Genomic DNA, 55,308 nt, shown 5'->3' on the forward strand with positions numbered 1-55,308 from the left:
GGTAGATTATAAATATATAATCAATTTCACTTTTAACAAGCCCCGCATGATGATGAGCGCTCAACCAGGAGCGTAATCATGGCAGACATCACCCTTTCAAAAAATCCTTTCGTTCAGCAGTGGCTACCCGGCCTGTTGTTATGCGGCCTGATCGCCAGCGTGACTGCCGCTGTGGCCCAGGTGCCAGGCATCGCTCGTCTGGGTCTGGGCTCATTAACTCTGGCGATTATGCTGGGCATCATCGTCGGTAACAGCGTTTACTCGCCTCTTGCCGGCCAGTGTGACGCGGGCGTGCAGCTGGCAAAACAAAAACTGCTCAGGCTCGGTGTGATTCTGTTTGGCTTTCGCATCACCTTGCAGCAAATCACCGACGTGGGATTAAGCGGCCTGCTGATTGATGTGCTGACCCTGAGCAGTACGTTCTTTGTGACCTGCCTGCTGGGCCGACGTCTGCTGAAGCTTGACCGCGAAACTGTATGGTTAATTGGTGCAGGCAGCAGCATCTGTGGCGCCGCGGCGGTGCTGGCCACGGAACCGGTGGTCAAAGCGGCGCCGTCAAAAGTGGCCGTTGCCGTCGCTACGGTGGTGCTGTTTGGTACCCTGGCGATTTTTATTTATCCCGTTTTGTGGCCACTGGTGCATGACTTTTTTCCCCGTGTCACGCTGACGCAGTTTGGCATTTTTACCGGTTCAACCATTCATGAGGTGGCGCAGGTCGTTGCTGCCGGACACAGCATTGCGCCCGAAACCGAAAGCAGCGCCGTTATCGCGAAAATGCTGCGCGTCATGCTGCTGGCGCCGTTTTTACTGTTGCTGAGCGGCGCCCTGCGACGTGAGCAGGCAGAACAGCAGAGCGCAAAGCCGGTGACGTTTCCATGGTTTGCCCTGATGTTTGTCGTTGTCGCCTTGTTCAACTCGCTGCACTGGCTGCCGGCCGGATGGGTGAATATGTTCAACACGCTGGGAGGAATATTGCTGACCATGGCAATGGCGGCACTGGGTCTGACCACCCGTTTCACTGCTCTTCGTGCAGCGGGCTATAAACCTGTGCTGTTGGGGGCACTGGTCTTTGGCTGGCTGGTGCTGGGCGGCGGCACGATTAACCTGCTGGTTCAGCGTTTTATCGCGTAAGGCACGTTCATGCCTTCATCAAACCGGCCGCATGCAGGCCGGTTAGCCCGTTTGCTCGCGTACTGAAGGTGTTCATCTCACCCAACGTTGCGAGAAGCGCCGTAAATTAAACCATTGTTATTAGGTAAGATCCTCCCGTAGCTCTATTGTAGACCGGTGATTTTTACGAGCCGGAACTGATGAAGAGAACGTCCCCAACACCGACACCTCACGACGCGCTGTTCCGACAGTTTCTGACCGAACCGGACGTGGCGCGGGATTTTATGGCGATCCACCTGCCACAAGCGTTGCGCGCCCTGTGCGATCTGACCACGCTTAAGCTGGAATCGGGTTCTTTTGTCGAGGACGACCTGCGGCAGTACTATAGCGATGTGCTGTACAGCGTGAAAACCGCGTCCGGCAAAGGCTATATCCACGTCCTTATTGAACACCAGTCTGGTCCGGATAAACACATGGCCTTCAGGTTAATGCGCTATGCGGTGGCCGCCATGCATCGCCATCTGCAAGCCGGACATCAAACGCTGCCGTTAGTCATTCCCGTCTTGTTCTACACCGGTAAACGTAGCCCCTATCCCTATTCTCTCTGCTGGCTGGATGGCTTTGCGTTACCGGATCAGGCAGGCAAACTTTACACGGCGGCTTTCCCTTTGGTTGACGTAACGCGTATCCCTGACGACGAGATCCTGCACCACCGCCGTATGGCCGCCTTAACGTTACTTCAGAAGCACATCCATCAGCGTAATCTGACCGTGATGCTTGACAGGCTGGTGGCTATTCTCACAAATGAATATCTCTCTTCATCACAGGTTATCTCGCTGGTAAACTACATGGTGCAGGCGGGCGAGGTGTCGGATGCGCACGCCTTAATCCATAAGCTGGCACAGCGGGTGCCGCAACACGGAGACGCACTGATGACCATTGCAGAACAGCTGGAACAAAAAGGGATTGAGAAAGGTATCCGTTTGGGCGAACAGCGTGGTCTTGAGAAAGGCAGAAAGGAAGAAGCGCTGAAGATTGCCCGGGTCATGTTAACTAACGGCTTTGACCGCCCTACCGTCATCAAAATGACCGGCCTGAGCGAAAAAGATATCGCGCAACTCCGCCACTGACAGGTTTGCCCAACCTTTTTAGTCCCCGCATCATTCTGTTGCAGACGCTTGCCAGCTCGCCATGCTGGCAGCCTGTCCTTTCTGACGCCGCTCTGTTCTGCGGGGCAGCAGATATTATCCTGTCGCGCTGCTGTTTGCCTGCCTAATCCGGGTGTAAAAATTTCCGCCGCGCTGCGTTTTGCCCCAGTGTCATCGTGTATCATGCCGTTCAGACTGAGTTGAACCCTTCAGGAGAACGGCATGAAGTATATTGGCGCGCACGTCAGCGCATCGGGTGGTGTGGATCAGGCAGTGATCCGCGCGCATGAACTGGAAGCCACGGCGTTTGCGCTGTTCACCAAAAATCAGCGCCAGTGGAAAGCCGCCCCGCTCTCGGATGAGACTATTGCTGCCTTTCGCGCTGCCTGCGAGAAATACCACTTTTCATCAGATCAGATTCTGCCTCATGACAGCTATCTGATTAATCTGGGGCATCCGGTTATGGAAGCCCTGCAGAAATCCCGCGATGCCTTCGTGGATGAAATGCAGCGTGCAGAGCAACTGGGCCTGACACTGTTAAATTTTCATCCGGGTAGCCATTTACAGCAGATTGACGAGCTGACCTGTTTAAAACGTATCGCTGAGTCCATCAATATCGCACTGGATCAGACCCGCAACGTCACCGCCGTGATTGAAAACACTGCCGGACAGGGCAGTAATCTGGGCTTTCGCTTTGAGCATCTCGCGACCATTATCGAACACGTTGAAGATAAATCTCGCGTAGGTGTTTGTATTGATACCTGCCATGCTTTCGCCGGCGGATATGACCTGTGCAGCGAAGCAGCCTGTACTGAAACCTTTGCCGAGTTTGATCGCATAGTCGGATTTAATTATCTGCGTGGCATGCACCTGAATGATGCCAAAAGTACGCTGGGCAGCCGGGTTGACCGTCACCACAGCCTGGGAGAAGGCAATATCGGTAAAACCGTGTTTAGCTGGATAATGAAGGATTCGCGCTTCGATGGTATTCCGCTGATTCTGGAGACCATCAATCCGGATATCTGGAAAGATGAAATAGCCTGGCTCAAATCAGAGCAACGTTAAAAAAAGGAGCCTGGCGGCTCCTTTTTCCTTTTAAGATCAGGCTTTCGCCAGTTCTTCTTCCGGGCGTTTCAGCACCGCATACCCTAATCCGGCAATGGCTGTGCCGATAACAATCGACAGCAGGTAACCCAGTACCGGGGTAATTGCACCTGGAATCAACAGCACGAAGAGGCCGCCGTGCGGTGCCATCAGTTTGGCACCAATCGCCATAGAAGTGGCACCGGTCACCGCACCGCCGACGATACAGCATGGCAGGACGCGCATGGGGTCACGAGCAGCAAACGGAATCGCACCTTCTGAGATAAAGCACAGGCCCAGAACCAGCGCGGCTTTACCTCCTTCCTGCTGACCTTTATTGAATTTACGACGGGCAACCAGCGTCGCCAGCCCCATTGCCAGGGGTGGCACCATACCCGCAGCCATAATGGCGGCCATCGGTGCATAGGTTTGTGAACTCAGCAGACCGACACCGAAAGCGTAGGCAACTTTGTTAACAGGACCACCCATGTCGGTACACATCATACCGCCGAGAATAGCACCCAGCAGGATAGCGTTAGCCGTTCCCATGTGAGCCAGCCAGCTGGTCAAACCGCTCATGATGCCCGCGACGGGTTTACCGACCACATAGATCATCAGCAAGCCGGTGATCAGGCTGGCAAACAGCGGAATAATCAGGATAGGTTTTAACGCTTCCATACTTTGTGGCAGCTTCACTTTGCCGCTAATGAGTTTGGCTGCATACCCCGCAATAAAGCCCGCGATGATGCCGCCAAGGAAGCCCGCGTTGATGCTGGTGGCGATCATCCCGCCAATCAGGCCCGGCGTCAGGCCCGGACGGTCCGCGATAGAGAACGCGATAAAACCCGCCAGTACCGGCACCATCAGGGCAAACGCGCTACCGCCACCGATTTGCATCAGCGCAGCCGCCAGCGTACCCGGCTCTTTAAACGCCGTAATACCAAACGCAAACGACAGCGCGATACTCAGACCACCAGCCACCACCATCGGCAGCATGTAAGACACGCCTGTTAACAGATGACGGTAAGCGCCTGCACCGCCCTCTTTTTTCTCTTCCTGATTGCTGTTTTGCGCGCCGGACGGTTTAAACGGCTTCGCTTCAGCAACGGCTTTATCCAGTTCCTGAGCGGTCTTCTTCAGCGCCAGGCCGGTTGAGGTACGGTACATCGGCTTACCCGCAAACTTCGCCAGGTCCACTTCGATATCCGCCGCCACGATCACCAGATCGGCCGCCGCCACTTCTTCTGGCGTAATCGCGTTACCTGCACCAACAGAGCCACGGGTTTCAACTTTTACCCACCAGCCGCGTTTGGTCGCTTCAGCCTGAATAGCTTCAGCCGCCATAAACGTATGTGCTACGCCCGTTGGACAGGCCGTTACGGCAACCACGCGTTTTGGTCCGTTAGCTGACGCTGTTGCAGGGGTTGCAGCCGGAGCGGCTGCGCGGGCCTGCCAGGGTTTCGCTTCGGCTTTCGCACGGTTCAGGAACTGTTCTGGCTCACTGACCGCCTGTTGAACATCGCCCAGCCAGACGGATTTTCCGTTCAGCGCAGCATCGTCAGGCACATGTTGACCGGTGACAATCACCAGTTCGGCTTCCGCCGGGTTTTCTGTCAGCGTCAAACCCGCCTGCGCAGCCGCAGCAGCCAGACGTTGTTTTGCCATGTAGGCAGAGGCCAGTCCTGTTGAAGGATCTTTTATCAGCAGCGTTTTCACTATCGCTCTCCTGCTGTTAGTTAACGGGTTGTAAGTCGACGCGCGCCATCATTGCGGCCAACTGGGTACGATCGGTAACGCCAACGTTGCTCTGGCTCACGGCCATCGCGGCTACCGCAGTAGCCAGACGTAACGTATGTTCACTGGATTCACGCATTAACAGGCCATAAATCAGGCCACCTACCATGGAGTCACCTGCCCCAACGGTGCTGACAACCTCGCACACCGGCGGTTTAGCAATCCATTCACCTGAGGCATTGACCCAAAGTGCGCCTTCTGCACCCAGAGAAATCACCACATGTGCAATGCCCTGCTCACGCAACTCGTGCGCTGCGTTAATCACATCCTGCAACGTAGGGAGTTTACGTCCCGCCCAGATTTCCAGCTCGCGACGGTTGGGTTTGACCAGCCATGGTGCGGCCTTCAGGCCTGCGACCAGCGCTTCACGGCTGCTGTCGAAGATAATGCAAGGGCAATGGGTGCGCAGTTCAGTCATCCAGCGGGTAAAGGCGTCAGGATCGACACCTTCCGGCAGGCTGCCGCTGACGCAAACCATGTCGAACTGACCCAGCCAGGTTAATGAATCGCTGGTAAAACGATCCCAGTCCTGCGCGGTCACCCTGAAGCCGGAAAAGTTGAGATCGGTGACGTCCCCGTTTTGCTCGGTGAGCTTGACGTTGATGCGGGTACGGCCATTGACCACCTGAAAGCGGTTAGCAATCCCCAGTTCACTGAACAGCTGTTGGAAACCATCCTGGTTATCTTTCCCCAGAAAGCCCCCTACGGTGACATCAATCCCCAGATCTTTCAGCACTTTGGCAACATTGATGCCTTTACCGGCAGCATGCAATCCGGTGGTCTTCACCAGGTTCACTTCACCGCGCTCAATTTCAGGCGTATAGCCGACCAGGTCGTACGCAGGATTCAACGTGATAGTTGCCACACGTCTGGTCATGCTGCCCCCTCACCTAATCCGCTATTGATTGCTTCTTCGATGGCATCTAATGCCTGCTGTGCATCATCACCACTGGCGGTGAAACGCAGGCGATGGCCTTTTTTCACGCCCAGCGCGACCACTTTCATCAGGCTGCGTCCGTTTGCCGGTTTGCCGCTGCCGTCGAGGTTCGTAATCGTGATCTCACTGTTAAACTGCTTGATAACGCTCACCAGTGCCGTACCCGGACGCGCATGTAAGCCATGCTCGTTGCGGATCGTGAATTCTGCAGTCAGTTGGTCCGCCTGCTCGTCGACTTCGCTGGTCAGCAGAGCATAAACACCTGCCGCATCCGCTTTTAATAAACGATCGGCCTTATTACTCTGCAGCAACGCGCTGAGGTAGCCCAGCACGTCCAGAGGACGCTCATCAACGGCTGCCACGCTTATCAGCATGTTGACCGGTTCGCCCTGGTGCTCAAACGCGCTCGCTACGCGGCTGACGGCTACGCCGCTTTGCAGATTGCCTTTACCGCTGTCACTGAGCCAGATGCCCTGTCCCAGACTCAGAGGATGGCGGGACACCACATCCGCGACATAGCTGGCATCAACCACGCCCGCCGCCTGTAAACGCCCGGCATTTAAGGCCTGCAACGTCATCAAATCACGTGCATTGACGTCGAGGGTAATCAGGGAGGTGTCAAAGCTGAACGCTGCGGGCTGCTTCTCACCCATCAGCAGCGCACGCAGATCTTCCGCTGAGGCCGTTTTAAGCTGTTCGGCAACAGAGTCATCACTCAGCACATGCGTAAGCTGACGTAACAAGGCCAGGTGTTCATCGGATTTGGCCGCAATACCAATCGCGACATAGGCGGTCTGATCGTCGCCCCAGGCAATGCCCTGCGGAAACTGAAAGACCTGCACGCCGGTTTTCAGCACCAGATCGCGCGTGTCGGTGGTGCCGTGAGGAATGGCAATACCATTACCCAAAAAGGTAGAGGTCTGCTGCTCACGTGCCAGCATACCGTTGACATAACCTTCCGCCACGTTACCTGCAGCAGTAAGTGCCGCCGCAACCTGACGAATCGCATCTTCTTTATTTTGGGCGCTGGCTCCGGTATGGATGGCCTGCAATTCGAGCTGGAACATAATTCTCCTCGCTTGCTGATTGAATCGTTTCAGCTTACTGGTGTCGAATCTTGCTGTTCGTGCCACTAAAGGCCGCTACAGCAACGCTGAAACGTTTCAAGAATTGTGCTGAACATGCGTGTCACTGGCAAGAAAATGCGTCAACGACGTAGCAGATCTTTGACGTTACGCACAATTCAGTGAGATCAGAGGATAATCTTAAAAAGCGTGCTGAAGTCTGGGTGACATGAGGTCGATTAACAGGAGGGGAATTTCAGCAACGTCAGCTCCTTGCCATTAATCGCATGCCTCTGCTCTGCTTCAGCGTCAGCAAACACTTTCACAAAGATACGAACAAATTCAGGACGCCATGCAGGCAGGGAGCGATTAACATGCACCAGAGGATAAATTATGCCGTCGACAATACAGCCAGAAATGCGGCGTTTTTAAACAGTGATGATGTCTCAAAAGACAACGAACGCAGCGAAGACGGGAACCTGCACCGGGGAAATCAGGGGGCGGTACTTTGCTCAAGGTGAATCAGATAATCCATCGCATAATGACGGTTACTACCGCACATCTCAACCGATGGCTGTAGTCCGGCGCACACTTTCGGACGCAGAGGCGATCCAAAAATTTTACAGAGGTTATTATCCGCAAGTTGAACGCACCGGGTATTAGCGGGTTTGCCCTGTGGCATTCCCGGAATGGGCGAGGAAATGCTCGGGGCAATACAACATGCGCCACAGTCTGTACGACATTCCATCTTTTACCTCCTCGAACCGCTAAAGCGCGCACGATAACAGAACGTGCCTTACCCTGACATCACCTTTACAGAGAAACAGGCCAGGCGCCGATCGCCGGTCATGCTGTGATGTCGCCTTTGCAACGCCAATGACGTCATGATCCATGATGTATACTGAGGTGGCTTTATCCTGTTAGTCGCCATCGGGCACAAAATTTTTCGCGCTGTCTTGCCTGTTCACGTCCGCGCGAGTAACGTTGCGCGCACGATCACTCTGTCAGCGAGAACCGCAATGCCAAAAGCGAACGAAATCAAAAAAGGAATGGCCGTCACCCATAACGGCAAACTGCTGCTGGTGAAAGACATTGATGTCCAGAGCCCAAGCGCCCGGGGCGCGGCAACGCTGTATAAAATGCGCTTTACCGATGTGCGCACCGGCATGAAAGTAGAAGAACGCTTCAAAGGCGATGAAATTATTGATGCCATTTCGCTGAGCCGCCGCAGCGTCACCTTCTCTTATATTGATGGTGATGAATACGTCTTCATGGACGATGAAGATTACACGCCTTACGCCTTCAAAAAAGAGCAAATAGAAGAAGAACTGCTGTTTATCCCTGAAGGGGGCATTCCCGGTATCCAGGTGCTCACCATGGACGGACAGGTGCTGGCGCTTGAACTGCCTCAGACGGTTGACATGGAAATTGTGGACACCTCGCCCGGAATTAAAGGCGCGTCGGCCAGCGCACGCACTAAGCCTGCCGGGATGAGTACAGGCCTGGTCGTGCAGGTGCCCGAATATCTCAGTAACGGTGAGCGCATTCGCATCCATGTGGCAGAGCGCCGCTATATGGGACGCGCCGACTGATCCAGACTGGCGCGTGCGGCAGGCGAATATTGTTATACTATAACAATATTCGCCTAATGCTTTGCAGGAGCCTCAGGCATGACACGTGTTAACCTCCTTACCGGATTTTTAGGCAGCGGAAAGACCACTACGTTGCTTCACCTGTTAGCGCATAAGCCCGCCGGGGAAAACTGGGCTGTACTGGTCAATGAATTCGGTGAGATAGGTATTGATGGCGCATTACTTGCCAACCGCGGCGCCACGCTAAAAGAGATTCCCGGCGGCTGTATGTGTTGCGTTAACGGACTGCCCATGCAAATTGGGTTGAACAGGCTGTTAAAGCAGAATAAACCCGACCGTTTATTAATCGAACCCACTGGACTCGGCCATCCCCGCCAGCTCCTGACCATGCTGACCTCGCCTGCCTATGAGCCCTGGCTCACGCTTCAGGCGACGCTGACGCTGCTGGATGCGCGCCAGCTTGCCGACCCACGTATCCTCAATAATGAAAACTTTCGCGATCAACTCCTCGCCGCCGACATCATCGTTGGCAATAAACGCGATCGCTGGAGTGACCATGATAAGCAGCGCCTGGCACAATGGCGGGAAGCGCATCAGGCCGATCGCCCGTTTGTGGCTACGGAATTTGGCCGTATCCCTCCAGCCTTACTGGACAAACCGCGAGGTGCGCCGCGTGACATTCCGCATCCTGCACATCACTCTCATTCAACGCCCCCGGGCAGTGGTATTGCGGCAATTCGTCTTGACGGGCAGAGCGCGTGGCGTCGGGCGCTCAATCAGGGCCAGGGTTATGTCGCCTGCGGCTGGCTTTTTGACAATGAAACGGTGTTTGATGCTCAGCCCCTGCTTGAATGGGCGCGGCTTGCCCCTGTAGATCGGGTCAAAGGCTTCCTGCGAATAAAGGAAGGCTCAGTCAGTATCAATCGTCAGGGGGAGGATTTTCATTATGCATTGCTGGACACAACGCCGCCAGACAGCCGTGTTGAGATGATTCATTCCGCACCTGCCGACTGGAATAGTTTACAATCCGCCTTGTTGAAGATTCGTTTAAGCTGACATGGTTATGGTCGGCGGTTATTTTTTTACTGGGGCAGATTTATGCACGCAACACGTCTTGTCACCATCCTCCTGCTTAATGCACTGGGGATGATGCTGTTTTTTTCTTGGTACTTACCGCCTCATCACGGGTTTTGGTTTGAAATTGATAAAGGGATTTTTTTCGCCTTCAATAATGAGATGGTTGCTCACCCGGCGTTTGCCCTGCTGGTTGCCATCACTAATTTTCGCGGCTTTGATGCCGTGTCCTTGCTGGCAATGGGCTTGCTCTATCTGTGGCTGTGGTACCGCGAAACGCCCACCGGTCGACGTCGTATGCTGGCCATTGGCATTACCATGCTTGTGACTGCGGTCGTTCTGAATCAGGCCGGCCATCTGTTGCCGGTCAAACACGCCAGCCCGACGCTGTTTTTTGACGGCGTGCATCGTGTCAGTGAGCTGACCGGCATTCCCGCTAAAGATGCGTCAAAGGACAGTTTTCCCGGCGATCATGGCATGATGCTGATGATCTTTGCGGCATTTATGTGGCGTTATTTTGGCTTTCGCCCGTTTTTAGTCGGCGTAGTTATTGTTGTTTTATTCGCTTTGCCGCGCGTGATGGCTGGCGCGCACTGGTTTACGGATATTACGGTGGGTTCGCTTTCTGTTGTTCTGGTGGGATTGAGCTGGTGGTTATTAACACCGGCAAGTGATTATCTGGTTAATTGGTTTTATCACAAATTACCGGGCAAAAATAAACCCCAAGGGTAATTAATTAGCGAGGGCGGGTTAATGATTAAATTTTAAACCGCCCTTACTTATAAAAAACTCAAAGTAACAATTAGCACGCTAACAAAAAATCACGCTAAAGCCGATGATATTATGGGATTTATCCTGTCTGATGAAAGCCAGCCGCGCCGCCGCCCTCCCCGTAACCCGCACTATGCCTGGAATTAGCGTCTGTTTTCCCCTTTCATCCTGTTATTACACTTGCATTCCTGTTGATAAAGTGATCAAGTCATTTAAGTTTGATAAGTATCAAAAAAACCTATCAGAATTTGATTAAAAGCACTCGCCACGGCCTCGGGAATCGGTTAATCTCGGTCGCAGTGAGAAAGAAGTCGCGGTATTAAGCATTCTTTAACAGATAAATTGTGGTGATTTACACATTTTTATAATTAAAGCGTTGTCTTGTTCTGGCTGGCTTATTAATCTCATTCCGTTTTGTCATCTGGCTGGCGACAATCTTGTCGTAAGGACTTCGAAGGAAAACCCGAATAATGGTCAAGTCTCAACCAATACTGAGATATATCTGGCGGATAGCGCCCGCTCTGGCGCTGGCAACACTCCTCTCAGCTTGTAGCAGTACCCATAACGCAAAAATCGAGAATCATGAAGTTAACAACCAGAATGGTTTTTTACTTCAAGCGTCTCAGGATGAGTTCGAAGAGATGGTGCGTAATGTCGATGTTAAGACACGCATCATGGATCAATACGCGAGCTGGAAAGGTGTACGTTACCGTCTTGGCGGTGATACTAAACGCGGCATTGATTGTTCCGCTTTCGTACAGCGTACTTTTCGTGAACAATTTGGATTAGATCTTCCTCGTTCGACCTCCGAACAGCAGGGAACAGGGAAAGAAATCGCACGCAGCAGACTGCGCCCGGGTGACTTAGTCCTCTTCCGTGCAGGTTCCACCGGCCGTCATGTTGGTATCTATCTTGGCAACGACAACTTTGTTCATGCCTCGACCAGCAACGGCGTGATGATCTCCAGCCTTAATGAAGATTACTGGAAAAAACGTTATCGCGAAGCACGTCGGGTATTAAGTCGCAATCCGAGCTAGTGTAGAACGAACGTCCTCTCAGCCAGAGAAAAAAGAACGCTGCCTATGCAGCGTTTTTTTTTTCTGAATCCAGCGAATCAACGTAAAAAAATACTTGTTTATCAAAATAATAACGAGACATTACTAACTGACTCGTTATATTCTCAAACGCGAAAATGTGTGCGATTGTGCATCATTTAGTTTTGTATTTTGATCAGGGGAAGCACTTCATGCCATTGTCGCGGGCGCTGATACGCCAGGCAACTTATCCTCGTCGCATCGCGTGGAAGAGCGCGATTGTTGGTAGTTTGTTTTTCTTGTTGTTAACGTCTGTTTTGCTTATTCAGACCCAGCACCATCGCAAGCAACAACACAAGCAGTTGCTCATCGACAGCAGCACCGATTTTCAGCACAGCGTGAACGCCCTTATTTCAGATACCCTCATTCCGCTGCTTCCCTTAGTTAAGTCTGAATGCTACATCGTTAATCACGAATTAACCGCGCGTGCAGCCTTTGCGGGTGACATACGCGCCATTATCCTGGTTAAAGACGGTAATGCCTTTTGCTCCTCGGCGACGGGCAGTTTCTTTCAGCCGCTCAGCGCGCTCTCACCGCGCACCGATCCTACACGTGAACGGGATATTCGTTTACTGCCCGGAACGCCAATGCAGCCAACAAAACCGGCGCTGGCGATCTGGATCAAACAACCTGGCACCCAGCAGTCAGGCCTGTTTGTCACGCTGAATGTCAGCCTGTCACCTTATCAACTCAAAGCGTCATCTCACCCCGAAATTACCGGTATCGCGTTACTTGCGCATAATACTGCCCTGACAAGCTGGCAGCCCACGCTGGTGCGAAATCACCTGATCCCCTCACCCCTTATGCAGACGCCAATGGACGGATTGCCGTTTCAGTTTGCACTTTATGGTTCAACCTTATCGGCGAGCGACTACCAAACGATCATGCTGATTAGCCTGTTGTTTGCGTTAATTGTCAGCGGGATGAGCTGGGTGCTACTGTCCCGGGTGCGCCGTCCCGGTAAAGAAATCACGATGGGCATTCGACGTGGCGAGTTTCATGTTGAATATCAGCCCATCATCACAGCAGCAGACAGGCAATCTTACGGCATTGAGGCGCTGCTTCGCTGGACGCACCCTTCAGGCGAAGCAATCTCACCCGACATTTTTATCAGTTATGCCGAAGCGCAAAACCAAATCATTCCCCTGACCCGGCACCTTTTTGAGCTGGTTGCACGTGATGCACATCTACTGCGCCACACGCTGCCGAAAGGAACCTGCATCAGTCTTAATATTTCGCCGCTGCATCTGGGTGCCTGCAGCTTTCGCGATGATGTGCTGTACTGGCAAGACAGCATGCCGCACGATCACTTTCAGTACGTTTTTGAGATTACTGAACGTGCTGTGGTGGAAAACAGTAACGCGGCCGCACTGTTTAACTGGCTTCATCAGCGCGGAATTAAAATTGCGGTAGATGATTTCGGTACCGGGCACAGTGCATTAATCTATCTTGAAAAGTATGCGTTTGATTATCTGAAGATTGACCGTGGGTTTGTTCAAAGTATTGGCACCGAAACGATTACCTCGCCCGTACTGGATACAGTCTTACAGCTGTCAAAGAAACTGAATCTGATGAGCGTGGCGGAAGGCGTTGAGACGGATGAGCAGGCAAGCTGGCTGATCAACCGTGGCGTGACACATTTGCAGGGCTATCTGTTTAGCCGCCCGCTACCGCCCGAACAGGTCAAGGCGTTCTTTCTGCGCCAGACCAGCCAGTCCATCAGCCTGTAACACCGCTGCGGTGTCAAAACGTTCAGGAGACCGCCCTCTTTATGCCGTTCCGCTATGTTGTTTTGCTGCTGTGCTGCTGGTTGACCAGCCCGCTGCACGCCAGCCCGGTGCAGGTCAGTTACACGTTTGCTCAGTTGGGCACGCCGAAGTATGCCGTGGACTTTCATCATTACGACTATGTGAACCCTGACGCGCCGAAGGGCGGCAAAATTGTTCAGGCTGTGCCCGGCACCTACGACAATTTCAACCGCTACGCATCGCGCGGCAATCCGGCGGCGGGCACCGGCACACTGTATGACAGCTTATTTACCACGTCGGATGATGAACCCGGCAGTTACTATCCGCTGATTGCCGAATCCGCCCGTCATCCCGCTGATTTTCGCTGGATGGAGATCACCCTTAACCCGCGTGCGCGATTTCACGATGGCTCTGCCATTACCGCTGAGGATGTCGCGTTTACGTTTCACACATTCATGACCGAAGGCGTGCCCCAGTTTCGTCTCTATTATCGCGGCGTGACGATGGAGGCGGTTAATCGTCTGACGGTGCGTATTACGTTACCGGCACCCGACAAAGATTTGATGCTGAGCTTACTATCGCTGCCGGTGATATCGCATACCTTCTGGCAGAATAAAAAGTTTAACGAACCGCTCAGTCAGCCTCCTCTGTCGAGCGGACCTTACCGCATCAGCCGCTGGAAGCTGGGCCAGTTTATTGAGTACAGTCGCGTGAAGGACTACTGGGCAGCCGATTTGCCGGTCAACCGCGGGCGCTTTAATTTTGACGTCATGCGTTACGACTATTACCTGGATGACAACGTGGCGTTTGAGGCGTTTAAGGCCGGCGCTTTCGACCTGCGAGAAGAGACGTCCGCGAAAAAATGGGCAACGCAGTACCGTGGCCGTCACTTTGACGATCAGCAGATTGTGAAAGAATCTATGCCCAATACCGCGTCAATTGATACGCGCTGGCTGGCGCTCAATAATCAAAAACCCCTGTTTCAGGATCGACGGGTACGCCAGGCGATGGCGCTGGCCTTTGATTTTGAATGGATGAATAAAACGCTGTTCTATCATGCTTTTAAACGTACCAGCAGCTATTTCCAGAATACAAAATATGCTGCACAGGGCCAACCTGATGCCGCACAGCAACGGCTACTCACCCCTTTCCGTGCGCAGTTACCGCCGGACATCTTTACCGACGCCTGGGCACCCCCGACAACCCATGGCAGCGGTTACGATCGCACGAACCTGCTTAAAGCCATGTCCCTGCTGAACCAGGCTGGCTGGCATGTTAAAAACCAACGCCTGGTGAACGATAAGAACGGAAAACCCTTTACGGCAGAGCTGCTGTTGCCCGGTGGCACCAATAGCGAATGGGCCCTTCCCTACCAGCATAACCTTTCCCGCCTGGGGATCACCTTAACGCTGCGTCAGATTGACAGCTCTCAGTATCTGCGTCGCCTGCGCAGCGGCGACTATGATATGGTCAGCACGGTGTATCTCGCGATGCCAACGCCCTCACGTAACCTGCAGGCTAGCTGGCAGTCGGACTATATTCAGTCCTCGTGGAACCACGCCAGGGTTCAGGATCCCGTCGTTGATCACTTCGTTAAAGCGATTGTCGACCATCAGGGTGACGCCGACGCCTTGCTGCCACTGGGGCAGGCGCTGGACCGCATTTTGCTGTGGAATGCGTACATGATCCCGATGTGGTACAGCGCCGACCAGCGCCTTGCCTTTTGGAATAAATTTTCCCATCCTGCGAGGAAACCTGATTACAGTACGGGACTGGATAACTGGTGGTATGACGTCAGTAAAGCCGGCCGCCTGCCCGCTAACCGACGCTGAGGACATCCTGTGGCAATGTACTTTTTTCGCAGACTGTTACTGATCATTCCGACCTTGTGGGCCATTATCACACTCAACTTTTTCATTGTGCAGATCGCGCCCGGCGGCCCGGTTGATCAGGCGCTGGCGAACATTCAGTTTGGCCAGACCAGCGGCATGCCCGGCGCAGGCGGCGCTGACAGCAGCGGAACGCGGGCCGGCCTGAACCGCTCAACGCCTGGCGATAATCAGTATCGCGGCGCACGTGGTCTGGACCCGGAAGTTATCGCCGAAATTGAAAAGCGTTACGGTTTCGACAAACCCATCGGGCAGCGCTATCTTTCGATGCTGTGGAACTACCTGCGCTTTGACTTTGGTGACAGCCTGTTTCGCAGTGCGTCTGTGTTGCAACTGATTAAAGAGAGTTTACCGGTATCCATCAGCCTCGGCCTGTGGAGCACACTGATTATCTATCTGGTGTCGATTCCGTTAGGGATAAAAAAGGCCGTGCGGAATGGTAGCCCGTTTGATATCTGGAGCAGCACGTTCATCATCATTGGCTACTCGGTGCCTGCTTTTCTGTTCGGTATTATGCTGATAGTCCTGTTTGCCGGCGGCAGCTATTTCGACTGGTTTCCCCTGCGCGGGCTGACCTCGCCGCAGTTTGCCACCCTGCCCTGGTACGGCAAGGTGGGGGATTATCTCTGGCATATTGCGCTTCCGGTGCTGGCTACGGTCATTGGCGGTTTTGCTACTTTAACCATGCTGACCAAAAATGCGTTTCTTGATGAGATTCGCAAACATTACGTCGTCACCGCCCGGGCTAAGGGGGTTTCCGAGCGCCGTATCCTGTACCACCACGTGTTCCGCAATGCGATGCTGCTGGTGATAGCCAGCTTCCCCGCCACCTTTATCAGTATGTTTTTTACCAGCTCGGTCCTGATTGAGGTGATGTTCTCGCTGAATGGTTTAGGTCTGCTGGGATTTGATGCCACCGTCCAGCGGGATTATCCGGTGATGTTTGGTACCCTGTATATTTTCACCCTGATTGGGTTGCTGATGAATATCCTGAGTGATTTGACCTACACGCTGGTTGATCCTCGTATCGATTTTGAGAGGCGATAATGCAGATTTCGCGTTTAAACCAGCAACGCTGGCAGCGCTTCCGGCATCATCGACGCGGCTACTGGTCGCTGTGGATTTTTCTGTTTATCTTCGTTCTTTCCCTGTGTGCCGAGCTGGTTGCCAACGACAAGCCGCTGCTGGTGCACTATCAGCACCGCTGGTACGCGCCTCTGTTTTTTAACTACAGCGAAACTGACTTCGGCGGCGACTTTGCGACGGCAGCCGATTATCAGGATCCCTGGCTGCAACAGCGGCTGGAAAAAGCGGGTTGGGCGCTCTGGGCACCCATTCGCTTTGGAGCAAATACCCTCAATTTTGCGTCACAGGTGCCTTTCCCTTCACCTCCCTCGCGACAAAACTGGCTGGGTACTGACGCCAACGGTGGCGACGTGCTGGCGCGGTTGCTGTACGGTCTGCGTATTTCGCTTCTGTTCGGTCTGCTGCTTACGCTGTTTTCCAGCGTCATCGGTATCGTCATTGGCGCAATACAGGGCTACTTTGGCGGCAAAACAGATCTGATAGGACAACGACTTACAGAAGTCTGGTCCGGTATGCCTTCGCTGTTTTTACTGATTCTGCTGTCCAGCGTGGTTCAGCCCAGCTTCTGGTGGCTGCTACTGGTGACCGTGCTGTTTGGCTGGATGAGCCTGGTCAGCGTGGTCCGTGCCGAATTTTTGCGTACCCGCAACTTTGACTATATTCGCGCGGCGCAGGCGCTGGGCGTCAACGACGCACGCATCATGCTGCGGCATATGCTGCCGAATGCGATGGTCGCTACGCTGACCTTTCTGCCTTTTATTCTGTGCGGTTCGATTACCACGCTGACGTCCCTCGATTTTCTAGGTTTTGGCTTGCCCATCGGTTCGCCTTCGCTGGGTGAACTGCTGCTGCAGGGAAAAAATAATTTGCAGGCACCGTGGCTGGGTTTATCTGGCTTTTTTACGCTGGCGATACTGCTGTCGCTGCTGATTTTCATTGGTGAAGCCGTACGCGACGCCTTCGATCCCAGTAAAGGAGTCTGAATGGACGCGCCACTGCTTGCCGTTAATCACCTTTCCATCGCCTTTCGTCAGGGCAAACAGCTGCATCAGGTCGTGAAGGATGTTTCACTGTGCGTTGAGGCGGGAGAAACGCTGGCGCTGGTAGGCGAATCCGGCTCAGGGAAAAGCGTCACGGCCCTGTCAGTCATGCGGCTCCTGCATGAGGCCGCCGTCGTCTATCCGCAGGGAGAGATTCTGTTCGCCGGTGAGAACCTGTTAACGGCATCAGAGCAGCGCCTTCGCGGACTGCGTGGCAATCAAATGGCGATGATTTTTCAGGAACCCATGGTTTCTCTCAATCCGCTGCACAGCATCGAAAAACAGCTGTACGAAGTTCTGTCTTTGCATCGCGGGCTGCGGCGGGAAGCGGCACGGGCAGAGATTATTCGCTGTCTGGATCGCGTCGGTATTCGCCAGCCCGCCTCGCGACTCAATGATTTTCCGCACCAGCTCTCCGGCGGTGAACGCCAGCGCGTCATGATCGCCATGGCGCTGCTCACCCAACCGAAGCTGTTGATTGCCGATGAACCGACGACCGCTCTGGATGTCACGGTACAGGCGCAAATCCTTACCCTGCTGCGTGAACTGCAACAGGAACTGAATATGGGGATGCTGTTTATTACGCATAACCTGAACATCGTTCGTCAGCTGGCGGATAACGTGAGCGTCATGCGCGCCGGTCAGGTGGTGGAGCACAACCGCAGCGCGGTTCTGCTTCGTCAGCCGGAGCACGCTTACACTCAGCAACTCCTTGCGGCCAACCCGGAAGGCCGCGCCGTGCCGCTCGCGGCCGAATCTCCTGTGATGCTGAACGTGGCGCATTTGCGCGTCACTTTCCCCCTGCATCAGGGGCTGTTTAAGCGTAAAACGGGCGAAAAGATTGCCGTCAACTCGATCAGTTTTCGCCTGAAACGCGGGGAAAGCCTGGGGCTGGTGGGCGAATCCGGTTCGGGGAAAAGCACCACCGGGCTGGCCCTGCTGCGACTGATAGCCGCTCAGGGCGAAGTCTGGTTTGATCATCAACCGCTGCATCAACTGTCACGTAAACAGCTGTTGCCGCTTCGCCGCCGTATTCAGGTAGTGTTTCAGGATCCTGACTCTGCGCTTAATCCGCGCATGACCGTCCTGCAAATTATCGCCGAAGGGCTGGCGGTGCATTTTCCGCAGTTGAGTGCGGCACAGCAGGAAGAGCGGGTTATCGCGGTGATGGCAGAAGTCGGGCTGGACACGGAGAGCCGCCATCGTTATCCGGCAGAGTTTTCGGGCGGACAGCGGCAGCGAATCGCTATTGCACGCGCACTGATTCTGGAGCCTGAACTGCTGTTGCTGGATGAACCCACATCATCGCTGGATCGCTCGGTCCAAAAACAGATTCTGGATCTGCTGCGTGGGCTGCAACAGCAACGTCAGCTCAGCTATGTGTTTATCAGCCACGATCTGGAAGTGGTTCGCTCGCTCTGCCATCAGCTGATCGTCCTGCGACAGGGAGAGGTGGTGGAACAAGGTGACTGTGAAACGTTATTCGCCGCCCCACAGCAAGCCTATACTCGCGAGCTGCTCAGGTCAGTGGCGCTCAGCGACCAATAAAGGTCTCCGCAATCGCAACGCCCTGGTTTTTCAGACAGCAGTTAGTGGCGCTTTCATCACAACGGCGGATAAAAAGACAGGGTTGCCCTTCGCACTCGGCAATTTTGCCATCGACCTGAATGGCGGCCAGCATGTCTTTCAGTTCTTGCAAAATCTCCCAGGCAGGCACGCCATCGTGGCTTATCAGACGAAGCGCGATAACATCGTGCTCTTCTGAATCCGTATCGTCAGTCTCAATCACGCTATGACGATCGCTCAACCAGCGAAACCGCTGGGGTAAACGATGCACCACCGAAAGTTGCAACATAGTGATCAGTATCTCCAGAGAATGCAGCCAATTCACCACCAACGGTATCAGCATCGCGCGCCGAACCTGTCATGCGCGTTATCAGCCAAATTGCGAGTTGAATCTCATTTTGGGCTATATGTACCGCGTTTGATGATAACTAACAATCATTTTAGACCCAATGTGATTACTTTATTTGCTATTTTTTTTCACAAATAAGAAACATTATTGTCTTTGCAGGTCAGGACAGGCGACAGCGAAGGCTGCCGCCTGCTTAGCGGGCGGCAGAATGCGGACGTGACGCGTAGAGAAAGAGCGCAACGGAGAGCGTTGCACAGAGCGCAATGGTGCCCACCATAGGCCAGGCACTGTTAAAGCTGAACAGGGAGAGCAGCGCACCGGCCAGTGCGCCCACGCCGAAACGTAGCGTGCCCGCCAGTGAAGACGCCGTACCGGCCATGTGCGGAAATTCATCCAGAATTACCGCCATGGCATTTGATGACACCATGGACACACAGCCGATAAACATGGCGATACCGAAGACCAGCGGCAAGAACCCCAGATCAAACGCGCTGACCACCAGCAACCAGATGCCCATCGCAAACTGCACCAGTAACCCAAAACGGAACAGGGTGACAGGGCCAAAACGGCGCACCGCGCGGCTGTTAATCAGGGTCATGATGAACAAAAACACGATATTCAGGCCAAAATAATAGCCAAAGCTTTGCGGCGAAATATGATTGAGCTCGATGTAAACAAACGGGCCCGCATTGAGAAAGGTAAACAGTCCCGCAAAGGAGAACCCGCTCGACAGCATATAGCTGAACGCCCGTTTATGGCGAAATAAAGCCACAAAATTCCCTAGCGTCGTGCGCAGATGAAAACGCTGGCGCTGCGCAGGCTTCAGCGTTTCCCGAATCTGAGTCGCGACCAGAACGGTGGTAATCAGCGCGGCTATCGAGAGTGTCCAGAAAATGGCGTGCCAGCTCCAGAGCAACAGCAGCCAGCCACCGATAATGGGGGCCAGCAGTGGCGCAATGGTGGTGATTAACATCACGAAGGACATCATGCGCGAAAACTCCTCTTTCGAGTAGCTGTCGCGCATCAGGGCATTAATCACGACACTGGCAGCCGCAGCGGACAGGCCGTGCAAAAAACGCATCGCGATAAGCTGTTCTATTGACTGAGAAAGCGCGCAGGCTGCCGCCGCACAGGCAAATATCAGGGTGCCCAACGTTATCACCGGTTTGCGACCATAGCTGTCGGCCAGCGGACCGTAGATCAACTGCCCAATGGCGAACCCCAGAATATAAAGATTGAGCGTCATCTGTACGCTGCCTGCGGATACCGCAAACTGACGCGCAATTTGTGGCATGGCAGGCAGATACATATCTATCGACAATGGCATCAACATCGCTAACAGGCCGAGAATGATCACCAACCCCATTGGCGAATTTTTTTCCTTGCGCACCGGCTTTCTCGCTATTTCTGTTTCAGTTCGTCAGGCAAGCCAATGCTGGCTATCTCTTCTTCTGTTAACGGGCGGTATTCTCCCGGTTCCAGGTCCTCGTCCAGGACGATGGCGCCAATGCGCTCACGGTGTAACTCCACCACCCGATTCCCCACGGCGGCGAACATGCGTTTGACCTGATGATAGCGCCCTTCGCTGATCGTCAGCAGGACTTCCGTCGGTGTGATGATCTCAAGCTGTGCGGGTTTGGTCAGGCTCTTTTCGTTATGCAGTTGTACGCCTGCACTGAACTGCGCAGCGGTATCGTCGCTTACCGGCGCTTCAAGCGTCACACGGTAGGTTTTCTCACAATGGTGACGCGGTGAAGTGATACGGTGCGACCACTGTCCGTCGTCCGTCAGCAGCACTAATCCGGTCGTATCAATATCCAACCGGCCTGCGGCGTGCAGTTTGAATGCCATCGGTTCTTCGATGAAATAGACGATGGTAGGATGATCGGGATCGTCCGTGGAGCAGACATAGCCCTGCGGTTTATTCAGCATGAAATAGCGCGGCCCGGTCTGCATCTGAAGCACGTTGCCGTCATACTCGACCTCGTGATCGGGCTGGAGTTTGAACGCGGTATCGCGCACCACCTCACCATTAACGGTGACACGTTGACCACGGATTTCGCGTCCGGCGATAGCACGGCTGATTTCCAGTTGCTGAGAAATGAATTTGTCGAGTCGCATGAATGTGTTTTGCCTGTTACTGCGGAGGGAAACTAAAACGGCGTTATTAACCGTTGAAAAAGTCTGGGAAGTATAGCCTGAACGGCGTCTCTCTGACAGCGCGTTTATAGCCGATTCGTGGCATAATTGCAGCAGGTTTTCCAAAAGTGAGCAGCATGTCTTTTACTTTACGTCCCTATCAACAGGAAGCGGTGGATGCCACCGTCGCCCACTTCCGTCGTCATCATGAACCTGCCGTGATAGTGCTGCCCACCGGGGCAGGAAAAAGCCTGGTGATCGCGGAACTGGCACGCCTGGCCCGCGGCCGGGTGCTGGTGCTGGCGCATGTCAAAGAGCTGGTGGCGCAAAATCACAGCAAATATCAGGCTTACGGCCTGGAGGCTGATATCTTTGCGGCAGGCTTACAGCGCAAAGAGAGCCAGCGAAAAGTCGTGTTTGGCAGCGTGCAGTCCGTTGCGCGAAACCTCAGCCTGTTTGACAGCGCCTTTTCGCTGGTGATCGTGGATGAGTGTCACCGCATTGGTGACGACAAAGAGAGCCAGTATCAACAGATTTTTACGCATCTGCGTCAGCACAATCCCAACCTGCGTTTACTGGGCTTAACGGCCACACCATTCCGTCTGGGCAAGGGCTGGATCTACCGTTTTCATTATCACGGAATGGTGCGTGGCGACGAAAAAGCCCTGTTCCGCGACTGCATCTATGAACTGCCCCTGCGCTATATGATTAAGCACCAGTTTCTGGTGCCCCCTGAACGGCTGGATATGCCGGTCGTGCAGTATGATTTCAGCCGCCTGACCGCGCAGGCGAATGGCCTGTTTAGCGAAGCCGATCTGAACCGGGAACTCAAACAGCAGCAGCGTATTACCCCACAGATCATTCGTCAGGTTGTGGAATTTGCCGACGATCGCCAGGGCGTGATGATTTTTGCTTCCACGGTCGAACACGCACGGGAAATTCTGAGCCTGCTGCCGGAAAACAGCGCGCTGGTCTCGGCGGAAACCCATGCCAAAGACCGCGATGCCCTGATCGCCGCCTTTAAAGCCCAGCAGCTTAAATTTCTGGTGAACGTCGCCGTGTTAACGACCGGCTTCGATGCGCCGCATGTGGACCTGATTGCCATCCTGCGACCCACGGAATCGGTCAGCCTGTATCAACAGATTGTCGGGCGTGGTCTGCGTTTGTCTCCCGGCAAGAAGGACTGCCTGATTCTGGACTATGCCGGTAATCCCCATGATTTGTTTACGCCCGAAGTGGGGACGCCAAAAGGGAAAAGCGACAATCAGCCCGTGCAGGTGTTTTGCCCTGCCTGCGGTTTCGCCAACACCTTCTGGGGCAAAGCCACAAGCGATGGCATGGTGATTGAGCACTTCGGCCGGCGATGCCAGGGCGTTTTAGAGGACGACGAGGGCGAGCGTGAACAGTGCGACTACCGTTTCCGCTTTAAAAACTGCCCGGAGTGCAACGCAGAGAACGACATTGCCGCGCGTCGCTGCCGCGAATGCGACAAGATTCTGGTCGATCCTGACGATATGCTCAAAGCCGCCCTGAAACTGAAAGATGCCCGGGTTCTGCGCTGCGGTGGCATGACCCTGGAACAGGGCCGCGATGAAAAAGGCGAATGGCTCAACGCTACCTACTTCGATGAAGACGGCACCAGCGTCAGCGAGCGCTTTCGCCTGCAAACCCCTGCACAGCGCAAGGCCTTCGAACAGCTCTTTATGCGCCCGCACCAGCGCGCACCCGGCGTGCCGCTGGGCTGGCAAACCGCCGCCGATGTGCTGGCCTTACAGCCGCTGCTGCGTCATCCCGATTTTGTTGTGGCGCGCGCCAAAGGCCGCTTCTGGCAGATTCGCGAGAAGCTGTTTGACTATCAGGGCCGTTTCCGCCGGGCCAATGAACTCCGCTAGGTCGTATTAGCGTTTGCCCCGGTGGGGGATTACGGCTATAATGCCGCCCGCTTTTGCATGTGCATCAGCGGTGTTGAATAACCCTTCTGTTACTGGGTCGCCTGTAGCAGAAATTATAAAGAGACGTATTAATGTTCACTATCAATGCAGTAGAACGTAAAGAGCAGGGTAAGGGTGCGAGCCGCCGCCTGCGCGCAGCAAACCGTTTCCCGGCCATCATCTATGGTGGTTCAGAAGCGGCTGTTTCTATCGACCTTGACCACGACCAGGTAATGAACCTGCAAGCGAAGCCAGGCTTCTACGAAGAAGTTCTGACGCTGGTTGTTGATGGTAAAGAAACCAAAGTTAAAGTGCAGGCTGTTCAGCGTCACCCGTTCAAGCCAAAACTGCACCACATCGACTTCGTTCGCGCTTAATCGCCGGGTGAGTTGAAAGTAGAAGGGCCGGTTGCGAAACCGGCCCTTTTATTTTGTCTGCGGTCAGCCGGAACGCCGTGTCCGGCTCGCCATTATTTACTGCTGGTACGGCGCTGTAGCTGTTCGCGCAGGTTGGGCGGCGTGCCCTTGATGGTCAGGGTATCCGTCACCGGGTCCCAGAAAATGCGCTCGCCAAGCAGCATGGCATCAAAATTTAGCGTCAGCCCCCTGCCGCTCCCGGCAAATTTGGTTAACTGACGTAAGGTGCTGCGGTCGGCCGGGAAATGTTCTTCCAGTTCATAGCCCTGCTCCTGGGTAAAGGCTTCAAACGTTTTATCCCCCAGCGGTGGCAGTTCGCCAGACAGCGCCTTCAGCGCAATCTCTTCGCCTGCCTGAAGTTGCTCATTACAGTAGCTGTAAACCTGCTGGCGATAATTTTGCCGCTCATTTTTATCCAGATTCGACTCGTCACAGTAATCATCTACCGCCTGTAACAGGCCACGGTTTTGTGCTTTGGTATCCAGGCCGACTTCCGCGCCCAGGAAATCCATAAAGAAATCGGCCACTTTGCGCCCGACCCGGCCGCGCAAAAAAGTCAGGTAACGGGTGGATTCCGGATTGGTTTCCCATTCGGTGAGATCGATACGTGCCACGATATCCGCATGATTGATATCCAGATAGTGTGTGCTACTGATATCCATTTGTTCGTTGACGCGCATACTGGACTGGCTGTTCAATACCGCCACCAGTAAATACTCTACCGCCAGGTAACGATACTGAATAAACAGCACCACGCCGCCTTCTGCAAAGGGATATTTTGCCAGTTCATCACGCAGGCGTCCGGTCGCCGCCCGGCTGAAGGCGAGGAAATCATCATGTCCTTTGCGGCAGTTACGCAGCGCCTCGGCCAGTTCGCTTTCCGCATTAAACAGCCCGTAAGCTTTACTCTTCGCACTGTAAACACGGTGCAACTCTTCCGACATTGCTTCGACCGTGCTGGTGGCCGGCAGTAACGAATCACGCAACACCAGCTCTAGCTGATTTTCATCACGTTTAATTAACTGATGCAAGGCAATCTGGTCGATATCCAGACTCATGGTAAACTCCTCCTGGTAGCACAGGCGCGTATTCAAACACCGCCAGCAGCAGCTTTCAACTCTCTGCATAACGCAGACCGGATGCTTTCGATAAATTTGCGGAAAAAAGTGCGTTGTTCCGGTACTATATCGCCTTTTGAGACGAGATAAGTTTTCGCTATGCCACAATCATCCCGTTACAGCGACCAACGCGTTGAACAACTCCTCGCGGAAATGGCGCAGGTTTTGCAAAAAGACCAGGCTCCCACCGATCTCTCCCTGATGGTTCTGGGGAACATGGTAACCAACCTGATTAACAGCGATGTTGCGCCTGCGCAACGCCGCGCTCTGGCTCGTTCTTTTGCTGATGCGCTACAGGCGTCGGTAGACGACAGTACTCATTAATTTGCCGGTCTGACGTAAAACTATGGTAACCAACCGACAGCGCTACCGCGAAAAAGTCTCCCAGATGATTAGCTGGGGACACTGGTTTGCTCTGTTTAATATCTTTTTCGCGCTCATTTTGGGTAGCCGCTATTTGTTGGTTGCCGACTGGCCTGCCTCCCTGGCGGGACGTATCTATGCGTACAGCAGTTGGATTGGCCACTTCAGCTTTATTGTCTTTGCCGCCTATTTACTGATTATTTTTCCGCTGACGTTCGTCGTTATGTCGCAACGTCTGATGCGGGTCCTGTCGTCGGTGGTGGCCACGGCAGGGCTGACACTGCTGATGGTCGACAGCGCGGTATTTAACCGTTTCCATCTTCACCTTAATCCGGTGGTATGGGAACTGGTGATCAATCCTGATCAAAGTGAGATGGCGCGCGACTGGCAGTTGATGTTTATCGGCGTGCCGCTGATTTTTCTGGTGGAAATTTTGTTTGCCACCTGGAGCTGGCAGAAGCTACGTAGCCTGAACCGCCGCTCTTTTGGCAAACCGCTGGCGGCCCTGTTTATCTGCGCCTTCTTTGCCAGCCACCTGATGTATATCTGGGCGGACGCCAACTTCTACCGCCCTATTACTATGCAACGCGCCAATCTGCCGCTCTCCTACCCGATGACCGCGCGACGTTTCCTGGAGCGCCACGGCTTACTGGATGCGCAGGAATATCAACGCCGCCTGGTACAGCAAGGCGATCCCGAAGCGGCGGCCGTGCAGTATCCGCTGAGCGATATCACCTTTGCGGATAAAGGTACGCGCGATAACCTGTTAGTGATCACGGTGGATGGCCTGAACAGCGCCAACACCGACACGGCGCTGCCCGCGCTAGGCGCGTTTGCCCGTCAGAACGTGCGTTTCACGCAGCACTTCAGCGCAGGGGATAACGCTGAAAGGGGGCTGTTTGGCCTGTTCTACGGTATTTCACCCAGTTATATGAACGGCGTGCTGGCGCAACGTACGCCTTCTGCCCTGCTGACGGCGCTGAGTACGCAGGGCTATCAGTTTGGTTTGTTCTCTTCTGACGGCTTCAACCAGCCGTTGTACCGTCAGGCGCTGTTGTCAGATTACTCGCTGCCTGCCAGCGGCGATCAGCCCAATGCCAGCACCGTATCGCAATGGCAAAACTGGCTGAGCACGCAAAAAGTTGACGGCACGCCATGGTTCTCCTGGCTGGCCCTGAACGGACCGGATATCAGCGGCAACAATGACAAAACCCGCCAGCGCAGCTATCTGCGCCAGGCACCGGCACTAAATGAACAGATTCAGGCGATCCTCACTACGCTACAGCAGCGTGATTTGCTGAAAAACACCGTGGTCGTGATTACTGCACAGCACGGTATCGCGCTGGAGGGCGATCCGGATAACGAGGGAAATCGCCAAAACCTGCAGGTGCCGCTGGTGATTCACTGGCCGGACACGCCCGCACAGACGGTGGCGCGCCTTTCCGATCATCAGGACGTGATGGTGACGCTGATGCAGCGCTTGCTGCATGTGCGAACGAATCCGGTGAATTATGCGCAGGGTGAAGATCTGTTTGCGGCACAGCGCCGTCATGACTGGGTGACCAGTAGCGAAGACAATAAGCTGGTCATCACCACGCCGAAAGTCACGCTGGTGCTCAACAATAACGGTAGCTATCGCGCCTACGACGCAGACGGCAATACGTTGAAGGATCATAAACCCGAGCTGGCGCTGTTGTTGCAGGTGCTCACAGAAGAGAAGCGTTTTATCGCTAACTGATTAATAATAAGGCAGTTAGGCGTTGGAACGCTTGCATTCGTGCTGATAATCAGTAGACTAGCTCTCCAAAGTTCGGCACGTAGCGCAGCCTGGTAGCGCACTGTCATGGGGTGTCAGGGGTCGGAGGTTCAAATCCTCTCGTGCCGACCAAATTATCCCGAAAAAACCAACCTTTACGGTTGGTTTTTTTATGTCTGTCTCCGGGCCCGCCAACCTGGCCGGCCCGACCTGTATTCAACCCCGCAGATCAATCAGCACCCGGTTCCAGCTCAGCGGCGGCAACGTCACCTGCATCTGACGACGTTCAGCCTCAGTGAGCGTGCGTGACGTTGGCACCACGTTGTCGGGCTGAGCAAAAGTGTTTTTTGCGTCCAGCGCATAACCTGCCAGTATGCTGTGTTCGGCTATCGTCCCTTCACCAAAGCCATCGAGCATAAAGGCCACATCCGCTGCATCATGCGCGTGCATATTGAGCGCGAAGAAGGCAATTTGCTGTTTCTCTTCGTTGTACACCGCCGCGCTCTGTATCTGCCGGGTTTCGCCATGCACCGTCTTCAGGGTAGGAACATTGGCAAAATAGCGTAACGCATGCCCTCGCCCGGAATGGCTCACCATCTGGAAAGGCCAGTAGATCGTCTGGCGAATGGCCTCCCCTCCCGGACGGGTAAAGATGGGGGCAATCACATTAACTAACTGGGCCAGAGAAGCCATTTTTACGCGGTCACAGTGATTGAGTAACGAGCACATCAGCCCGCCAAACGTCAGCGCGTCAAGGAAGGTGTAAGACTGTTCAAGTAACGGCGGTGCTTCCTGATAGCGATTAGCGGGATCGGTGAAGTAATCCTGCCAGGGCTCGCCTTCAATGGACCAGATATTCCATTCATCAAACGACAGCATCATTTTTTTATCGCTACGCAGTTTGGCTTTCACATAGTCGGCTGTGGCCGTGATGGTATGAATAAAATCATCCATTCGCTGGAAAGACGCCAGGAAGTCCTGCGGATTGCCGGTGCTGTTTTCAAAATAGTGGTGGCAGGAAAGGTAATCGATCTGATGATAAAGCCCTTCCAGAACGATGCGATCCCATTCCGGATAACTGGCCTGTAACGAGTTTGAACTGCCACAGGCGACCAGCCTGATATCCTGATCGACCCAGCGCATGATTTTTGCCGTTTCACGGGCTTTTTTCACGTAATCTTCTGCACTCAGTTGCCCGGTTTGCCAGTCACCGTCCATCTCGTTACCCAGGCACCAGAGTTTGAAATTGTACGGCGCTGCCCGACCATGCTGGATACGCAAGTCGCTCAGCGCGGTACCCGATGCCACATTACAGTACTCAATAAAGTAACCGGCCTCCTGCGGCGTGCCGGTGCCAAGATTTACGGCAATCATGGGCGTCAGCCCATAGCTTTCACACCAGGTCGCGAACTCATCAATGCCAAACTGATTGCTCTCTTTGGTAAGCCATGCGTAATCCAGCCGCACCGGACGCTCAGCTTGCGGCCCAATACCGTCTCGCCAGTTGTAACCAGAGACAAAGTTGCCGCCAGGATAGCGTACGGTGTTAATCCCCAGATCCTGCACCAGGGCCCCCACATCCTGACGAAAACCGTGCCGATCCGCCGTGACATGACCGGGTTCATAGATACCGCTGTAGACCGCACGTCCAAGATGTTCCACAAAAGAACCGTACAGCGCGTCATTGACCTGGCCGATGTAGTTTTGTTTTTGAAAAAAGTACTTAATCATTTTCTCCCCTTCTGTCTTCTCTGTGGCCAACGCGCAGAGGCTCACTCAGGATGCGTCGATAACAGGTCGTCTTCGATGGTTTTCATTTTGGCCGTGGTCAGTATGTAGCGCGTGCGGACCAGCCACACAGAAAGCAGATAACCCACGACCGGAATCCAGACCATCAGCGTATAAATGCCCGCAGTCGCGCTAGCTTTTTGAATGGCGACATTGGCCTGATAACCGGTAACCGACAGCACTGCCCCCACCATCGCGCCACTGACAGCCAGCGCAATTTTGAGTGAAAACAGGTTACCGGAGGCACAGATGCCGGACAGACGTTTACCCGTTTTCCAGTCGCCATAGTCATCCACATCGCCAATAAACGACCACAGAATGGGCGCGCCAATCTGATGAATCACTGACAGAACAAAGAACCAGACAAAGACCACCAGCACACTCTGCGCGGGCAGAAAAAAGAACCCGACAGACATCATCAGCGCGATAGCTTTGCATGCCTGGTAAACGGTGACTTTGCACCAGCGGTTGGTGAAATACGGTGTGATATAGGAACCCAGAATCCCGGCGACAATCCCGGTGCTCAGAAATAGCGTGGCATAATAATCGTTTAGCCCCATCACGTATTTGGCAAAATAAATACACGCGGCCCCGCGCACAAACGACGGAATACAATCCAGGAACATGGCAAAGACACAGACGACCCACTGATCGTTTTTCATGATTTGCCGGATAATGTTAAAGATGGAATCCCCGGCGTTGCTTTTGGGGATCACGCGCTCCCGTGTCGTAGCCACGCAAAAGACAAACAGGAACAGGGAAATCACGGCAAAAATCGTAATGACCCAAAAGAAGCCCATTTGCCGGTTGCCGTTACCGAAGAAAGCCACCATCGGCAACAATGTCAGAGTACAGAATAAGCTGGCAAAGCCAGCGCCCATAAAACGAAACTGCTGACAGGACACCCGCTCCTGCGCATTGGTGGTGATAACACCACCTAGCGAGCAGTACGGAATATTCACACCGGAATACAGCAGTGACAAAATCAGATAGGTAATAAACGCATACAGGATCTTTGCATTGCCCTGCAAATCGGGCGTGTAAAACATCACCATACAACTCATCGCAAACGGTACGGCGAAGCCAATGATCCACGGACGAAAGCGTCCCCAGCGTGTGGTGGTTTTATCAATCCAGGCGCCATAAAAAGGATCAAAAATCGCATCTGCAAAACGGACAACAAGAAAGATGGTCGCCACCACGCCCGGAGCCAGACCAAATATATCCGTATAAAAAAATGACAGGAACAGGGTTATCGGGTTGAACAGCATATTACAGGCTGCATCACCGGCCCCAAATCCGGCCTTCTCAATAAAGCCTACACGACCCGAGCGGTCTGACTGAACAGCGTAATCGGCATGAATGGTTGACGTTATGTGCGTTTTCATTTTCCACCTTCCTGAAAAGAGGTGGCGATAAGCATATGTTTTAGAGGTATTTTTAACCTACGATAACGCTCTCATAAGCAAAATAATAACCATATATTCCATGTATTCAGCGTATATGGGCATATATTCAGACATCATCTCGCCTGGGATAAAACCGACAGCAGCCTGGTTAATACGCGTCAGTCACCATCAAAAATTTAATTTTCTGCAAGTATAAAACCTGACGCTAATCACCTTCCCTGTGCAAAGGAGAAAAACGCCGACGATATTATTCCTTCTCTGATTCGTCTCTTCCCTGTCTTTATCTGCAATGCGGTTTGCTGCGATGGAGACCTCCGCGCGTTACCCGCACTCACCTTCATGAGACAATGCGATGCATCGACAAAACATCGTGGTTAACGACCCGCGCTGAAACAGATAGCCGCGCACGTCAACAACAGCAGGGTCACCACCCCCGGGCTGACGGCCCGTGCCGCGCGGCTTACATTCAGGCACAAACAACATTTATTTAACCGCGGTCGCGCGAAGAGCAGGCGCACGCTACGCTTATCGCCATCAACAGGTTTGTGGTTGAATACCAGCAACATTTCCAGGCTTACGATTAACATGAATTATTTTAACGACATACAACACTTTATCGAGAATAAACCCGCCCTTTCTATTGCTGTTAACCTCCTGGTGTTGATTGTCGCGGGCCTGGTAGCCCATCTGATATGCAAATTTTTTGTGGTCAGAGTGGTGCGTAAAGTGTTCTTCAGCAGTCACAAGAATCAGGTGCCGCTGGATAAAGATGTCAGATTGTCTGAAAAACTATCCAATTTTATTCCGGTCATCACGGTCTACTTCCTGTTACAGTTTATGCCGGACCTGCCCGAGCACCTGTTAATCGCCATAAAAACCATTTGCGGCATTTTATTTATGGTTTATCTGTCGCTGTTTTTTAATGAAGTACTGGAGATTGTGAACATCTCCTATGTCAAAAAATCAAAACGTAAAAATCATTCAATCAAGGGCTATATTCAGGTCGGTAAGATTCTGGTCCACATTATCTCTGCGATAATGATCCTGGCCATTATGTCGAATAAGTCGCCAGCCATTATCATCTCCAGTCTGGGTGCCGTGGCAGCGGTTCTGATGCTGGTCTTTCAGCACACCTTGTTATCACTGGTGGCGAATATTCAGCTCTCATCGAATGACGTGCTACAGCTTGGCGACTGGATTGAGCTGCCCGCGAATAATATCAGTGGCGAGGTCATTGATATCGCGCTGCACACCATCACCATTCGTAACTGGGACAATACACTTTCGCGTGTGCCCACAAAAACCTTTCTGACCGAAACGTACACCAACTGGCAGGCAATGTTTTCCTCCGGGGCACGACGCATTATGCGGAGTTTCTACCTTGATCAAACGTCAATACGCTTTGTAGATCATGCCATGCTGGAGTCGATGGTTCAGGTCCGCGGCATCAGCGAACAACTGTCAAAGCTGATGGATGGTCGGGAACTGAGCGCGGTCGGTGACCGTTGGTTTGTTGAAAACGGCATGACTAACCTGATGGTCTTTCGTCACTATCTTACTGCCTGGCTGACACAGCGGGAGGATATCCACAAAGACATGTATATCGTGGTGAGATCGCTGAAACCGTCAGCCGAAGGGTTACCGATTGAGATCTACTGCTTTACCTCCTCCGTACTCTGGGTGGACTATGAAAATACGCAGTCGGCAATCTTTGAATATATCTATGCCATCGCTAACGTTTTTTCATTACGTATTTATCAGCGCCCGTCCGGCAGCGATCTCAGTTTTCTGTCGCAGGGGCCTGTCCGGCAAGCAGCAGAAAGTGAACCCCAACCGTGAAAGCGGAAAACGCAGAACAGATAGCATGGCAGTGAGCGGATAGTGAGTCGGGCCACGCTGAGGCGGTTTCCCTCTGGCTTGCCAGAAAAAGGCCTGAAAGGGAGATTCAGGAAAAAAGTCATTGGGTTAACGTGACATGCAAAGTGTTTGTGGCTTCACAAAACGGGCAAATATGACAGCCATTCATGAAATTGAAACAATTTTGTAATAAAAATAACTTATTCTGTTGCTTCCTGAAATCGAGGATACAGATATGGTCATCAAAGCTAAGAACCTGAAGGATGCAGAAGACTTACTGCATTCAGGCATCAGTAAGGTGGAGCTGGCATACGACATCGGTTGTGACGATTTCTTCCGTCTGGCAAGTCAGTGGTGCGATCGCGGTGCGCGCATCAGTAAAGGCCAACACCACTTTGTCGTGTCACTGAAAAACTTTGCCATCCCACCCAATGATTGATTATCTCAAGCGACCAACCCACCGTTGTTGGCTCTGGCACTGTCAGGCCTGAGTGGAAGCTGAAAACGCCAACCCAACATTGAAAAGCCGCTGATTTGAGCGGCTTTATCTTTTGTCTTATTTCCGTTAATCGTCGATGCGCCGGCAACGGCTGCCACGCGTCTACAAGCCGGTGTCGGTAAGCTTTATCGCATCCTGCGTGGCCCGCTCGCGCTCACTGTCGGTTAACTCATACAGCCTGCCATCGCGCATCTCCAGCAGACGATCGGCATGAATGAAGTAGTGATCATCATGGCTGATTGCAAAGACGGTCTTGCCCGCCGCCTGCAACGCAGGCAGCAGTTCGCGGTAAAACACCCGGCGGAAATGCGGGTCCTGATCGGCGGCCCACTCATCCAGCAGCAAGACGTCGCGTTGTTCCGCCACCGCCAACAGTAACGCCAGCCTTTTGCTCTGCCCCTTCGACAGTTGCAGATTAAGTATCTTATTCCCCTCAATCTTCAGCTTGTCCTGCATTTTTAGCTTTTCAAGCCATAGCTGGACGCGGGCAGGCGAAGCCGGTTCGCCCTGACTGTCAATCAGGCGATCAAACAGGTGCACATCGGTAAAGACGGCTGAAAAATGCTGCCGCCAGGCATCCCGGTCGCCAGCATCAACCGGCTGACCGTCGATCACCAGACAACCGGACTGGGGCTGATACAGACCTGTCAGCAGCATCGCCAGCGTCGACTTACCGCTGCCGTTACCGCCAATCAAAAACACCAGTTCGCCACGACGAAGCGTCAGGTTGACCGGCCCCACCCGAAACCCGTTTTCACCGTAATGAAAGGTGACGTCGCGCAACTCAAGCGTTTGCCACGGAGTTGTTGCTGCGGGGACAGGAAAATCAGGTTGATAAGGTGCAAGTTCAAACAGCGCGAGTTTGCGAAAGGCCACCTGCGCGCTGAGCAATGTCGGCAAGGCCCCTACCGCCGACAGCAGCGGCGTGCGCAGAAACAGCAGCGTCAGGGAAAACGTTGCTGCGACAGCCGTATTCGCCCAGCCCAGACTGTTTGCCATGAAAAAGACCATGCCGATGGCACCCAGCGTCATGATATTGGACCAGTTGACGGCACTGAGGTGGAAAGTATCGGCGCGCACAATGTGGTGCCGGTAAGCGCGGGCATCCTGCTGATAAACCGTGTCATAAATCAGTCGGGCACGCGCGCGGTTAAGCTGCAGCTCTTTACGTCCTTCAATCACCGTCTGGTAGTCACGGTAAAGGTTGTCTTCAACTTCACGCAGTTTCGCCATGTGCTGATAAACCCGGGAAACCAGCATCCAGCCGCCCACCAACGTCACAGCCAGCCAGCCGCTGGTCACCAGCAACATTTTCGGCGACAGCCAGGCAAGATAGAGCGCTGAACCCAGCGTGATAATGATGCCCTGAATCAGCTCCGGCAGACGCACAAACGCAAGGGTAATGGCCCGGATATCGCTGGTTAATCCTGCCAGCAGTTGCGCACTGCCTGTTTGCTCAATGCGCTCCACGCGCGTATCCAGAATACGTTTGATAAATTCGCCGCGCAGCCGCCAGACAAACTGATGCCCCAGCCAGGTCAGCGACAGCTGTGAGGCCAGGGTCACCGCCATCAGCAGCGCGACCTGAGCCAGAAAAGCCGGCAACACGCTTAGCGAGGTATTCACCGCAACAATCATCTGGCCGTTAATAAACGCAATCATGCCTAATCCCAATGCCGCACTCAGCAGGGTGAGCAAAATCACACCAATAAACGGCCAGCGATACTGATTAAAAACAACCTGTAACAACGCCATAAAACCTTACCCGGCAATCCAGTGAGCCTGCAGTGTAAAGTGATGGCAAATGATAGCAATAGTTATTCGCACTAACTTGCGCACGTTAAAACGCCCGGCGAAATGTCAGGTTATAGCGGAACGCGCCAGTCAGCGGATAAATACCGGCTTTCAGCGGCAATATTCCATGGTAACGCAGGCGAGACGGGCCGCCCCAGACCACCACATCGCCGTGTTCAAGTAGCACCCGCTGCGCCTGATCGCTGCGTTCAAAACCACCAAACTGAAATACAGCAGGCAACCCCAGCGACACAGAAACGATCGGCTGACGCAGATCTTTCTCGTCTTTATCCTGATGCAAAGTCAGTTTTGCCCCAGGTTCATAGCGGTTGATGAGGCAGGCATCCGGGTTAAACGCCGGAAAGCCCGACTCTTCTGCCGCCTGACGGGCCAGTAGCCGGAACGTCTCCGGCATCGCAGGCCACTGGCGTTGATGTGTGCTGTCATGCTCACTGTAACGGTAGCCGCGCGCATCCGTGGACCAGCCAAAATCACCACAGTTGGTCATGGCGACGGACATGCGGTGTCCTCCCGGCGTAATACGGTGTTCAAACGGATTGCTCGCCGCAATCGTCATGATCGCCTCATACAGTGCGTCGGCCTGATCGCGGGCACGTCGCCGCAATATCACGGCGCCGTCCGCCAACGGTTCCTGCCAGGGTGAAGCGTCACTAAACAGATCCAGCATGCGTTTCTCTCTGTCAGTCAGATGGAATAATGAAAGCGGTAAATTGTGGCGACATCCAGCTCACAAATTTGTCCCCTTCCTTCGTAATCAGGTACACCGCCAGCTTCTCTTTCAGAGCCAGCGCTTTGGCTTTTTCTGTGCCTAGCACCATAAGCCCGGTATCCCAGCCGTCGGCTTCCATCGCGGTCGTGGCAATCACGGTTGCCGAAACCAGCTTGTGATCGACAGGCCGGCCTGTGGCCGGATCAATAATGTGGGAGAGGCGTTTACCGTCCAGTTCATAATAGTTGCGATAGCTCCCCGACGTACTGATCCCATGGCCCTGCAGATCGACTCTGGCCTGAACCGCATTTTCTCTGTCAGTCGGTTTTTGAATCGCAACCCGCCACGGCTGGTTCTGTGCATTCATTCCACGGGATAAGACGGCTCCCCCGACCGACACCAGATAGTTATTGATGCCTTCCTGCTCCATCAGGCGAGCCAGATGATCGGTGGCAAATCCTTCGCCCATAGTGGAGAGGTCGACATACAAGCCTGGCAGATCTTTCTGCAGCCATTGTCCGTTGCTGCCCTGTATGACGCGCAAATGCTGTAAGCCGGTCAACGCTCTGGCCGCAGCAATCTGTTGATCATCGGGAATATGCACGGGCTGTTTATCCGGCCCAAACCCCCATAAATTCACCAGCGGTCCCACCGTAATATCCATGGCACCTGCTGTTTTTTTACCGATACGTAAAGCCATCGTCACAATATCAGCCATGTTTTCACTCACCGGCTGCGGCGTGGTGGCGCGGCTCTGATTAAAGCGAGAGAGCACGGAGGTAGCCTTCCAGGTTGAAAGTTCGGCATCGTCGGCATCCAGTTGTTGCTGAATGCGCTGCTGCAGATCGGCTTTACGCGTTTCATCCACGCCCGCCAGGCTCACCCGCCACACCGTTCCCATCGTTTTCCCTTCCAGCACCATTCCGTCTTTGGTTTTTGATGCGGGATGATCACATCCTGCTACCAGCAGGACCGCCGCCACTAACAGCAGATTAATCTTACTTCTCATCATTATTCATCCATAACGGGCGTTTTATGCCTGTTTCAAAGCATAAACATTAAGTAAATTAAATTAAAACTGGTTGATAAAGCTGAGTGAGTCGCACAGACTGAATCGTTCTCCTCAATACTGAGGGCGTAAGCATAAGGAGCAACAGATGATTTATATAATCCTTGCCGTTGCGCTGGGCCTGTTCGTTATTGGCAGTTATAAAACCTGGCAACAACGCCGTCACCGCCACATGGTTACGACTTATCTGCGCCGTCGTTGATCACGTCTGCACCATCAAAGGTCATTCTCTTCCCCTGAATCGCCGGCCATTGTAGCAAAACGGGCGAGATGTCCGTGGCTATGAGAGCGGTCGGACTGGCATGAATCCTGCACGTGTAATGCTATCTGCGTTGCCGGGAGAGAGAGGATGGAAAAGCCAGAAATCGGAATGACGGCGTTACAACGCTGGTTGAGTTACGCCGCGTTTACCTTGTCAGGTGTGGCGTTTGAAGGGGCGAGATACGGCAACGTTCTTGTGCCGTCAGACGAAAACCATCCGCCAGCCTCGGTGGGTGAGGAATAACGCAGGGAGCGCATAGCGCTCCCTGCTTTTATCAGAACTGGTAAACCAGTCCTACGCCCACCACATCGTCGGTATTGATACCGGCCGCTTTGGTAAAGTCATTATCGTCCAGCAGGTTGATTTTATAATCAACATAGGTCGACATGTTTTTGTTGAAGTAGTAAGTCGCCCCTACGTCGACGTATTTCTTCAGATTTTGTTTGCCCCAGTTCTGGACATCAGTACCGCGTGAGTTGATGTACGCCAGAGACGGACGCAGACCGAAATCAAACTGGTACTGCGCCACCAGTTCCCAGTTGTCGGCTTTATCGGCGTATCCGTAAGCGGTGTTCGCCTGGTTGCCGCTGGTGCTGTCGCCAAAGCTGATGGCGTTATAGGCGCGCGTGTACATCGCGGCCAGGTAAATATTGTTGGCGTCGTATTTCAGGCCACCGGTATAGGCTGCAGCTTTATCACCGCGTCCCAGAATGCCTGGCGCATTACCATTTTGGTTATTAGTACGATCGGACTGGAAGGTCGCGGCACCGATGCCGAAGCCCGATCCCAGATCGTACGTGGTGCTCAGGCCCCAGCCGTCGCCGTTCTCACCCAACACATCACGACCGCCTGACGTTTCAGTGGGGTTATCGTTCTTGCCTTGATACTGAACCGCAAAGTTCCAGCCATCGACCAATCCGAAGAAGCCGTTGTTACGGTAGGTTGCCATGCCGTTACCGCGCTGGAACATAAAGTTATCCGCGCCATAGGTATCGCCACCAAATTCAGGCAGCACGTCTGTCCACGCGCCAATGTCGTAAGCGACACCGTAGTTACGGCCATAGTCGAATGAGCCCGCATCGCCGAATTTTAACCCGGCAAAGCCAACACGGGTATAGCTGTCAGCTGTTCCCTGGGCTTCTGAATTGTTGAGCGCGGCCTGGTATTCCCACTGGCCGTAGCCGCTCAGTTGATCGGTAACCTGGGTTTCACCCTTGAAGCCAAAACGCACATACGACTGATCGCCATTGCTACTGTCGTTGTCCGAGAAATAGTGCAGGCCGTCTACCTTGCCAAATAAATCTAATTTATTGCCGTCTTTATTATAGATTTCAGCCGCATTTGCCGATCCTGCCGCTGCGAGTAAAGCAGGGATCGCCAGGGAGAGAATGTGACGCTTCATTTTATTACCCTCTGTTATGTGCCTTTTATATTTGCCACTGCTGACCGATGATAAATCGGTTGAAGGCCCATTGTTATTTCAACAAGCGTAATAATCCATCGCTAAAATGATACGAAATTTCAGAAAGTGTTTCTTTAACTGTAAAATTTATTTCAGGATATGAATATTACGGAACTAATTAGCCGCACAGAGTGATAAAAAATAAAGCACAAATTGATAATCCCTTACTTAATAATAGTTACCCCTATGATTTTAGTGGGAATATTCCTAAGCACTCAATGATAAAACATCTTTCCCATAATCCCTATAATTACACCCGCTATCATCATTTATTTCTTATCTTCATTCACCCCCGAATGATTTCTTAAATGCTAATTAAGCGCCGGGCATATTGCCCGGCTTTTTTTTGCCTGCTGTTCAGTGTCTGGTCAGCTGTGCGGAAAATAGCACCGCTAAGTGCTGAATTATTCGTCACTTATGCCGCTTCGCCCTCGCCAAATTAACCCGCGCCTCTTACAAAGTTTCCCCTGTATTTTATCACGGACCGAAACCAGCTAGGTTACCGGTCCGGTTCCACGCCTTATTAACGTTCACGCATCGATTCTTTAACCTTATTCAACGGCTTAAGCAAATAATCCATGACAGATTTCTGCCCTGTCTTGATCTCTACATTCGCCACCATGCCCGGCACAATGGGGAAGCGTCGTCCGGCCCGGTTTGTCAGCTCCGCTTTTTGTGTGCGGACATAAACACGGTAATAAAACTGATCGCGCTTAACCTCATCCTGCAAGGTATCCGGCGAGACCGTTTCCACCACGCCCGGCAGGTCACCGTAGATGGAAGAGTCATAGGCGGTCACTTTCACCACGGCTGGCAGGCCGGGCCGAATATAGGCGATATCACGAGGATTGATACGGGTTTCGATTAGCAGTTGATCTTCCAGCGGCACGATTTCCATCATCTTACCGCCCGGTTCGAGCACACCACCGACCGTGGTGACCTGGATATCCTTCACGATACCCCGAACGGGTGAAGTGAGCGTGGCACGCGTCAGCAGGTCTTCTTTGCCTGCGGCAACCTGTAGCTGGGCATCCAGTTCCGCATTGTTTTTTACCTGCTCTTCATGGGCACGGACCAGATAATCGTTACGTGCCTCATCGATTTTACCGCGCAGATCGCTGACCTGACGGCGCAGGCGAATGACTTCCACCTGCCCTGCGGCGCCCTTCGCCACCAGCGGTTCCGTTAAACGCAGCTCATCCTGAACCAGCCGTAAAGACTGTTGCAGGTTGCTGATCGTCTCTGTCAGGTTACGGCGACGTGATTCGTACAACTGCTTCTCACGCGCCACCAGTTGCGGCTCTTTTAGCGTCTCTGCGCTGAAGGTGAGCGGTGTACCAGACAGCTCTGCGCTCAGTCGCTCAGACGAAGCGCGCAGCGTCCTTACCCGTGCCTGCACTTCACCAAAGTTAGACTGAAAACGGGTGGGATCCAGAGTGGCCAGAATCTGGCCTTTTTCGACGATATCGCCCTCATGCACGTTAAGCTGCTTCACGATGCCGCCGTCCAGACTGTCAATTACCTGCGCACGGGTTGACGGCGTCACTTTTCCGGTGCCGACCGTGACTTCATCAAGAATGGCGAAATGCGCCCAGATCAGAAAAAGCACCAGCGCGGCGGTGCACAACCAGATGATGGTGGATGTGCGTCGCTCATGTTTGGCCAAATCTTTATCTAACATGACGATGCTCATGCTGCCCCTCCCTGACCGGCATCCGCGGTCGCGCGCCGCAGAATCTGCTCTTTTGTCCCGTCCGCAATGATGCGGCCGTTTTCCATCACCACGATACGATCAACCATCTTCAACAGTGCGGGACGGTGCGTGACCAGGATTAACGTTCGTCCACTGATCCAGCTCTGCATCTGGCGGATCACATGATCTTCAAGTTGCTCATCCATTGAGGCGGTGGGTTCATCCAGCAGCACAACCTGTGGCTGGCGCAGAATCATCCGGCTGAGCATAATCATCTGGCGCTGTCCGCCCGACAGCCCACGGCCACCTTCATTAATAATGCGATCCAGACTGGCCGCATCCTGCTGAACCAGCGACAACGCACCGCTGATACGCAGCGCCTGCAGCATCTCCTGTTCACTGGCGTGTGGATTCCCCAGCAGCAGATTCTGGCGTAACGTGCCGAAGAACAGTCGCGAATCATGAGAAAGCCAGCCGAGCTGACGGCGGAGATCCGTGGGGTCGATTTGCGCCATATCCACGCCATCGACCAGCACTTTCCCCTGCGTGGCCTGTGCCTGACCGGCCAGAATTTTCAGCAGGGTGGATTTACCTGCACCGACCTTGCCCAGAATGGCGATTTTTTCACCGGGCCTGATGGTTAACTGCTGCACGTTGAGTACGTTCTTTTCGTTCTCTTCATCATAGGTGTAATGCACGTTGCGCAATTCATAGTGCCCGGTCAGCGTCGGACAGTGGGCCAATGTCGCGGTCTCAGGTTTATCGAGTGGTTTTTTCAGTAGCTCATCCAGCCCTTTCATTGCGGTTTTCGCATGCTGCCAGCGGGAAAAGACCATGGTGAGTTGCATCAGTGGCGCGATGGTGCGCGAGGAAAGCAGGCTACAGGCGACCAGCGTCCCGGTCGTGATTTGTGCGTCCAGCACCAAATAGACCCCAAAGACCAGCATGCCCGCATAGGTCAGCTGCTGCACGGTCGATGCCCAGCCCGTGAGTCTGGCCCCCCACAGGCGTTGCTGATTACCGATTGACGCACTGACCTCATGCGTTTGCTCCCACTGGCGTTGAAAATACGGCTCTGCCTGCAATGCCTTGATGTCTTCAATGCCTTCGATGGTCTCGACCAGCACCGCATTACGCAGTGCCCCTTCACGTAAGCCGGCTTTCGCCAGCCGGGCCATAGGAAACTGTACCAGCAGGCCTGGGATAATAATGAGGGGAATGGCGGCCAGCGGAATCAGGACCAGCCAGCCGCCAATAAACGACATAATAAACAGGAAGAGAATGACAAAAGGTAAATCCGCCGCCGCGCCGACGGTCGTGGAGGTCAGTAACTCGCGCACCTGATCGATCTCGCGCAGTTGCGAGATAAAAGAGCCGGTTGATTTAGGTCGGGATTCGTTACGAATATTCATCGCCCGGGCAAACAGCATGGCAGAGACTTTCAGGTCAATGCGTTTCCCCATCAGATCGGATACCTGCGTGCGCATCAGACGAATCAAATATTCAATGGCGGCGGCAATCAGCACGCCCACAAACAGCACCCACAACGTAGCTTCGGACTGCGCAGGAATGACCCTGTCGTAGACCTGCATGGAAAACAGAATCCCGGCCAGCGCCAGAACATTACTGATGATCGATGCCAGGGAAATCTCAGCAATACGGCGGCCCATGCCCCGAAAGTTTTTCCAGAACCAGTGCGGCTCATAGGGCTGAACAAACTCATCAATGCGGGCATCCCGCCCACGAGCGGCAACGCCAATAACGCCCACATCTCCTTGTGTACGCGAAAGCAGGCCCGCCAGCTCACCTTCGCGAATCACGTCACCGCCTTCGCTGAGCCAGTAACGTGCGCTTCCCTCCCCATCAATGCCTTCCAGCACCGCCACGCTATGGTTTTCCATAACCAGCACGACAGGCGTGATGTCCTGGCGCCAGCGCAGTTTGTTGGGGGACACCATGGTCAGGTGCAGGCCGAGTAAACCGCAAAGCCGTTCAAGTTGCTGTTCAGCAGGGAGATGTTCGAACCAGCGCATCTGCTGACGCAGCGTTTTGCCATCGGCAGGCTTGCCGAAACGCGCCGCCACACGCAACATCGCGGCAATCCAGTTTTCCGTCTTCAGGTTTTGTACACTCATTATTCACGCCTTTTAGTGCAGACTGGCTATTGCAGCGAAGGAAGAAGATCGCCACTGTTTTTCTGGCGGTCGATGCCCATGATATCGAGCAGGTTGTCAACGGCGGCCGCATAGCGGACGGTGGCATCCCAGCCGTCGTAGAGGGCGATGATGCGGGAACTGTCGGCCTGAAAGACATCCTGCTCAACGCTGAGCAGATCGTTCAGGCTACGTTTGCTGAGCCGGTATTCATCGGCGTAAACATTGCGCGTGTGCTCCGCGCTGGCCAGTTGCACTTCCCCCGCCTGCTGGCGTTGCTGGGCGCCAATCATATCGGCGTAAGCCGTGGAGGCGCTTTGATTAATGGCCAGTTTGGCTTGCTGCACCGCCGCCTGTGCGGCCAGACGCTCACCCTCGGCGGCCTGCGTTTTGGCATTGACCAGCCCGCCCTGATAGAGCGGCGCCTCAACCTGGAGCTGCACTTCGTCGTCCCAGTATGAGCGTTGATCGTTTTCATAACGCGTCCGGCCCGCCTGCACTTTGATACTGGGCCAGTGGCCAGACTGGGCCTGCCTTACCCGCTCACGCGCGGCTTCCTGCTTAGACTGCGCGCTGCGCACCGAAGCGCTGTTTTCATAGGCAATACGATCAAGAGTGACCTGCTGCCTGAGCAGCGCCTGAGGAAGTTCAGGCAGCGTCGCCGGTACCACGCCGGTCAAGACCGTAAGCTGGGCTTTGGCCGAGCGAAGCTGTGCCAGATACTGTTCACGAGTCGCCTGCATCGCAGCAATGCGGGTTTCCGCCTGCAATACATCGGACTGAGAATTGAGACCGGCATCCGCCCGCATTTTGGCAATTTCGCGAACGTGCTCAAGCGACGCGATGTTTGTCTGGGCCGTCATGGCAAGTGACTGATAGCGTTTGACCTCAAGATAGGCCTGTAACGTATCTTTCGCGGCCTGCGTCATGGCATCGAACAGGCCAAAGCGATATGCCTCTGAAAGGGCATGCTGTTCATCGATGGCGCCGTTGGTGCGGCCAAAATCGTACAGGAGCTGACTGAGCATAATGCCGCCAGAGCCGTTGTTGTTCAGACTGCCGGAGGAATCCGTTTGATGTGAGCGCCCCGCTGCGCCCTGAAGCGATATCTGGGGATACCAGGCGCTCTGGGCCGCACTGAGATCCCCTTCCCCTACGTAAATCTGAGCGGCCGCTTCCGAAATCTTCGGATTGCGGGCAAACGCGCGCAGAATCGCCTCACGCAGGGTTAAGGTTGCCACCTGTTCTTCACTGGGCGCGGCACGCCAGTTAAATTCGGCTTCGGGTAAAGGCGCAGCCAGGGCTGCAGGGAGTACCATGCCATTTAAGGCACAACAGATCAGGACCAGACGCGCGTTCTTCATTCTTCATACCAACAGGGCTGTTTATCATCGTTAGAGGATTACCTGGTGATTTGGGGCGTAAAAAACAGCAATGCGACAGCAGAACACGCACTTTATTGTTAATTTAATTTATGTTTTTGAAAGCCTACCGCTAAGCGCGCGTTAATATTAATAGTATAAATTGGCGAGAGGTTCATGATAAAAATCGCCAGTTATCAAATATCTCGTCTGAAAGCTGTTTTTTTAGCCAAATTCAATCCCAAAAAGTCATTAGCATAATTAAACAACCTGCCAGTTAATAAAGTTAAGGAATTACTCTATCCGTTGATGGACGAGGCGTCAGGACAGGGCGTGACGTTATATACCGCTTTATCCCGTGCCAGTCCTCCGCCTGGGGGATGGATGACCGACACGCACTATCGAATGCGGCGCATTAACTGCGGTACGGTCAGTTAAAACGGATTAAAAAAGCGGGTGCTTGCGCACCCGCTGTGTTCTGCGTGTAACCATCAAACTGCACCGTTTAGACGATGGCGACCTGCAGGTTATGCTGGACCAGCACATCACCCAGCGTGTTGTCATTGGCAAGCGCCGAATTATGGTAGACCTCATAGGCCTGGCCATTCAGCATACGCTCACCACTGATTTCCCAAACGCCACCATCGCTATTGACCAGCGTGACCTGACTGCCGTCTGCGCCTTTAATCATCAAATCATCGCTCTGGTTGTCTGTAAGCGTAAGCGCCTCATTCAGATCAAGTTTGACCGAATTGGTGCCACTTTTACCCAGATCGAGGATTTCAATGTTTTCGACTTTCAGGCCAAGCGCAGTCAGATCCAGCGTGATGTGATCACCGCCCAGCACCAGGGTATCGGTACCGGCACCGCCATCAATATGGCTGAAATTCAGATCGTTGACGGTCACGGTATCGGCACCACTGCTGCCGCTTACCGTCGCCCCTTCAATCTGTCTGCCATCTTCCAGCGTAATCACCACCCCACCAATACTGTAAGCCTCCTCCATTATGGGGGTTTCAGGCACGACAACGGCTTGCTCCGCGACATTCACCGACTCGGTACTGCTGGTCGGCACCACCGTATCGGCTTCCGTGGTCAGTGTAGAGACGGCATGGAGCGCCGGTGCTGTTTCCTCGCCAGACTGACTGTGATGCTGCGTTTCCAGACTGGCCGCCGTAACACTTTCGTCCGATACCGCGAAGGTGGCAAACGACTCCGCCGACAGCGTGGTCGTGGCAGGCAACAATGACCCCAGCAACAGCGTGTTTGTGGTGGTAAAGCTGTTACCGGCCACATCCGTAATGGTCACTTTCGCCAGCGTATTCACTGACAGCAAGAGTCCCCCTACAGAAAGCAGTGACGAGGCAAAATTAGCCGAGTAACGTCCCAGAGCATCGGTAGTCGTATTGATGGTTGGCCCGTTACTGCCGTTCGCCAGCAGCAGCGTCACGCTGACTCTGGAACCCTGGGCTGCGTTCAGCGATCCGCCCTGCACCGTCAAACCCGTCAACAGTGCGGTCACGACGCTGAGCACCGGATCCACCCCGACGACAGGCTGGTTGTGCGACAACGCGGTAAAGGCACTGGTCGTCGTGGTGCTGTTACCGCCGATATCCGTGACGGTGACCGCGACCGAATGGCTGCCGTCCGATATGCCTTTCAGTGTGGCTGACGGTACGCTAACGCTCCAGGTGCCATTTGCGCCTACAGTAGTGGTCAGAATATTACCTGCCACGTTAACGGTTACGCGCCCGCCGACAGCATTACTGCTGGTGCCGCTGATGGTTTCAGCAATATTGGATTCAGAGATGTTCAGATAACCATCACCGCCAAAGTAGCTGTTCACCCCAACGGTCGGCGTACTGCGGCTGGCGACGCCCAGCGAAGCAGACGCGCTGCCGCTGTTGCCGATACCATTGGTGACGCTGGCGGTAACGGTATAGAGTCCGTCTGCAATCGCCGCCAGGTTTGTTGCGGAGATCGGCAGGCTCCAGGTCCCGTTACTGTTTACCGACGTGGTAAAGGTCTGGGTACCGATGGTGACCTCCACCAGCGATCCTTCCGCGTTAGTGGCCGTCCCGCTAATCGTCTGCGTGGTTTTCACATCTGCGACGCTCAGCGCGTTGTCACCAAACAGGGAGGTAATGGTTAACGCCGGCGCACTGTTACTGATGACGCTCAGGTTGCCCGAACCGGACACGGTATTACCGTTAAGGTCGGTCCCTGTCACGGCAACAGTTTTCGCACCATCGCTGATGCTCAGCAGATCGGCCTTCGGTACGCTGATCGTCCACCCACCGCCGCTCACCACTTTGGTGGAGTAGGTCACGCCGTTTAACGTGGCGCTGACGGTTGCGCCCGCTGACAGTGACGACGACCCACTGATGGTCTGATTAGTTGAAAGGTCTGCGGCGCTCAGGACACCGTCGCCAAACACCGTATTGACCGTCAGAGTTGGCTGCGTCACGGCCAGCTGCACGCCTGCGCTGGTGGAGGTGGTGTTACCGACCGCATCCGTTACCGATGCACTGACCGTAAAGTTGCCGCCAAGCAATGTCGAAAGAACTGCCGGGCTTAACGAAGCAGAGAACGTGCCGTCCGCATTCACCACCGCCGTCGCCGTGGTGTTGCCAATCGCCAGGCGCACGGTGCTGCCCGCCGCCACGCCGGTTGCGGTCCCCGTAATGGTCTGCGTCACGAGCGACTCGGCAATATTAAGCACACCGTCGCCAAACAGCGGGTTCAGCGTCACTTTCGGCAGATTGTTAATGCCTACGGTCGCCGTGGCCGAGCTGCTGCTGGTATTGCCTGCGGCATCGGTGACGCTGACGCCTACAGTGAGCGTGCCGTCGGACAAGCCTTTCAGCAAAGTCGGCGTTAAGCCGAGGCTGAAGTTGCCGCTGGCATCGGTGACGGTCACGAGCTGCTGGCCCGCAATCGTCACAACCACGCGAGATCCGGCTTCCGCCCCGGTTACCGCGCCGCTAATCGTCTGCCCCGCCAGGGCATCAGCTACATTCAGCAACGTATCCCCAAACAGCGGATTGAGGGTGATGGTTGGTACCACGGTATCGACGCGAATGCCCGCGCTGGTCGAGGCCGTATTCCCGGCAGCATCGGTAACCGTTGCCCCGATGGTGAGGTTGCCCTGCGCCAGCGTGCCGAGGATATCTGGCGTCACCGTTGCGGAGAAGGTGCCGTTCGCTCCCACCACTGCGTTAATCTGCGAGGCGCCTACCGTAAGCGTGACTGTCGAACCTGCTGCGACGTTGTTGACCACGCCGCTGAGCGTCTGACTGGTCGCAATGTCGGCCAGGTTAAGCACACCATCACCGAACAGTGAGGTCAGACTGATAGTCGGCGTCTGGGTGAAAATGCCAATGGTGGTACTGTTGCTGGCCACGTTGCCGACAGCATCAATCACGCTGACGCCCAGTGTCTGGTTACCCGCCGTCAGCGCCGTCAGGTCGGCAGCAGGCAGCGTCAGACTCCAGCTTCCATTGGTGCCCACTGCGGTGGTGTAGGTGCGGGTGCCTAACGTCACCGTCACCTGCGATCCCGCCGCCGCATTTTCGATCGTACCGCCAATCTGTTGGTTGACGGCCGCTTCGGCAATATTCAGCAAGTTGTCGCCACCAAACAGGCCGGTCAGGGTTCCCACAACGGGTACGGCATCGACAATGGCCGTCACGGTTTCCCCCACGGTACGGACGTTGCCCGCAGCATCTGTCAGGGTGACGTCCAGCGCCAGCTGACCATCACTGATCAAACCCAGTACATTCGGTGGAACCACAATGGCCCATTTGCCATCCTGTCCGACCGCGCTGGTCAGCGTTGTGCCACCAATCGTGACCGCGACAGTCGCGCCCACGCCGGCCGATGTGGCCGTGCCGGTAATGGTCTGTGCAATCGTGGTATCGATCGCACTGAGTGTGCCGTCACCAAACACAGAGTCGACCACCAGATTTAACGCCGCGTTCACCAGCTTGTTGACGGTGATCGTCGCATCGGTTTGGTTGCCTGCAACATCGCTGACGCGAAGACCAAAGACCAGCGGACCATCGTTAAGGCTGGCCAGCACGTCAGGCGTTAAGTCAATGCTCCAGGCACCGTCAGCACCGATAACCGCCGTAGCGATCGGCGCACCATCACCCACGAACAGGGAAATGGTTTGGCCCTCTTCTGCGCCCGTTGTGCGACCGGTCAGGACCTGACTGGTTGTGATATCGGCTGCATTAATCAGGTTGTCGCCCAGGAAGGCGTCAGTCTGAATCAATGGTGCGGTCGTATCTACAGTCACGGTGCGGTCGACGGAAGTCACGTTGCCCGCAGCATCGCTGAGCTGGGCATTGATGACCGTTTGACCCTCGGCGAGTGCCTGCATATCACTGGCCGGTACGCTGGTTGACCAGGTGCCGTCAGTCTGCACGACGGCGGTGTAGGTTTTGCCGTTGAGCGTCACCGTTACTGCGCGGCCCGCCTCACTGGTGTCCGAGGTACCGCTAATGGTCTGGCGTACCTGAGTTTCGCCGTCGTTAATGACATTGTCACCCGCAAAGTCATTGATAGTGAGTGACGGCGGTGTCAGATCCAACTGCACGGTGCCAGTGGCCGTGACGGTTTCCGAACCATTGGTCGCGTTGACCGTAATGGTGACCGGCCCGTCGGTGGTGCCGAAATCGGCGACGGACAGCGCTCCCGTCGTCCAGTTGCCGTTCGCATCCAGCGTGGTGGCGTAAGGGGTCCCGTTGATGACAATGCTGACCTCGCCGGTAGCACCCAGGTTTTGCGATGTTCCGCTCAGCACGACACCATTTGCCTGATCGACCGTACTGATGATGTTGTCACCCGATACGGTGCCCAGCGTGACCAGCGGTCCCGGCGGTGGCGTCAGATCAACCGGAACTGACAGTTCCTGCGTCACCGGGTTACCGGCCTGATCGCTGACGGTCAGCGTCAGTGTGGTAGTCGGCTGCGTAAAGTCACGCATTTGTTCAGGCGTCAGTGTGAGGCTCCAGCTTCCGTCTGCCCCAACGATGCCCGTGCCCAGCACCGTGCCCGCAAGGGAAACGGTCAACGAAGTCCCGATTTCAGCCCCTGTTACTACGCCACTCAGCACCTGCGGCTGAACACTTTCGGCGTAATCCAGCCCGTCATCCCCTGCAAAGGCCACCGTGGTGATCACAGGTGCGGTAGTATCAATGGTCAGCGTCTCTGTAAGGGTGGCACTGTTGCCAGCCGCATCCGTCGCGACCACAGAAAGACTGTAATTTCCGTCGGTATAACCTTGCAGATCGGCTGTGCTCAGGGCTAATGTCCAACTGCCATCTGCCTGTACCACCGCATCGAAGCTTGTCCCTCCTAAGGTGACCACAACCGTCTGCCCTTCACCGGGTTCCCCTGTGCTACCGGTCAGGGTGACGCCATTCGCGACATCCGCTGAATTAATAAAACCGTCACGTGCGAGCGGGGCCACGGTTGGCACCGGTGTCGTCAGATCGGCCGTGAAGTTAAACTGGGCAGTACCCGGGTTGCCGGTAGCATCAACGACGTTAACGGTGACGGTATACGGACCGCTCCCTAACGAATTTAACGCATTCGGCGGAATCGTCACGCTCCAGTTGCCATCGTTATCGACCGTGCCGGGATAGCTGATGCCGTCCAGATTCACGATAATGCTGACGGCCTGATTTGCGCCGCTGCTGCCCGTCGTTCCCGTCAGCGTGACGCCAGCGGCGGCCTCACTGATGCTCAGCACATTGTCGCCACCAAACTGCGTGGCCGCAAAAGTCGGCACGGGCGCCGTCACCGCGGTCACCACGTTTAATGTGGTGTTGTCGGTGTTCCCCGCACTATCGGCTGCACTCACCGTAATGACATGGCTACCGTTAGGAATTTGCGCCATCTGATCCGGGGTCAGCGTGAGCGACCAGCTTCCGTCATTCTGCACGACCGCATTCAGCGGTTCGTCATTGTTGAAGCCGCTGATCACCACCGTAACGGTTTGCCCCGCGCCACTGATGCCGGTGGTACCGGTCAGGGTCTGGTCCTGTGTCGCCTCAGTGGCATTCAGCGCACCATCGCCAAACGGCAGATTGAGACTCACATTCGGCAGCGTTTGCACAGCGACAATGATGTTGTCAACGGTGCTGGCCGTATTGCCATTGACGTCGGTGACGGTGATCGTCACCGGCCAGGTCCCATCCGGCAGCGTTTGCAGGACGCTCGCGGGCAGATCCAGTGACCAGGTGCCGTCGCCGTTAATGGCAGCCGCATAGAGCGTCCCGTTGACCGTAACGGTCACGGCGGCGGCGTTATCATTATTCAGATCGCCACTCAGGCTACCGCCAGCCTGCGCCTCGGCCGCGTTAATGCGTCCATCGCCAAACGGCGTATCAAGCGTAGGCGCGGCAATCGGTGCGGTTGCCGTCGTGAAATCCTGTGTGGTCGTCACCGAGGTATTGCCTGCCCGATCGGTCGTCACGATACTCAGGGTATGGCTGCCATCGGCCAGCCCCGCCATGACTTCCGGCGTCAGGCTGGCTGTCCAGTTACCCTGGGCGTCAACGGATACCGTCAGCGGTGTGCCGTCCACAGTCACGTTCACGGTTTGCCCGTCGCTCAGTGGTGTGGTGCCGTTAATCAGCTGTACTGACGCAGCTTCACTGGCATTGATGACGTTGTCGCCAAACAGCGTTTCCGCAACCGTTGGCGTCGCTGGTGGCGTCAGTATGATCTCAACGCCGACGGATGCTTCTGCCGGATTGCCCGCCACATCACTGGCCGTCACCTGCACCTGCGTCACGCCATCGGGTAAACCGCTGAGCGCGTCCGGTGCCAGATTGAGCGTCCAGATACCGTTGGCAGCGACCGTCGTGGTAAAGGGTTGATCCCCAATTGTGACGGTGATTTCGCTGCCTTCGGCCAGATTGGTGGCTGTGCCCGTCAGCGTCAACGCACCCGCAGCCTCTGCCTGACTCAGCAGGCCATCGCCAAACGGGACGTCCAGCGTCAGGACAGGTACGTTTCTGATCGCCACATCCAGCGTCGTGCTGCTGTCGGTCGCGACGTTACCGCTGGTGTCCGTTGCCGTCACGGTGACAGTCTGAACACCATCAGTCAGCGCTTGCAGATCCGCTGCCGGGATGGCCAGCGTCCAGGCACCGTTTCCGTCGGCCAGGGCGGTGTAACTGATTTGATTTAGCGTCACGCTAATCTGTGCGCCAGGCGCACTGTTACCGGTGACCGTCAGATCCTGGAGCGATTCGGCCTGATTCAGCGACGTGCCTGCGCTCAGGGTAATATCGACCAGCGATGGCAGGGTCGTTTCGATGGCGACATTATGGCTGGCCTCCGCAGGATTGCCCGCAGCATCATTCGCCGTCACCACAAAGGCCTGTTCTGTCCCGGACGGCAGATCAGCAAGGGCATCGGCGGGCACGGTTACGCGCCAGTTGCCGTTGGCATCAATGGTGGTCGGGTACGCAATACCGTTAACGGTCAGCGTAACAGGCGTCCCTTCTGCCAGTAGCCTGCTGCTGCCCGTCACCTCCAGCGCCGTTCCGGCTTCGGTTGCGTTGATGATGTCGTCCGCTGCCACTACATCTACGCTAAGCGTTGGCTGCGCCGCCTCGCTGGCGATGACAGTGAGGCTGGCAGTGCTGCTGGCAGGATTGCCCGCCGTATCGCTCGCCACCACCACCACAGACAACGCACCATCTGGCAGCGCGCCAGCATCACCCGCAGGAACGGTCACGTTCCAGCTGCCGTCTGCCTGAACGGCACCGGTGTAGCTCTGACCGTTCAGGGTGACAGTCACAACCTGCCCCGCCGTCAGGTTCGTGCTGCCACCGCTGATGGTGAAATCCGCAGCGGCTTCTGCCCGGTTCAGTAAGTTATCGCCGCTGACGGTATCGACTGTCAGCACGGGCAATGACGCGCTGTCGGCGACGCGGGTCAGATTTTGCGTCAGCGTGGTCTGGTTACCCGCCGCATCTGTCAGGGTAATATCCAACGCATACGTGCCATCCGGTAAGCCCTGCATGACGCTGGCAGGAATATTGACCTGCCAGCTTCCATCCTGAAGCACCAGCGTCTGATAAGTCTGGCCTTGTAAGGTCACGGTAACCGTTTGCCCTTCATCAGCCAGCGATGCCGTGCCGGAAACCGGGATGGTCTGCAGCACCTCCACTGCATTGATTTGATTATCTCCGGTAACCGGCGTCAGAGTCAGTTCAGGCGGCGTGAAATCCACCGTGATGTTACTGTCCAGGCTGCCCGTGTTACCCGCCGCGTCAGTCACATTGACGACAATGGGATTGACACCTTCTGTCAGTGCCTGAAGGACATCACTACCCAGAGTCAGAGACCAGTTACCCTGTGCATCCACTGTCGCGCTGTAATCATTTCCCCCCACGGTCACCGTGACGGTCTGACCTGCGCCAGAAGCGCCGGTGGTGCCGCTGAGTGTCTGGTCAGTCGTGGACTCGATCTGGTTCAGATAGCCGTCTGTGAAAGGTGTAACGATACTGATCGGCAGACTGTTCGTTGATACGGTAATCTCGCGGGTTTCTGTCACGCTGTTTCCGGCCAGATCGCTGACGGTCACGGCCAGTGCATAGCTGCCTGCGGGAATACCTTCCAGTGCGCCAGCGGGCAATGTAAAGCTCCAGTTGCCTTCGGCGTCAACTGCCGTGGTCCATACCTGATTGTTTAAGGCGATCGTTACCACCTGACCTTCCCCGGCATCACTGCTGCCGCTGAGCACAATCGGTCCGGTGCTCTCGGTCGGGTCGACAACATCATCACCTGTCACCGGATCCAGCGTCAGGCCTGGCGGGGTGAGATCCACCTCGACAGTGCCCGCAACGGAACGGCTGTTACCGGCCGCATCCGTGACCGTCACCGTATAGCCGGTGCTGCCCTCAGTCAGAGCGGTAAGCGCATCAGCAGGCAGCGTAACGCGCCAGTTGCCGTTTGCGTCCACGGTTCCGCTGTAGATATTACCGTTAAAGGTGACGTTAACGGTTTGCCCAACGCCACTCACGCCAGTTGTGCCGTTCAGCGCCTGCGCACTGGTGACATCGTCTGCATTAATCACGCCGCCATCAAAAGCATTAATAACGACAGGGTTGGGTACATTGTTAATGGCCACGTTCAGCGTACCTGAGCTGCTGAGTACGGCCCCCGTGGTATCCGTAGCCGATACGGTCAACGTGGTCGGCCCATCCGTCAGGCTTGCCAGATCGGCAGGTGGGATCACAATGTTCCAGGTTCCGGTGGCTGAAACCGTGCCGGTATACGTGACGCCATTGAACACCAGCGTAACCGTGCTGTCGGGCGCGACATTGAACGTGGTTCCGCTAACAATCAGCGGGTCGGTTGCCTCACCGGCATTCAGATAGTTATCGTCGCTCAGGGGGGCCAGCGCGATGCCTGAGGCATTGCTGTTGAGCGTCAGATCCAGACTGCCAGTGGCGGTATTGCCTGCGGCATCACTGACGGCCACGGTGTAACTGGCGCTGCCGTCAGCCAGCGAAGCGAGGACCTCTGCCGGAACAGTCAGTTGCCAGGTGCCATCCCCCAATACTGTGCCGCTGAAAACATCGCTGCCTACAGTGAGGGTGACGGTCTGACCCTGCTCGACATTCGTAGTGGTGCCGGACAGCACCTGACTGACCTGACGCTCTGCGCCATCGACGACATTATCGCCTGCGAAGGGATTCAGGGTTAACGTTGGCAGCGAAGCCGCATCCGCTTTTACCGTCAGGTTACTGGTATTGGTAGAGACGTTACCGGCACTGTCTGTCGCCGTCACCGTTAAGGTATAGCTACCGTCAGACAATCCACTCAACGCAGCATCCGGTACATTCAGCGTCCAGGTGCCATCTGTATTAGCCGTTGTTGTGACGGTTGTACCATTAAACGAGGCGACGATGGTCGCACCGTTTTCACTGGTGCCGGTCAGCACAAGAGGCTGCTGAATTTCCGTGGCGTTGAGTACACCATCGCCAGAAGGCGTGGCAACCTGCAGCACCGGCGGCACGGTATCCACCGTAACGGAGCCAGAGGCCGTACTGGTGTTGCCGGCAATATCGGTGAGCGTGACGGTATAAGGTACCGTTCCCTGATCCAGCGCAGCGAGGATGCCTGACGGAATGCTCACCTGCCAGTTACCTGCACCATCTACCGTGCCGTTATAGTCAACCCCATTGAAGTTGACGACGACGCCTTGCCCGGCACCGGTCACACCGCTGTTGCCCGTAATCGTGCCGTTGGCCGTGGCTTCAGCGCCATTCAGCACGCCATCACCAAAGGCGACGCCAGCCGTTGCGATCGGCAGATCGGTAGCAAAGACGTTAATATTCGTTGTATTGGTGGCAAGCGTGTTACCACCGGCATCGGTGATAGTGGTAATGACCGGCAGAGCACCGTTTGGCAGTTCAGCCAGTGAACCGGCAGGCAGCGTCACCGTCCAGTTGCCCTGCGCATCGACCGTGCCGGTATAGCTGGTGCCATTAACACTAACGGTCACCTGACTGCCCGCAGGAATGTTGATTGTGGTGCCACTCAACACGACATCGCTGGCCACATCCTCAACATTGAGGTAGTTATTTGTCCCTACAGGCGACAGCGCAACGCTGCTGCCCGTATTGTCGACCGTAAAGGTCAGCTCGGCACTGCTGGTGTTCCCGACGGCGTTTACGACCTCAACGGTCAGCGACTGCGCACCATTCGGCAAGCCGGAAAATGCGGTGGACGGCAGCGTGATTTGCCAGTTACCGTTGGGCTCTACTGTCCCCGTGTAGGTCACGCCATTCAGGGTAACGCTAACCTGTTGTCCCGCCTCAACATTGGTTGTGGTGCCGGTAAGGGTTTGTGGCTGCTGCTGTTCGGCACCATCCAGAATGCCATCGCCAGCAAAACTACCCGAATTAACCGTAATGGTAGGCTGGACTTCTGGTGCCGTCGCGACATTCAGATCGCTGGTGAACGTCGTCTGGCTGCCATTGGCATTCGTCACCGTGACCGTAAACGGATTGCTGCCTGACGGTAATGCAGCGAGATCAGACTGGTCAACTCTCAAAGACCAGCGGCCATTGGAGGCCACCAGCGTCCGGTAAAATCTGCCGTTGAGCGAGAGTGTGACCTGATCGCCATTCTGGCCGGTACCATTCAGGATCAGTGGCTGTGTCAGATCGCTGACGCTTAGCGTGTTATCGCCGCCCACGGGATCAACACCCAGCACAGGTGACTGGGTATCCACCGTGAGGTTATTTGTCTGGGTAACCACGTTGCCAGCCTGATCAACCACACTGACAACCAGTGGGTTATTCCCCTGCGGTAAGGCAGACAGATCGGTGGCAGGAATCGTCGTACTCCAGCTGCCGTCCGTATTAACCGGAACGTTGTAGGTGTTGCCGCCGAGTTGAATCTGTACCTGTTGTCCGTCACCGGTAATGCCGGTATTCCCGCTCAGTACCTGATCGCTGGCGGCGTCCAGATTATTAAGGACACCATCGCTGATCGCGCCGCTGTCGAGGTTAACAGCAGGCAATGTTGTGGCCTGCAGGATCACGTCAGCTGTGCCGGTCACGAGGTTACCGTTAGCATCCACGGTGCTGACGGTAATCGATTTCAGCCCGTCTGCCACGCCGTCAAAAGCGGCTGCAGGCATCGTGACCGACCATAATCCGTCACCATCTACGGTACCGTTGTAATTGACACCGTTAAAGTTAACCGCAATCTGCTGACCCGGTGTCCCACCAAGGAACGCACCCTTAACGATAACGCCCTGGCTGGCCTCCAGCGCATTAATAAAACCATCTCCGCCCAGCGGTTGGGTAATCGTCAGCGATCCCGGTGTCCCCGCTGCGGGTTCAACGATAATGTCCTGGTTGCCCGTCGCGATGTCTCCGGCATTGTTAGCCACGCTGACGGCAATCGTCGTTGTGCCCGCCGCTAATGCGCCCAGCGCTGCCGACGGCACCGTCACGCTCCAGCCGCCGTCCTGGCCCACCGTGGTGGTATAGGTCTGCCCGCCCAGGGTCACGGTCACGGTCTGGCCCGGCTCCACATTGACGGTGGTGCCGGACAGAATCTGATCCGTTGCTTTTTCTGCATTATCCAGCACGTTGTCTCCGGCGAAAGGATCGACGGTCAA

General features: G+C 54.8%; 38 protein-coding genes and 1 tRNA gene. 21 read left to right on the forward strand and 18 right to left on the reverse strand.

Going from position 1 to position 55,308, the window contains the following annotated elements; translation table 11 throughout:
* The first annotated feature begins 78 nt into the window (after positions 1-78).
* The 3 genes from RAC65_RS05210 (at position 79) to nfo (ending at position 3,323) form a co-directional block, all read left to right on the forward strand.
* Entirely contained in the window at positions 79-1,131 is a 1,053-nt protein-coding gene (locus tag RAC65_RS05210; RefSeq protein WP_039338166.1) for a YeiH family protein, read from the forward strand.
* Between the two features lie 179 nt (positions 1,132-1,310).
* The gene (locus RAC65_RS05215) at positions 1,311-2,240 is read left to right on the forward strand and encodes an Rpn family recombination-promoting nuclease/putative transposase (RefSeq protein WP_375096436.1); all 930 of its coding nucleotides are present in this window, start codon (positions 1,311-1,313) and stop codon (positions 2,238-2,240) included.
* 240 nt (positions 2,241-2,480) lie between these two features.
* Positions 2,481-3,323 (forward strand): deoxyribonuclease IV, encoded by an 843-nt coding sequence (gene nfo / locus RAC65_RS05220; RefSeq protein WP_033740573.1) that lies wholly within the window; start codon positions 2,481-2,483, stop codon positions 3,321-3,323.
* 36 nt (positions 3,324-3,359) lie between these two features.
* Here nfo and fruA read toward each other — a convergent pair whose 3' ends face one another.
* From fruA to RAC65_RS05240, 4 genes are all read right to left on the reverse strand, one after another.
* Positions 3,360-5,057, reverse strand: a complete 1,698-nt coding sequence (gene fruA, locus RAC65_RS05225) for a PTS fructose transporter subunit IIBC (RefSeq protein WP_006119954.1) — start codon at positions 5,055-5,057, stop codon at positions 3,360-3,362.
* A 16-nt stretch (positions 5,058-5,073) separates the two neighbouring features.
* A complete protein-coding gene (gene fruK, locus RAC65_RS05230; protein ID WP_006119955.1) occupies positions 5,074-6,012 on the reverse strand; it encodes a 1-phosphofructokinase in 939 nt (312 codons plus the stop codon).
* The gene (gene fruB, locus RAC65_RS05235) at positions 6,009-7,139 is read right to left on the reverse strand and encodes a fused PTS fructose transporter subunit IIA/HPr protein (RefSeq protein WP_282498022.1); all 1,131 of its coding nucleotides are present in this window, start codon (positions 7,137-7,139) and stop codon (positions 6,009-6,011) included. The genes fruK and fruB overlap by 4 nt, the downstream gene beginning before the upstream one ends.
* Positions 7,140-7,629: 490 nt before the next feature.
* The gene (locus tag RAC65_RS05240) at positions 7,630-7,884 is read right to left on the reverse strand and encodes a YkgJ family cysteine cluster protein (RefSeq protein WP_006119957.1); all 255 of its coding nucleotides are present in this window, start codon (positions 7,882-7,884) and stop codon (positions 7,630-7,632) included.
* A gap of 271 nt (positions 7,885-8,155) precedes the next feature.
* Here RAC65_RS05240 and yeiP point away from each other — a divergent pair, with 271 nt between their 5' ends.
* The 9 genes from yeiP to yejF all read left to right on the forward strand — a co-directional run bounded on the left by yeiP (position 8,156) and on the right by yejF (position 18,978).
* Positions 8,156-8,728 (forward strand): elongation factor P-like protein YeiP, encoded by a 573-nt coding sequence (yeiP, locus tag RAC65_RS05245; RefSeq protein ID WP_006119958.1) that lies wholly within the window; start codon positions 8,156-8,158, stop codon positions 8,726-8,728.
* Between the two features lie 78 nt (positions 8,729-8,806).
* Positions 8,807-9,784 (forward strand): CobW family GTP-binding protein, encoded by a 978-nt coding sequence (locus tag RAC65_RS05250; protein WP_375096437.1) that lies wholly within the window; start codon positions 8,807-8,809, stop codon positions 9,782-9,784.
* Between the two features lie 42 nt (positions 9,785-9,826).
* The gene (locus tag RAC65_RS05255; protein ID WP_006119960.1) at positions 9,827-10,534 is read left to right on the forward strand and encodes a phosphatase PAP2 family protein; all 708 of its coding nucleotides are present in this window, start codon (positions 9,827-9,829) and stop codon (positions 10,532-10,534) included.
* Between the two features lie 509 nt (positions 10,535-11,043).
* A complete protein-coding gene (gene mepS, locus RAC65_RS05260) occupies positions 11,044-11,610 on the forward strand; it encodes a bifunctional murein DD-endopeptidase/murein LD-carboxypeptidase (protein WP_006119961.1) in 567 nt (188 codons plus the stop codon).
* A gap of 209 nt (positions 11,611-11,819) precedes the next feature.
* Positions 11,820-13,397, forward strand: a complete 1,578-nt coding sequence (locus RAC65_RS05265) for a cyclic di-GMP phosphodiesterase (RefSeq protein ID WP_033740578.1) — start codon at positions 11,820-11,822, stop codon at positions 13,395-13,397.
* A 41-nt stretch (positions 13,398-13,438) separates the two neighbouring features.
* Entirely contained in the window at positions 13,439-15,247 is a 1,809-nt protein-coding gene (locus RAC65_RS05270) for an extracellular solute-binding protein (protein WP_006119965.1), read from the forward strand.
* Positions 15,248-15,256: 9 nt separating this feature from the next.
* Complete coding sequence (locus tag RAC65_RS05275) at positions 15,257-16,351, forward strand: microcin C ABC transporter permease YejB (RefSeq protein WP_006119967.1); 1,095 nt, start codon at positions 15,257-15,259, stop codon at positions 16,349-16,351.
* A complete protein-coding gene (locus RAC65_RS05280) occupies positions 16,351-17,373 on the forward strand; it encodes an ABC transporter permease (protein ID WP_058708433.1) in 1,023 nt (340 codons plus the stop codon). The genes RAC65_RS05275 and RAC65_RS05280 overlap by 1 nt, the downstream gene beginning before the upstream one ends.
* Positions 17,374-18,978 carry a microcin C ABC transporter ATP-binding protein YejF gene (gene yejF, locus RAC65_RS05285; RefSeq protein ID WP_205956646.1) on the forward strand — a complete coding sequence of 535 codons (1,605 nt, stop codon included), beginning with the start codon at positions 17,374-17,376 and terminating at the stop codon, positions 18,976-18,978. It abuts the gene before it with no gap.
* On the opposite strand, the gene RAC65_RS05290 is transcribed toward yejF, so the two are convergent.
* The 3 genes from RAC65_RS05290 to rsuA all read right to left on the reverse strand — a co-directional run bounded on the left by RAC65_RS05290 (position 18,965) and on the right by rsuA (position 21,466).
* The gene (locus RAC65_RS05290) at positions 18,965-19,285 is read right to left on the reverse strand and encodes a hypothetical protein (RefSeq protein ID WP_375096438.1); all 321 of its coding nucleotides are present in this window, start codon (positions 19,283-19,285) and stop codon (positions 18,965-18,967) included. The genes yejF and RAC65_RS05290 overlap by 14 nt on opposite strands.
* A gap of 253 nt (positions 19,286-19,538) precedes the next feature.
* A complete protein-coding gene (locus RAC65_RS05295) occupies positions 19,539-20,735 on the reverse strand; it encodes a Bcr/CflA family multidrug efflux MFS transporter (protein WP_006119971.1) in 1,197 nt (398 codons plus the stop codon).
* An 11-nt stretch (positions 20,736-20,746) separates the two neighbouring features.
* Positions 20,747-21,466: a 16S rRNA pseudouridine(516) synthase RsuA gene (gene rsuA, locus RAC65_RS05300; RefSeq protein WP_033740587.1), complete on the reverse strand. Its 720-nt coding sequence runs from the start codon at positions 21,464-21,466 to the stop codon at positions 20,747-20,749.
* 155 nt (positions 21,467-21,621) lie between these two features.
* Here rsuA and RAC65_RS05305 point away from each other — a divergent pair, with 155 nt between their 5' ends.
* Both RAC65_RS05305 and rplY read left to right on the forward strand, forming a co-directional pair.
* Complete coding sequence (locus RAC65_RS05305) at positions 21,622-23,376, forward strand: DEAD/DEAH box helicase (protein ID WP_205950537.1); 1,755 nt, start codon at positions 21,622-21,624, stop codon at positions 23,374-23,376.
* 131 nt (positions 23,377-23,507) lie between these two features.
* Entirely contained in the window at positions 23,508-23,792 is a 285-nt protein-coding gene (gene rplY / locus RAC65_RS05310; protein WP_006119974.1) for a 50S ribosomal protein L25, read from the forward strand.
* A 92-nt stretch (positions 23,793-23,884) separates the two neighbouring features.
* Here the strand turns inward: rplY and yejK are convergent, their stop codons facing one another.
* Positions 23,885-24,889 carry a nucleoid-associated protein YejK gene (gene yejK / locus RAC65_RS05315; RefSeq protein WP_375096439.1) on the reverse strand — a complete coding sequence of 335 codons (1,005 nt, stop codon included), beginning with the start codon at positions 24,887-24,889 and terminating at the stop codon, positions 23,885-23,887.
* Positions 24,890-25,048: 159 nt separating this feature from the next.
* Here yejK and RAC65_RS05320 point away from each other — a divergent pair, with 159 nt between their 5' ends.
* From RAC65_RS05320 to RAC65_RS05330, 3 genes are all read left to right on the forward strand, one after another.
* Positions 25,049-25,273, forward strand: coding sequence for a YejL family protein (locus tag RAC65_RS05320; protein WP_006119976.1), 225 nt, complete (start codon positions 25,049-25,051; stop codon positions 25,271-25,273).
* A 22-nt stretch (positions 25,274-25,295) separates the two neighbouring features.
* Positions 25,296-27,050, forward strand: a complete 1,755-nt coding sequence (gene yejM / locus RAC65_RS05325; RefSeq protein ID WP_375096440.1) for an LPS biosynthesis-modulating metalloenzyme YejM — start codon at positions 25,296-25,298, stop codon at positions 27,048-27,050.
* A gap of 73 nt (positions 27,051-27,123) precedes the next feature.
* A tRNA-Pro gene (locus tag RAC65_RS05330) sits at positions 27,124-27,200 on the forward strand.
* A gap of 84 nt (positions 27,201-27,284) precedes the next feature.
* Here RAC65_RS05330 and RAC65_RS05335 read toward each other — a convergent pair.
* Together RAC65_RS05335 and RAC65_RS05340 are read right to left on the reverse strand one after the other, a co-directional pair.
* On the reverse strand, positions 27,285-28,799 hold the full coding sequence (locus tag RAC65_RS05335) for an alpha-N-arabinofuranosidase (RefSeq protein ID WP_375096441.1): 1,515 nt from the start codon (positions 28,797-28,799) through the stop codon (positions 27,285-27,287).
* A 41-nt stretch (positions 28,800-28,840) separates the two neighbouring features.
* A complete protein-coding gene (locus tag RAC65_RS05340) occupies positions 28,841-30,244 on the reverse strand; it encodes a glycoside-pentoside-hexuronide (GPH):cation symporter (protein WP_375096442.1) in 1,404 nt (467 codons plus the stop codon).
* 606 nt (positions 30,245-30,850) lie between these two features.
* Here RAC65_RS05340 and RAC65_RS05345 point away from each other — a divergent pair.
* Positions 30,851-32,104: a mechanosensitive ion channel family protein gene (locus tag RAC65_RS05345; RefSeq protein ID WP_054633431.1), complete on the forward strand. Its 1,254-nt coding sequence runs from the start codon at positions 30,851-30,853 to the stop codon at positions 32,102-32,104.
* Between the two features lie 253 nt (positions 32,105-32,357).
* Positions 32,358-32,561 carry a hypothetical protein gene (locus RAC65_RS05350; RefSeq protein ID WP_006119987.1) on the forward strand — a complete coding sequence of 68 codons (204 nt, stop codon included), beginning with the start codon at positions 32,358-32,360 and terminating at the stop codon, positions 32,559-32,561.
* A 162-nt stretch (positions 32,562-32,723) separates the two neighbouring features.
* Here RAC65_RS05350 and RAC65_RS05355 read toward each other — a convergent pair whose 3' ends face one another.
* The 3 genes from RAC65_RS05355 to apbE all read right to left on the reverse strand — a co-directional run bounded on the left by RAC65_RS05355 (position 32,724) and on the right by apbE (position 36,157).
* Positions 32,724-34,376 (reverse strand): multidrug ABC transporter permease/ATP-binding protein, encoded by a 1,653-nt coding sequence (locus RAC65_RS05355; RefSeq protein WP_205956758.1) that lies wholly within the window; start codon positions 34,374-34,376, stop codon positions 32,724-32,726.
* 85 nt (positions 34,377-34,461) lie between these two features.
* Positions 34,462-35,103: a DNA oxidative demethylase AlkB gene (alkB, locus tag RAC65_RS05360; protein WP_375096443.1), complete on the reverse strand. Its 642-nt coding sequence runs from the start codon at positions 35,101-35,103 to the stop codon at positions 34,462-34,464.
* Positions 35,104-35,116: 13 nt separating this feature from the next.
* Positions 35,117-36,157 carry an FAD:protein FMN transferase ApbE gene (apbE, locus tag RAC65_RS05365; protein WP_033740598.1) on the reverse strand — a complete coding sequence of 347 codons (1,041 nt, stop codon included), beginning with the start codon at positions 36,155-36,157 and terminating at the stop codon, positions 35,117-35,119.
* A gap of 145 nt (positions 36,158-36,302) precedes the next feature.
* On the opposite strand from apbE, the gene RAC65_RS05370 reads away from it, so the two are divergent.
* Both RAC65_RS05370 and RAC65_RS05375 read left to right on the forward strand, forming a co-directional pair.
* Positions 36,303-36,416 carry a hypothetical protein gene (locus RAC65_RS05370; RefSeq protein ID WP_006119983.1) on the forward strand — a complete coding sequence of 38 codons (114 nt, stop codon included), beginning with the start codon at positions 36,303-36,305 and terminating at the stop codon, positions 36,414-36,416.
* Between the two features lie 147 nt (positions 36,417-36,563).
* The gene (locus RAC65_RS05375) at positions 36,564-36,719 is read left to right on the forward strand and encodes a hypothetical protein (protein ID WP_006119982.1); all 156 of its coding nucleotides are present in this window, start codon (positions 36,564-36,566) and stop codon (positions 36,717-36,719) included.
* A gap of 31 nt (positions 36,720-36,750) precedes the next feature.
* Here the strand turns inward: RAC65_RS05375 and ompC are convergent, their stop codons facing one another.
* The 5 genes from ompC to RAC65_RS05400 form a co-directional block, all read right to left on the reverse strand.
* Complete coding sequence (gene ompC / locus RAC65_RS05380) at positions 36,751-37,878, reverse strand: porin OmpC (RefSeq protein ID WP_006119981.1); 1,128 nt, start codon at positions 37,876-37,878, stop codon at positions 36,751-36,753.
* Between the two features lie 583 nt (positions 37,879-38,461).
* Entirely contained in the window at positions 38,462-39,631 is a 1,170-nt protein-coding gene (locus tag RAC65_RS05385) for an HlyD family efflux transporter periplasmic adaptor subunit (protein ID WP_033740600.1), read from the reverse strand.
* Positions 39,628-41,766 (reverse strand): type I secretion system permease/ATPase, encoded by a 2,139-nt coding sequence (locus tag RAC65_RS05390; RefSeq protein WP_039338184.1) that lies wholly within the window; start codon positions 41,764-41,766, stop codon positions 39,628-39,630. The genes RAC65_RS05385 and RAC65_RS05390 overlap by 4 nt, the downstream gene beginning before the upstream one ends.
* Positions 41,767-41,792: 26 nt before the next feature.
* Positions 41,793-43,148 (reverse strand): TolC family outer membrane protein, encoded by a 1,356-nt coding sequence (locus RAC65_RS05395; protein WP_110268200.1) that lies wholly within the window; start codon positions 43,146-43,148, stop codon positions 41,793-41,795.
* Positions 43,149-43,650: 502 nt separating this feature from the next.
* Positions 43,651-55,308: Ig-like domain-containing protein (locus RAC65_RS05400; RefSeq protein WP_375096444.1), on the reverse strand; the 11,658-nt coding region annotated here is incomplete at its 5' end.

The sequence above is a fragment of the Pantoea sp. BS_8 genome (assembly GCF_041954965.1).
Taxonomy (GTDB): domain Bacteria; phylum Pseudomonadota; class Gammaproteobacteria; order Enterobacterales; family Enterobacteriaceae; genus Pantoea; species Pantoea stewartii.

What these genes read in the sequence shown, in the direction of transcription:
- RAC65_RS05210 (WP_039338166.1), top strand. Translation starts at nt 79, where the DNA reads ATGGCAGACATCACCCTTTCAAAAAATCCTTTCGTTCAGCAGTGGCTA.
- RAC65_RS05215 (WP_375096436.1), top strand. Translation starts at nt 1,311, where the DNA reads ATGAAGAGAACGTCCCCAACACCGACACCTCACGACGCGCTGTTCCGA.
- nfo (WP_033740573.1), top strand. Translation starts at nt 2,481, where the DNA reads ATGAAGTATATTGGCGCGCACGTCAGCGCATCGGGTGGTGTGGATCAG.
- fruK (WP_006119955.1), bottom strand. Translation starts at nt 6,012, where the DNA reads ATGACCAGACGTGTGGCAACTATCACGTTGAATCCTGCGTACGACCTG.
- fruB (WP_282498022.1), bottom strand. Translation starts at nt 7,139, where the DNA reads ATGTTCCAGCTCGAATTGCAGGCCATCCATACCGGAGCCAGCGCCCAA.
- RAC65_RS05240 (WP_006119957.1), bottom strand. Translation starts at nt 7,884, where the DNA reads ATGGAATGTCGTACAGACTGTGGCGCATGTTGTATTGCCCCGAGCATT.
- yeiP (WP_006119958.1), top strand. Translation starts at nt 8,156, where the DNA reads ATGCCAAAAGCGAACGAAATCAAAAAAGGAATGGCCGTCACCCATAAC.
- RAC65_RS05250 (WP_375096437.1), top strand. Translation starts at nt 8,807, where the DNA reads ATGACACGTGTTAACCTCCTTACCGGATTTTTAGGCAGCGGAAAGACC.
- RAC65_RS05255 (WP_006119960.1), top strand. Translation starts at nt 9,827, where the DNA reads ATGCACGCAACACGTCTTGTCACCATCCTCCTGCTTAATGCACTGGGG.
- mepS (WP_006119961.1), top strand. Translation starts at nt 11,044, where the DNA reads ATGGTCAAGTCTCAACCAATACTGAGATATATCTGGCGGATAGCGCCC.
- RAC65_RS05265 (WP_033740578.1), top strand. Translation starts at nt 11,820, where the DNA reads ATGCCATTGTCGCGGGCGCTGATACGCCAGGCAACTTATCCTCGTCGC.
- RAC65_RS05270 (WP_006119965.1), top strand. Translation starts at nt 13,439, where the DNA reads ATGCCGTTCCGCTATGTTGTTTTGCTGCTGTGCTGCTGGTTGACCAGC.
- RAC65_RS05280 (WP_058708433.1), top strand. Translation starts at nt 16,351, where the DNA reads ATGCAGATTTCGCGTTTAAACCAGCAACGCTGGCAGCGCTTCCGGCAT.
- yejF (WP_205956646.1), top strand. Translation starts at nt 17,374, where the DNA reads ATGGACGCGCCACTGCTTGCCGTTAATCACCTTTCCATCGCCTTTCGT.
- RAC65_RS05290 (WP_375096438.1), bottom strand. Translation starts at nt 19,285, where the DNA reads ATGTTGCAACTTTCGGTGGTGCATCGTTTACCCCAGCGGTTTCGCTGG.
- rsuA (WP_033740587.1), bottom strand. Translation starts at nt 21,466, where the DNA reads ATGCGACTCGACAAATTCATTTCTCAGCAACTGGAAATCAGCCGTGCT.
- RAC65_RS05305 (WP_205950537.1), top strand. Translation starts at nt 21,622, where the DNA reads ATGTCTTTTACTTTACGTCCCTATCAACAGGAAGCGGTGGATGCCACC.
- rplY (WP_006119974.1), top strand. Translation starts at nt 23,508, where the DNA reads ATGTTCACTATCAATGCAGTAGAACGTAAAGAGCAGGGTAAGGGTGCG.
- yejK (WP_375096439.1), bottom strand. Translation starts at nt 24,889, where the DNA reads ATGAGTCTGGATATCGACCAGATTGCCTTGCATCAGTTAATTAAACGT.
- RAC65_RS05320 (WP_006119976.1), top strand. Translation starts at nt 25,049, where the DNA reads ATGCCACAATCATCCCGTTACAGCGACCAACGCGTTGAACAACTCCTC.
- yejM (WP_375096440.1), top strand. Translation starts at nt 25,296, where the DNA reads ATGGTAACCAACCGACAGCGCTACCGCGAAAAAGTCTCCCAGATGATT.
- RAC65_RS05335 (WP_375096441.1), bottom strand. Translation starts at nt 28,799, where the DNA reads ATGATTAAGTACTTTTTTCAAAAACAAAACTACATCGGCCAGGTCAAT.
- RAC65_RS05340 (WP_375096442.1), bottom strand. Translation starts at nt 30,244, where the DNA reads ATGAAAACGCACATAACGTCAACCATTCATGCCGATTACGCTGTTCAG.
- RAC65_RS05345 (WP_054633431.1), top strand. Translation starts at nt 30,851, where the DNA reads ATGAATTATTTTAACGACATACAACACTTTATCGAGAATAAACCCGCC.
- RAC65_RS05350 (WP_006119987.1), top strand. Translation starts at nt 32,358, where the DNA reads ATGGTCATCAAAGCTAAGAACCTGAAGGATGCAGAAGACTTACTGCAT.
- RAC65_RS05355 (WP_205956758.1), bottom strand. Translation starts at nt 34,376, where the DNA reads ATGGCGTTGTTACAGGTTGTTTTTAATCAGTATCGCTGGCCGTTTATT.
- alkB (WP_375096443.1), bottom strand. Translation starts at nt 35,103, where the DNA reads ATGCTGGATCTGTTTAGTGACGCTTCACCCTGGCAGGAACCGTTGGCG.
- apbE (WP_033740598.1), bottom strand. Translation starts at nt 36,157, where the DNA reads ATGATGAGAAGTAAGATTAATCTGCTGTTAGTGGCGGCGGTCCTGCTG.
- RAC65_RS05370 (WP_006119983.1), top strand. Translation starts at nt 36,303, where the DNA reads ATGATTTATATAATCCTTGCCGTTGCGCTGGGCCTGTTCGTTATTGGC.
- RAC65_RS05375 (WP_006119982.1), top strand. Translation starts at nt 36,564, where the DNA reads ATGGAAAAGCCAGAAATCGGAATGACGGCGTTACAACGCTGGTTGAGT.
- ompC (WP_006119981.1), bottom strand. Translation starts at nt 37,878, where the DNA reads ATGAAGCGTCACATTCTCTCCCTGGCGATCCCTGCTTTACTCGCAGCG.
- RAC65_RS05385 (WP_033740600.1), bottom strand. Translation starts at nt 39,631, where the DNA reads ATGAGCATCGTCATGTTAGATAAAGATTTGGCCAAACATGAGCGACGC.
- RAC65_RS05390 (WP_039338184.1), bottom strand. Translation starts at nt 41,766, where the DNA reads ATGAGTGTACAAAACCTGAAGACGGAAAACTGGATTGCCGCGATGTTG.
- RAC65_RS05395 (WP_110268200.1), bottom strand. Translation starts at nt 43,148, where the DNA reads ATGAAGAACGCGCGTCTGGTCCTGATCTGTTGTGCCTTAAATGGCATG.